Source organism: Pseudomonas sp. 14P_5.3_Bac1 (genome assembly GCF_025466135.1).
Classification (GTDB): Bacteria; Pseudomonadota; Gammaproteobacteria; order Pseudomonadales; family Pseudomonadaceae; genus Aquipseudomonas.
On the sequence record NZ_JANLOF010000074.1, the window covers coordinates 1 to 46040 of the forward strand.

Genomic DNA, 46040 nt, shown 5'->3' on the forward strand with positions numbered 1-46040 from the left:
CCCACATTTTTAGATCGTGTGCGCCTGGTCGATCAGCGGCGGCTGCTGACCTCGGCGGGCACATCGTCCCCGGCCATGCGCTTGCGGAACAGTGCAGTGCGAGCCAGCAGCAGCGTGGTCACCGGCACCGTGATCGACAGCAGAATCGGAATCAACCACCCATGCAGCACCGGCGCGGACTTGAGCACCGAAAAGTAGATGATCGACGCCAACGCCACACACCACGCACCCAATGTAGAGGCCAGCGCCGGCGGGTGCATGCGCTGGAAAAAGTCCTTCATGCGCAGCAGACCGATCGCGCCGATCAGTGCGAATACGCTGCTCAGCACCAGCAATACCGCCACGCTGGCTTCAACCCATAACGGCATCATTCAATCACCTCGCCACGCAGCAGGAATTTCGCCAAAGCGAACGACCCGACAAAGCCAAACAGCGCAATCAGCAGCGCCGCTTCAAAGTAGGTGTCACTGGCGTAGCGGATGCCGAGCACCAGCATCATCAGCATCGCCAGGATGTACAGATAATCCAGTGCCAGAACCCGGTCCTGTGCCGACGGGCCTTTGAACAGGCGCGCCAGTGTCAGCACCATGGCCAGCGAGAACAGGAACAGGCTGATCAGGATCGCGTTGGAGAGCAGGGCGCTCATTCGAAGATCTCCATCAGGGGCCGCTCGTAGGTGGTTTTGAAGTGCTCGATAAAGGGCGCTTCATCCTCAAGGTCGAACACGTGCAACAGCAGAATGCTGCGGTCCAGCGCCAGTTCCGACCAGACCGTGCCGGGTGTGACGCTGGTGATCATCGACAGTACGGCCAGGCCGTTGGCGTCGCGCAGGTTCAGCGGGATTTTGATAAAGCGCGAACGCGGCGCACGCGAGCCGCAGATCAGCACGCCCCATGCCACTTGCAGATTAGAGATGATCACGTCGCGGCCCACCACCAGAAACAGGCGCAGGATCACCCCGGGGCGGCGGATGCGGATCGGCGACGGGCGCAGCGGCGCCATCAGCAGCGGGGCAAGAAAGCCCAGCAGCGCGCCGAGCAGCAGGTTGCCGGGGCTGACGGACAGGTTCAGCACCAACCACAACAGCCACAACGCCAGCGATAACCAGGGGGCAGGGAACAGACGCTTCATGGCTGCACCTCCAGGGCGGCGGTCTTGGCTTCAGGGCTCGGCACCGGACGCGTCGCCAAAACGGCCATCACGTAGTGTTCCGGGTTGTTCAGGCTTTCGGCGGTGGCCTGGGTGTAGCGCATCAACGGCTCGGCCTTGAACGTCAGGAGGATGCTCAGGCCGAGCAGGAAGAAGATCGGCAGGCACTCGTAGCGGCGCAGCAGCGGCGAGGGGCGTTCTTCCGGCGTCCAGAAGCGCTGGATGCCCAGGCGGGCGAAAGCGATCAGCGACGCCAGGCCCGACAGGATCAGCAATGTCACCAAGCCCCAGGCGGCGGGGCGTATGGGTTCATCCACCGCATTTCCCAGCCCCAGCGGGTTGACCAGCGCGCTCAACAGGCTGAGCTTGCCGATAAAGCCAGACAGCGGCGGCATGCCGATAATCAGCAATGCGCAGGCAACAAAGCTCAAACCGAGAAAGGCCATGGTCCACGGAATCACTTGGCCGACCACGGCTTTTTGTTCATCGTCGAGGTTCACGCCGGGCCGTGGATGCAACGATTCCATGGCCTTGGGCAGCGCATCGATTTCCTCGTCCAGCGGCAGGTCATTGGCCGAGCGCGAACGCTCGATCAGTTCGGCCAGCAGGAACAGCGCGCTCAATGCCAGTGTCGAGCTGACCAGATAGAACAGCGCCCCGGCCGTCAGGCTTGGCTGAGCAAAGCCCACGCCCGACAGCAGAATCCCGGCCGACACCAGAATGCTCAAGCTGGCCATACGTTCGAGCCGCTGCGCCGCTACCATCGCCAATGCTGCGCAAATGATCGTCGCCATGCCGCCGTACACCAGCCAGTCGCCGCCAAACAGCGCCGAAGCACCGGCTTGCCCCGAAAACAGCAGGGTCCACAGGCGCAGCACGGTGTACACGCCCACCTTGGTCATAATCGCAAACATCGCCGCCACCGGCGCGCTGGCCGAGGAGTAGGCGGGCGCCAGCCAGAAGTTCAACGGCCACATGCCAGCTTTGGCCAGGAACGCTGTTGCCAGAATCGCCGCGCCTGCGTGCAACAGGCCGCGATCGGCCTCTGGCACCAAGGGGATTTTCAGTGCCAGGTCAGCAAAATTCAGCGTGCCGGTGACGCCATAGATCATCGCCGCGCCAATCAGGAACAGCGACGAGGCCAGCAGGTTGATCGCGATGTAATGCAGCCCCGACGACACCCGCGCACGGCCCGAGCCGTGCAGCATCAAACCGTAGGACGCCGCCAGCAGCACTTCGAAGAACACGAACAGGTTGAACAGGTCCGCCGTCAGGAAGGCGCCGTACAGGCCCATCATCTGGATCTGGAACAGCGCGTGGAAGCTGGTACCGGCACGGTCCCAACGGGCCATGGCGAACAGCAGCGCGCTCACGCCGATGATCCCGGTGAGCACCAGCATCATCGCCGACAGTTGGTCCACCACCAGCACGATGCCGAACGGTACCTGCCAGTTGCCCGGCAGGTACACGCCGATGGAGCCGGGGCCGCCTTGTTGTGTCCAGTACAGCAGCAGGACGGCGATGCCCAGGCCGATGACGCTGGAAAACAGGTTGATTTTTGCCTTCAGCGGACGGCGTTTTTCGCCGAGCATCAGCATCAGCGCGGCGGTCAGCAACGGCAGCAGGATCGGCGCGACGATCAGTTGATTGATCCACGTCATTCCTTGGGCTCCCGACCGTCTACATGGTCAGTGCCGGTCAGACCGCGGGAGGCCAGCAGCACCACCAGAAACAGCGCGGTCATGGCGAAGCTGATCACGATCGCCGTCAGTACCAGCGCCTGGGGCAGGGGATCGGTGTAGTGCAGAAGGTCTTGCGGCACGCCGTCCTTGATGATCGGCTCCTTGCCGATAAACAGGCTGCCCATGCTGAAAATGAACAGGTTGACCCCGTACGACAGCAGGCACAGGCCCATCACCACCTGGAACGTCCGTGGCCGCAGGATCAGCCAGACGCCGGAGGCCGCCAGGACCCCAATGGCAATTGCGATGACTTCTTCCATCAGGCGGCTCCTTGCGTTGCGGCAACCACTTTTTTCGCCTGGTTGCTCGGTTTGTGGGCCCGCACGGACTGGTGGCCGAGGGCGGTGAGCATCAGCAGCGTGGAACCGACGACCATGGCGTACACGCCGACGTCGAAGAACAGCGCGCTGGCGATATGGATATCGCCGAGCACCGGCACGCTGAAATGCCAGGTGTGGGTGGTGAGGAACGGGTAACCGGCAAACAGCGCGCCGAGCCCGGTCAGGGTGGCCGAAAGCAGGCCAAAACCCATCCAGCGCATTGGCCGCAGGCTCATCTGCGCCTCAACCCACTGCGTACCGGCAACCATGTATTGCAGGATGAACGCTACCGACATCACAAGGCCTGCGACAAAGCCGCCGCCCGGCTGGTTATGACCGCGCATGAACAGGTAGAACGACACCACCAGCGCAATTGGCAGCAGCAGGCGCACCAGCACCGCCGGCACCATCATGAAGCCCAGCGCGGTGTCGCTGGCCTGGCGCGGGTTGACCAGGTCGGTGGCCACGTCCGGCGCCAACTGGCGCTGTTGCGCGGGCAGTTGCATGCTTTCTTTGGACGGACGGAAGCGCCGCAGCAGGGCATACACCGTCAGCGCCACGGCGCCGAGCACGGTGATTTCGCCGAGGGTATCGAAGCCACGGAAGTCGACGAGCATCACGTTCACGACGTTGCTGCCGCCGCCTTCGGGCAGGGCGCGGCTGAGGTAGAACGAGGAGATATCGTTGGGCGTCTGGCGGGTCAGCATCGCGTAGGACAGCAGCGCCATGCCGCCGCCCACCACGGTGGACAGCAGGAAGTCACGCAGGCGGCGAATGCGCGCCTTGCGCAGCGAGCTGGGCAATGGCGACACTTCTTCGATCCGCCGTGGCAGCCAGCGCAGGCCCAGCAGAATCAGCACGGTGGTCACCACTTCGACGACCAGCTGCGTCAACGCCAGGTCCGGCGCCGAGAACCACACGAATGTGATGCAGGTCATCAAGCCGCACACGCTGACCATGGTCAGGGCTGCCAGCCGGTGATACTTGGCTTGCCACGCGGCGCCGAGGGCGCAGGCAATCGCCAGCAGCCACAGGGTCACAAACACAATGGAGCCCGGGATCTTCGGCCGGTCGCCCCAGCTGAGGCCGCTGTTGAACATCGGGATCAAACCTGCAATCACCGCTGCCGTCACCAGCAGGAACAGCTGGGTCTGCAGGCGTTTGGTGCTGATGCGTTTTTCGATCCGGCGCACGCCGCGCATCATCACCACCAGGCTGCGTTCGAACATGCGCTTGCCGTTGAAGTAGCTGATGACCGGCGGGTACTTGAAGCGGCCTCGCTTGAGCTGTTTGCGCAGCAGCAGGTAGAGCACCACGCCGCCGGACATCGCCACCAGGCTCATGATCATCGGCGCGTTCCAGCCGTGCCAGATCGCCAGGCTGTACTCGGGCAGCACACCACCGACCACCGGCAGCGCAGCGGCAGCGAGAATCGAGCCGACCACCTGGGCCGGGAAGATGCCCACCAGCAGACAAGTGAACACCAGCAGTTCCACCGGCGCGCGCATCCAGCGCGGCGGTTCGTGGGGCGTGTGCGGCAAATCGGTGGCGGGCGGGCCGAAGAACACATCGACGGTAAAACGCAGCGCATAGGCGACGCTGAAAGTGCCGGCGATGGTTGCAATCATCGGCAGGGCAATTTCCACCCAGGCGGTCGCCGAGATAAATACCGTTTCAGCGAAGAACATCTCTTTGGACAGGAAGCCATTGAGCAACGGCACCCCGGCCATCGACGCACTGGCCACCATCGCCAGGGTCGCGGTAAACGGGATCAGGCGCACCAGACCGCTGAGCTTGCGAATATCACGGGTGCCGCTTTCGTGGTCGATGATGCCAGCGGCCATGAACAGCGAGGCCTTGAAGGTGGCGTGGTTGAGGATGTGGAACACCGCAGCGACGGCGGCCAGCGGGCTGTTGAGGCCCAGCAGCAGGGTGATCAGCCCGAGGTGGCTGATGGTGGAGTAGGCCAGCAGGCCCTTGAGATCGTTTTGAAACATGGCGCAGTAAGCGCCGAGGAGGAGGGTGATGGCGCCGGCACCGCCGACGATCCAGAACCATTCTTCGCTGCCGGACAGCGACGGCCACAGGCGGGCCAGCAGGAACACGCCGGCTTTCACCATCGTCGCCGAGTGCAGGTACGCCGAAACCGGCGTCGGTGCCGCCATCGCGTGGGGCAGCCAGAAGTGGAAGGGGAACTGTGCGCTTTTGCTCAGGGCGCCGATCAGCACCAGGGCGAGCATGATCGGGTACAGCGAGTGCGCGCGAATCTGATCGCCCGCCGCCAGCACCTGGTCCAGGTCATAGCTGCCCACGATATGCCCCAGCAGCATCACGCCGGCCAACAGGCACAGGCCGCCCGCGCCGGTGACCATCAGCGCCATATAGGCGCCGCGCCTGGCATCGGCGCGGTGGTGCCAATAGCCGATCAACAGGAACGAGAACAGGCTGGTCAGTTCCCAGAAGAACACGATCTGGATCAGGTTGCCGGAAATCACCAGCCCGAGCATGGCGCCCATGAAGGCCAGGAAAAACGCGAAGAAACGCGGCACCGGGTCGTCCGGCGACATGTAGTAGCGCGCATACAGCGACACCAGCGAGCCGATGCCCAGCACCAGCATCGAGAACAGCCAGGCAAACCCATCCATGCGCAGCACGAAGTTCAACCCAAGGCTGGGCAACCACATGAATTCTTCGCGGATCACGCCACCGTGGGCGATCTGAGGGTAGAGCAGGGCGACTTGAATGGTGCCGACCAAGGCCACGAGGCCAGCCAACAGGGATTCGGTGTTACGTGCATTGTGCGGCAGCAAGGCCGCCAGACAGCTGCCAATAAAAGGCAGAAGCAGTAGAACTATCAGGGACATAGGCTTCTAATCTGCGGGAGTTTGGGATGCATCATACGTGCCGCTTTGTCGATCACCAAACGCCAAGATGTGGCAGGATCCTACAAAGTAGGCTGAAAACCCCTGTTTCGCATTGTTTCAGCGGGCCCCTGTCCACCTGGCACCACCGCCCCCTGTGGGAGCCGGGCTTGCCCGCGATGGCGATCTGGCAGCCACCACAAGCCGTCAGACCTTACCCCTGCTGCTCCTGTTCCCTTTCATCCTCCAGTTGGATGGCCTTCTGCCCTTTAGTCTTCAGCTCGCTCACAATCACTGCCGCCACAATCAACGCCGCCCCCACCATCGCGATCGGCGGGAAGCGCTCACCGGCCATCCGTCCGATCACGCCGGCCCACACCGGTTCACCGGCGTAGATCAAGGTGGCGCGTGTCGGCGAGACACTCTGCTGCGCCCAGTTCATCGCGACCTGGATCACCGCGCTGGTCAAGCCCAGGCCTACCGCGCTGAATACCAGCAACCACGAGAAACCTGGCAAGGGTTCCCCCATCGGCACCACCATGAGAAACGACAATAACGACGCCGTGGCCAGTTGCACCACGGTCACCCGGCGTACATCCACCTGCCCGGCAAACGCGCTGATCAGAATGATTTCGGCGGCCACCGCCACTGCACAGATCAGCGTGGCGATTTCGCCGGGGCTGAAGTTCAGCGACGCGCCGGCCGGGCCGGTGAGCAGCATCAAGCCGGTAAACGCCAGCATGATGCCGATGGCCGGCATCAGCCCTGGGCGGCGCCCCAGCACCAGCCATTGCAGCAGCGGCACAAATGGCACATACAGCGCGGTGATGAACGCCGACTGACTGCTCGGAATAGTCTGCAGCCCGATGGTCTGCATGCCGTAGCCGAACATGATCGAGGTGCCGATGAAGGCGCCGGCTTTCAGCTCAAACAAGGTCAGACCGCGCAGGGTGCGCAACGAAAAGAACCCAACCACGATGGCCGCTGCGGCAAACCGCAGACCCACGAAAAACATCGGCCCGCTGACCGTCATCGCATGTTGCACCAACAAAAAGGTGCCGCCCCAGATCATGGTGATCACCACGAGAATGCATTCGGCTTTGCTGAAACGGTTGAAGCGTGAGGAAGGGTTCGGGGCAGTCATGGCGGCTCGGTCTTGCAAGGGAAAGGCACGGACCGCACAATGCGCCGCACGCTGGGCAGTATACTGCGCACACCTACCTATTGAGCAATATAGTGCACAAAGAAAATCCACATCGGTCGTCGGTCCTGCAACACGTCAGCCAGAACGTCCGTCGTTTGCGGCATGCTGCCGACATGAGCCAGACCGCGCTATCGGAAAAGTCCGGCGTCAGCCGGCGCATGCTGGTGGCCATCGAGGCGGGCGAGAAGAATGTCAGCCTGTCCACCCTGGACCGCGTCGCCGAAGCCCTGGATGTGGCTTTCAGCGACCTGATCCAGGCGCCGGATGCCGGCGATCACAGCCGCATCAACGAGCTGGCGTGGGCCGGCGACATTCCCGGCAGTAAAGCCGTGTTGCTGGCCAAGGCCACTGCCCGGCGCGAAGTGGAATTGTGGGAGATGCGCCTGGAACCGGGCGACCGTTACAGCCCGGAACCCGACCCGGAAGGCTGGAGCGTGCAGCTGTTTGTGTTCGAAGGCCGCCTGACCCTGATCCTCGATGACGAAGAAAAACACGTGGCCACCGGTGAGTTCTTCATGTTCGCCAGCCGCCAGGCCCACGGCTATCGCAATGACGGAGAGGTGGCGGTGCGCTTTGTGCGCAACGTGGTGATCTAACTGTCTGCCAGGCAACAGTGGATGGACACTTTGCTCGCCTGCACACGCAGGCGTTTGAAGGTTTTAGCCGCAACACCCTGATTTTATTGGCGATTACATTCAGGCACGACTCCTGCAATCACCCAGGTCATCTCACCGGAGCCTGGAGTCGGCCCATGTCAGCCCACCCTCAACAACCTGCCCATATCATTCGCTCGGACGCCGAGGCCATCGAGGTCGCCACGCGCCTGGCCGCACGCTTTGCCGTCGACGCCAGTGCACGCGACCGTGAGCGGCGCTTGCCGGTGGCCGAACTTGACGAGTTTTCTGCCAGCGGTTTGTGGGGCATCACCATTCCTAAAGCCTATGGCGGCGCCGAGGTGTCCTATGTGACGGTGGCCGAGGTGATCAAGTTGATTTCCGCCGCCGACCCATCGCTGGGGCAGATCCCGCAAAACCATTTGGGCGTGGTGGACATCCTGCTGCAAACCGCCACAGAGGAACAAAAGCGCCACTACTTCGGCAAGGTCCTGGCCGGTTATCGGTTCGGCAATGCCTTCTCCGAAGCCAAGAGCAAAAACGCCGGCACGTTTGATACCCAGATCCGTTTTGAGCACGACACCGCGCAAATCAACGGCGAGAAGTTCTACTGCACCGGCGCGCTGTTCGCGCATATCGTGCCCACCGTCGGCAACAATGAAAACGGCCAGGCCTTTATTGCGTTCGTTGAACGCGATGCGCCGGGGCTCACGGTGGTTGATAGCTGGGACGGCTTTGGCCAACGCACCACCGCCAGCGGCGGGGTGACACTCGACGGCGTGAGCGTGCCGCGCACCGCAGTGATCCCGGCTCACCTGGCCTTCGACCAACCCACCGCCAATGGCCCGATCTCGCAGATCATCCAGGCCGCGGTCGACACCGGCATCGCCCTTGGCGCGCTTGAACACGCCAAAATCCACGCCCGCCAGGCGCGGCCCTGGATCGACAGCCAACAAGAGCATGGTTGGCAAGATCCATTCACCATCGCCGCGATTGGCGACCTGCAATGGCGCGTGCACGGCACCGAAGCCATTCTTGCCAAAGCCGGCAAGGCGGTCGACCTGGCCCTGGCCGAGCCGAACGAAGACACCGTGGCCCACGCCTCGCTGGTCGTTGCCCAGGCCAAAGTGCTGTCGGCCGAAACCGCCTTGCTCGCCAGCAGCAAACTCTTCGAACTCGCCGGCACTCGCTCGGTGACCGCCAAGCACAACCTCGACCGCTTCTGGCGCAATGCGCGCACCCACACCCTGCACGACCCGGCCCGCTGGAAATACCACCTGATCGGCAACTTCGTGCTCAACGGCGTGAAGCCCGCCCGCCACGCCTGGAACTGAGGAGCCTGACCCATGACCGCACTGAATCACGCGCGCCAACTGCTGGAAAGCACCCGCCGCACGGTTGAGCGAAGCGATGACCCCTACGTGATCAGCCGCTTCGGCGATTGGCAGATCCGCGTCGATGTGGCCGCCGCCTTGCTTGAGCGCGCCGCCACCAACCCAAGCCCGGTGGCCCTCACCGAAGCGCAGATCGCCGCCGCCGAAGCGCTGATTTTCGCCAGCAATGCCGAGTTCGAACTCACCGGCCAGCGCACTGCGCTGCCGCCCAGCCTTGATGATCCGTTGCGCAGCAAATACCAGATTGTCGGCAACTACCACCTCAACGGAGCGCTTTGATGTCCCGTGAAATCCGCTTGAATGCCTTCGACATGAACTGCGTCGGCCACCAATCGCCTGGCTTGTGGGCACACCCGCGTGACCGTTCGTGGCAGTACAAAGACCTGGAGTACTGGACCGACCTGGCCAAAATCCTCGAACGCGGCAAATTCGACGGGTTGTTTATCGCCGACGTGCTGGGTATTTACGACGTGTACAACGGCAACGGTGACGCGGCGATTCGCCAGGCGGCGCAGGTGCCCGTCAATGACCCGTTGTCGTTGATCGCGCCGATGGCACTGGTCACCGAACACCTGGGTTTCGGCCTGACCGCCTCGTTGTCGTTCGAGCACCCGTACCCGTTTGCCCGCAGGCTTTCCACCCTCGATCACCTGACCAAGGGCCGCGTGGGCTGGAACATCGTCACCTCGTACCTGGAAAGCGGCGCCAAGAACCTCGGTCAGAAAGCCCAGACCGAACACGACGCGCGCTATGACTACGCCGAGGAATACCTGGAGGTTTGCTACAAGCTTTGGGAAGGCAGCTGGGAAGAGGGCGCGGTATTGCGTGATCGCGAGCGCCGAATTTTCAGCGACCCGAGCAAAATTCACGAAATCCGCCACGTTGGCAAACACTTCCAGGTGCCCGGTATTCATCTGTGCGAGCCGTCGCCGCAGCGCACGCCGGTGCTGTACCAGGCCGGTGCGTCCAGCCGTGGCAAGCAGTTCGCCGCCGAGCAGGCCGAGTGCGTGTTTGTCGCGGCACCGTCCAAGGTGTTGCTGAAAAAGACCGTGGCCGATATCCGCCGCCGTGCCGCAGAAGCCGGGCGCGACCCGAAGAAAATCCTGATTTTCAACTTGCAGACGGTGATCGTCGGCGAGACGGACGCCGAGGCCAAGGCCAAGTTTGACGAGTACAAATCCTACGTCAGCTACGAAGGCGCGATGGCACTGATCTCTGGCTGGACCGGTATCGACTTCAGCCAGTTCAAACCCGATGAACCGCTCAAGCACGTGCACACCAACGCCATTCAGTCGGCGGTGGAGGCCTTCTCCACGGCGGACCCGAACAAAGTCTGGACGCCCAACGAACTGGCCGACTGGGTTGGCATTGGCGGCTTTGGCCCGTTGTTTGTCGGTGGCCCTGAAACCGTGGCCGACCTGCTGCAGGAGTGGGTCGAGGAGACTGACGTGGACGGTTTCAATCTGGCCTATGCGCTGACCCACGAAACCTTTATCGACGCCGTGGACCTGTTGGTGCCGGAGCTGCAAAAGCGCGGCGTGTACAAGACCGAATACGCCCAGGGCACCTTGCGCGAGAAGTTGTTCGGCGATGGCGCACGGCTGGCGCCGAATCATCCGGGTGCCGGTTACAGGCATCTTAAGGCCAGCGCTCTATAACTGAACAAACCCAATCCATGTGGGAGCTGTATTGATCCAAATAACTCAGCCAGCGGACCACCGCACGCACATCACTTTAATAGGAGCATCACCCCTATGAGCGTGCACGAACTCAAACGTCCGCTGGGCCTGGAATGGCCCGCCGAACTGCTCGGCAACCTGTCCGAGCCTTTGGAACACCTGCGCCACTGGGCGCAAATCACGCCTTTGCAGACGGCCCTGCGCCACAAGCGCCAGGGCCAGTGGTATGCCTGGCGGTGGATTGACGCCTTGCGCGACGTCGAGCGCCTGGCCGATGGTTTGCGCCAGCAAGGCTTTGGCGAGCAGTCGCGGCTGGCCCTCAGCGGCGCGTTCGAGCCGAACCTGCTGTTGTTGGCGTTGGCTGCGCAATCGGTCGGCGGGCAGGTGGTGACCCTGGCCGATGGCCTCGAGCCCGAAGTCCTTTACCAACAGCTGTGGCGTATTCGCCCTACCCATTCGTATGTGCAGGACCGCCGGCAAGTGCGGCACTGGGCGTCTGCCAATCGACTGGATTTCGCCCAGTTGCTCGGCCCGCTGGACCCGGCGCAGCACTTGCAGCGCTGGTGGCAACCCACCGGCGAAAGCGCGTTGTGGAGCGAGGAGGGCACTCACTGGCAGGGCGGGTTGGCTGTGGTGCTGGAGCAGTGGCTCAACAGCGGCCATGGCCTGGCCTTTCCGGAAAACCTCGCTTCGGCCCGCCGCGATCGCAGTGAAGTCGCTCCGACTGGCCTGCTGTTATCACCTGAGCGTTTGCACCACCTGGCCGACGACATCGAAAGCCGCCTGGCGCCCCACGGTACCTGGCGCCGACGCCTGTGCGACTGGGCCATCGCCCACCCGCAAAGTGGCCTGCGCCGCTTGCTGAAAAACCGCGTGCGCAGGCTGCTGGGCTTTCAGCGTCTGTCCTACATCTGGCAACCGCTTAAATCCAAGGCCGAGCCGACATGGCTGGCCGAATTCAAACGGGACATCGCATGAGCCAGGCCATTCTCCAGGTGCGCGACATCTCGTTGTCATTCAAGGGCGTCAAGGCGATCAATGCCTTGTCGTTTGACGTGCAGCGCGGCGAGATTTGCGCGCTGATCGGGCCAAATGGCGCCGGCAAGAGTTCGTTGCTCAATGTGCTTAACGGTGTGTACCGCTTTGACGCCGGCGAGATCGTCTTCGAGCAACAACACTTTCACCGCATCGACCCATTGGGCGCGGCGCGGCGGGGCATCGGCCGCACCTTCCAGAACAACGCGCTGTTCAAAAAAATGAGCGTGCTCGACAACATCCTCACCGGCCTGTCGCGGCATATGCGCAGCACCTTTATCGAACAGGCCTTGGGCTTGCCGCGCGCCCGGCGTGAGGCCGAGGCCTTCCGCCTGCGTGCCCAGGGCATCCTCGAATTCCTGGAGCTGCAAGCCCACCGCGACGTGCTGGTGGGCAACCTGTCCTACGGCCTGCAAAAACGCGTGGAGTTGGGCCGCGCGTTGATCGCAGGTCCCAGCCTGCTGCTGCTCGACGAACCGATGGCCGGGATGAACGCCGAAGAAAAACACGAAATGGCGCGCTTCGTCGCCGACGTGAACCGCGACCTGGGCACCACCGTGGTGTTGATCGAGCACGACATGGGCGTGGTCATGGGCCTGTCCGACCATGTGGTGGTGCTCGACTACGGGCGCAAGGTCGGCGACGGCACGCCCGCCGAGGTACAGGCCAACCCCGAAGTGATCAGCGCCTACCTGGGAGTCGCACACTGATGACGTTCTTTTTCGAAACCCTGCTCGGCGGCTTGCTCGCCGGCACCCTGTACTCGCTGGTCGCCATCGGCTTCGTGCTGATCTACAAGGCCAGCGGCGTGTTTAATTTCGCCCAGGGCTCGATGCTGCTGTTTGCCGCGCTGACCTTCGTCAGCCTGCATGACCAAGGCGTGCCGTTCGCCCTGGCGCTGCTGCTGACGGTGATCGTAATGATCGTCGGCGCCTTGCTGATCGAGCGGCTGGTGTTGCGCCCGTTGGTGAACCGTTCGCAGATCACGTTGTTCATGGCCACGCTGGGCCTGTCGTTCATTATCGAAGGCCTGGCCCAGGGCTTGATGGGCTCGCAGGTGCGCGCGCTGGATTTGGGCATCGACGACGTGCCGCTGTTTGTCGGGCCGCTGATGCTCAGCCAGTTTGATCTGATTGCCGCCGCGGCGGCGGTGGTGCTGGTCACGGTGTTGGCGTTGCTGTTCAACACGACCCGCATCGGTGTGTCGTTGCGCGCGGTGGCGGATGACACCACGGCGGCGCTGTCCATCGGCATCAACCTCAACCGTATCTGGCAGATCGTCTGGGCAGTGGCCGGTGTGGTCGGGCTGGTGGCAGGGCTGCTGTGGGGCGCGCGCCAAGGGGTGCAGTTTTCGCTGTCGCTGGTGGTGCTCAAGGCCTTGCCGGTGCTGATCATCGGCGGCTTCACCTCGATTGGCGGGGCGATTGTCGGCGGGCTGATTGTCGGCGCGGCGGAAAACCTCGCCGAGGTGTATATCGGCCCGCTGATCGGCGGCGGCATCACGCCGTGGTTCGCCTACGTACTGGCCCTGGCCTTCCTGTATATCCGTCCCGCCGGCCTGTTCGGCGAGCGCGCCATCGAGCGAGTCTGAACCCATGTCGATTCCTGTCGTTCAACAAACCGCACCGTTGGTGTTGATCCAGCGACGCGTGCCCTGGGGCCTGATCGGCCTGTTGGCGCTGGCCTTTGTTGTCGTGCCGCTGTGGGGCAATGACTATTGGCTCAATGCAATCCTCGTCCCGTTTCTGGTGCTGTCACTGGCCGGGCTGGGCTTGAACCTGCTGACCGGCTACACCGGGCAAACCTCGGTGGGCGCGGCCGGTTTCATGGCCGTCGGCGCGTTCGCCACCTACGGGTTTTTGCTGCGTCTGCCGGCGCTCGGTTTGCCGGTGGCGCTGCTCGGCGGTGGGGTGATCAGCGCGTTGGTGGGGCTGTTGTTCGGCCTGCCCAGTTCGCGGATCAAGGGTTTTTACCTGATGGTCACCACGTTGGCCGCGCAGTTTTTTCTGGAGTGGCTGTTCGTCAAATTTCCCTGGTTCTACAACTACGGCTCCTCCGGCACCATTTCTGCGCCGCAACTGGCGCTGTTCGGCCATGACCTCAACACGCCGCTGGGGCGTTACCTGCTGACGCTGGTCACGGTGTTGCTGCTGACCTGGACCGCCGTCAACCTGGTGCGCAGCCAGGTCGGCCGCAACTGGATGGCGATCCGTGACATGGACACCGCCGCCGCCGTGGTCGGTATCCCGGTGGTGCGTTACAAGCGCCTGGCGTTCGCCGTCAGTTCGTTCTACTTAGGCATTGCCGGTGCGCTGTGGGCCTTCGCTTACTTGGGCACGGCCAGCGCCAGCAGCTTTGATATCAACCGCTCGTTCCAGATCCTGTTCATCATCATTATCGGCGGCATGGGCAGCATCGCCGGCAACTTTGTCGGCGCGGCGTTTATCAGCCTGCTGCCGATTTTGCTCAGCCATGCCGGGCAGGCCTTGTTCGGCGGCTCGGTGGATGCGGGGCAATTGCAGAACCTGCAAAAAATCATCTTTGGCGTGTTGATCATCGTGTTCCTGATCAAGGAACCCGAGGGGTTGATTCGTCTGTTGCACAACCTGCGTGACCGTCTGCGGCAATGGCCGCTGCGCTTCTAACATTCCCTCAAGAGAATCCAACATGCGTGCAACCCTGAAACGTTCCCTGGTCGGCGCCGCCTTTGCGCTGGCCGCCTTGGCGGGCGCTGTGCCCCAGGCGACGGCCTCGCCCGACCAGCAATTCATTCCCCTGGCCACCTACCGTGTGGGCGCGTACGCCTCCAGCGGTGTGCAGGTGTGGGCCGGGATGATCGACTACCTGCGTTATATCAACGAGGTCGAAGGCGGCATCAATGGCGTGAAACTGGTGTGGCAGGAATGTGAAACCGAGTGGACGGCGGAGAAGGGCATCGAGTGCTACGAGCGCTTCAAGAATGGCCTGGATGGCGCGCCGGTCGCGGTCTATCAACCCAATGGCGCCCCGGCGGCGTACGCGCTGAGTGAGCGTGCCGAGGTGGACAAGATCCCGCTGATCACCCTCGGTTACGGCCGTACCGAAGCCACCGACGGCACGGTGTTCCCGTACAACTTTCCGGTGATGCTGACCTTTTACAGCGAAGCCTCAACCCTGGTGAACTACATCGCCCAGCGCGAAGGCGGTTTCGACAAACTCAAGGGCAAGAAGATCGCCACGGTCTACCACGACTCGGCCTATGGGCGCGAAACCCTTGGCCCGCTGAAGTTGCTGGCAGAGAAATACGGCTTTGAAAATATCCAGATTCCGGTGGCCGATCCGGGTAATGAACAGTCGGCGCAATGGCGCCAGGTCCGCCAGGCGAACCCGGACTGGGTGTTCCTGCGCACCTGGGGCGTCTCCACGCCGGTAGCGGTGAAAACCGCCGCACGTTTTGGCTTCCCGGTCGACCATATCATCGGCGATATCTGGGCCAGCTCCAGCGAAGACGTGCTGCCTGCCGGCGCGTCCGCCAAAGGCTATCTGGCGCTGACGCCATACCCGGCCGGTGCCGACTTCGAGATCCACAAACGCCTCAAGCAGTACGTCCTCGACAAGGGCCACAGTGACCTCAAGGACCTGAAAAATTTCGGCAGCGTCTACTACAACTCCGGCCTGGTGAACGCCGCCGTGGCCGTGGAAGCGATCCGCACCGGCCAGGCCAAATTCGGCAAGCGCCCGCTCAACGGCGAAGAAGGCCGTTGGGGCCTGGAACACTTGAACATCGACGACGCGCGCTTGAAGGACATGGGCTACCTGGGCCTGATGCAGAACCTCAAATTGTCGTGCCGCGACCATGAAGGCGGCGGTTCGGCGCGGGTGCAGCAATGGGACGGCGCCAACTGGACGCTGATCAGCGACTGGATCGCCGCCGACCGCGCGTTGCTGCGCCCATTGATCGACGAAAAATCCGCCGCGTTCGCCAAGGAAAAAGGCCTGACGCCGCGCACCTGCACCGGGGATGAATAACTCATGAGCCAACCCGCCGCCGAGTCCGCCAGCCAAGCGCTGTTGACGGTCGATGACATCGAAGTGATCTATGACGGCGCAATCCTGGCGGTGGCCGGGGTGTCCTTGAGCGTGCCCAAGGGCGCCATCGTTGCCTTGCTCGGCGCCAATGGCGCCGGCAAAAGCACCACGCTCAAGGCGATCTCGGGGCTGGTGCGTGCCGAACGGGCCGAGGTCAGCCGGGGCGTGATCGAATACGCCGGCCGCGACCTTGCCGGCATCGACCCCAGTCAGCGCGTGCGTGAGGGCATGGTCCATGTGTTGGAGGGCCGGCATGTGTTCGGCCAGCTGACGGTCGAAGACAATCTGCGCAGTGGCGGCTTTGTGCGGCGCCTGAGCCGCAAGGCCATGGAGCATGACCTGGAACGCATCTACGCCTGGTTTCCACGCCTCAAGACCAAGCGCCACACGCGTGCCGGGCTGACATCCGGCGGCGAACAGCAGATGGTCGCCATCGGCCGCGCGTTGATGACGCGGCCCACCCTGGTGCTGCTTGATGAGCCGTCGATGGGCCTGGCGCCGATGATCGTGCAGGAAATTTTCGCGATCATCGCCCAGCTCAACCGTGAGCAGCAGGTGAGCTTTTTGATCGCCGAGCAGAACATCAACGTCGCGCTCACCTATGCGTCCCAGGGCTACGTGCTGGATACTGGGCGGGTGGTCTTGGGTGGCAGCGCCGCTGAACTGCGGGCGCGCGGCGATTTGCACGATATTTATCTGGGTAAACAGTAAGGGCGAATGTGCATGACTGAATCCACCCGCAACGCTGATGTCTTGATCATCGGCGGCGGCCTGAGCGGCACGATGTTGGCCGTGCAACTGCTGCGCCTGCCTGGACAGCGTCGCATCCTGGTGATTGAGCCCCGCGCTGAACTGGGCCGAGGCGAAGCCTACAGCGCGGTCGAGCTGGGCCACACCTTGAACGGCAACGCCGCGCGCATGAGCGTCGACCCGGATAACGCCGACGACCTGACCCAATGGCTCACCGACTACATCGGCGCCGGTGGGTGGCCGCAGGCGCACCAGCAAGCGGTGCCGATCAGTGAGCTGTTCCCGCCGCGCGGGATCTTTGGGCTGTACGCGCAGCAGCGGCTGGCCGAAGCCAAGGCGTTGTCGGCTTCGACGGTGGAGCATGTGCGTGGCGAGGTCATCGACCTGCACGTGGATGAGAGCGCCACAGTGCTGACACTTGATAACGGCCAGCAACTGTGCGGCGCCTTCGCGGTATTGGCCACCGGCATGTTTCCCGCAGCGCGTACGCCGCAGACCGACTCCAGCGGCTTGAACGCGGCAGCCGTCGACCCGTGGGATGTGCAGGCGATGACCCTGATCGACCCGCAATCGACGGTACTGATCATCGGCTCCGGGTTGACCATGGTGGACGCCGTGGTGTCGCTGGAGCAGGCCGGCCATCGTGGCCCGATCGAGATTTTTTCGCGCCACGGGCTGCTGCCGCATGTACGGCGCCAGCCCCCGGGCTGGGTGGATTTTCTCGCCGAGGACCATCGTCTGCGCAGCCCCAGGCAACTGCTGCGCGAGGTGCGCCGCCAATGCCGCAGTGCGCTGCGGCAAGGCATCGATTGGCAGGCGCCGCTGGACACCGTGCGCGCGCATGTTGCCCGTTTGTGGAGCCAGGCCAGCGACGTCGAGAAACGCCAGTTCGTGCGCCATGTACGGCCGTGGTGGGAAAGTCATCATCACCGTTCGCCGCCGTTGAGCGCGCAATTGGTGGCACGGCTGCAGGACGAAGGGCGGTTGCGCATTCAGGCCGCATCGTTCAAGGGCCTGGTGGCCTCGGACGGCGGCGTGACTGTCCGTGTGCGTCGTCGCGGCGAGCAGGAGGTGACACAGGTGTCGGGGGCGGCGTTGATCAATTCCAGTGGCATTGAGTACGACTGGCGCCGCGTGGCCCGGCCGTTGCCCCAGCAGTTGCTCAAGCGTGGGTTGATCCAGCCCGGGCCATTGGCGTTGGGGATTGCGGCGGACGTGTCGGGCGCTGTGCTGGATGCCGAGGGCAATGTCAGCCGCCGCCTGTTCGCCATGGGCCCGCCGTTGCGCGGGATGTGGTGGGAAAGCACAGCGGTGACCGACGTGGCGATTCAGGCCAAGGCGTTGGCGTTGAAGCTGACAAATATCTAATGTGGGAGCGGGCTTGCTCGCGAAGGCGGTGTGTCAGTTGCACATGAGCTGGCTGACCCACCGCCTTCGCGAGCAAGCCCGCTCCCACAGTTCAACCGAGTTCAGCCGGTAGACTTCTGTGCTCTGCTTTTCTGTGGGAGCTGGCTTGCCTGCGATGCAGGCAACTCGGTGCATCAGGCATAAGCCGTTGATGCCATCGCAGCGGTGCGGCGATCCGACAAGCCCGCTCTCACAGTTGATCGGCGTTTCAACTTCCAATCTTCACGAAACCAGGCTTGAGGCCAAACACTTCCACCCCCTGCGCGGTTGATTGCCCGGTGGTGACCTTCACCCGCTCCACCGGCTTATCCATCGTCTCGCGGTAGTCGACCGTCTTGTCCGCCTGAATCGCCTGGCTGGGAATCACAATCGCCTGCGCGTTGTTGTAGGTGACAATGGTCAACCGCGCACTCATGCCCAGCCGCACGCGTTGCAATTGCTGCGGTGTCAGTTTGGGAATCGACAACGTCACCGGAAACTGCGCGCTGCCCTGGCTGTCGCTGGCAATCGCCAAGCCACTGACCACGCTCACGGAGCCGGTCAGCCGCTCACCGTCGAAGCCATCGCCCATCACTTCCACCGCCTGGCCCTGGTGCAGCTGGTTGATGTCCAGCTCCGACACCTTGGCGACGATTTTCAGCCGCTCGATGTTCGCCAGGCCGAACAGCACCTGGCCCTGACTGACTTTGCTGCCGGCCTGCACCGGCGCGTTACTGTTGCCGCCGCCTGGCGTCGACGTAGTGCTGCCGGGGGCGGGCACCACGATGCCGGAGAACGGCGCCTTGACCTCCTTGCCATCGAGCAGTTTGTGCAGGGCGTCGTACTTGACCGTGGCATTGGTCAGTTCCATGTCGGCGATCTGCTTGTATTCGCCCTGGCCCTGGCTCTGCGCCTGCTGCAGTTCACTGCGGGCCGAGGCGAGGTCCAGTTGCTGCTGCTGAGTCTGTTGTTTGAGGTCGTCCAGTTCGTTGCGCGGGATGATGCCGCGCTTGAACAGGTTTTCGCTTTCGGTGAGTTTGCGCTGGGTGTTGCCGGCGGTCATTTCGGCAGTGCGCAGGCTGCGGCGCGCACGGCTGACGGCGGGGCTGCTGTCCCAGTCTTGCATCTCTTGCACGGTGCGCCGGGCCTTGAGCTGGGCGGACAATGCGTCGCGCAGTTGCACCTCGAGGGTCGCCGGGTCCATGCGCAGCAGCACCTGGCCGGCGTCGACACGCTGGCCTTGCTCCACCAGGTTGTCCAGCACGTTGCCGTCGAACGGCGCCGTCAGGGTGACGGTGGACTCGGGTTCGATCTTGCCCACCAGGCCGATCTGGTGCACGAGTGCGTCGGGTTTCACCGCCAGCCACTGCTCGGCCGTCTGGGCTTGCCCGGCGTCACTGCGATGGCTGAGCACGGCAATGCCTGCGCCGGTCAGCAGCACGACCAATACAGCGCCCAGCAGGCGTTTTTTATCAGTAGTCATTGAGGGCGATTTCCCAACTTTCCAGCGTCATGCCCAGCGTCAGGTCGAGCTGGGTCTGGGCGTTCAAATAAGCGATCAGCGCATTGAGCTGCGCGTTCTCGGCGTTGCGCAGGTCGGTCTCGAAACTCAACACCTGAAAGTTGGTGGAGCGCCCGGCACTGAGTTTTTCCCGTTCGATTTCGATCTTGCGCCGCGACAGTTCGACAGCGCGCTGGGAGATTTCATATTGGCGCCAGCGGGTGCCGAGGTCGCGCACCACGTCATTGACGTTGCGTTCCAGCTCCTGACGCGCATCGGTGATACGGATCTCCTGGTCCTCTACGTTGACCCGCGCGCGCACCTCGGCCTGTCGCGTGCTGATGTCACCGATGGGGATTTGCACCTGCACGCCAGCGTAGCTGTTCCACGTGCGGTTGTTGCCGTTGCCGATGCCATTGCCGTTGTCGTTGTTGCTGTAGGCATCGCGGATCTGGTTGGCCCCGGCCACCAGGTCGACCTGCCAGCGCCCGGAATCCTTGGCGATCACCAGGTTGAGGTCGGCCTGCTGGCTGCCCAGCAAGGCGGCGAGGTATTCCGGCTGTTGGGTCTGCGCCAGGTTGAAGGCCTGGCGCTTGTCGATGGTCATTGGCCTGGCCTCCAGCGCCTCGCTGGCGCGGATGGGCGTCGACAGGTCCAGTGCCAACAGGCGCAGCAGGGCCAGGCGGCTGGTATCGAGCTGGTTCTGCGCTTCTTCGACGCCGAGTTGTTGGGTGGCGATGTCCGCTTCGGTCTGCACGATTTCGAACTCGGCCATGCGGCCTGCGCTGATCAATGCCTTGTTCACCTCCAGCAGCGTGTTGGAGCGTTTGAGCGCATCCTGGACGATGCTCAACTGCTCCTGGGCGCGCAGCAGTTCGCGGTAGGTGGCGATGATCTGGCTGATGGTCTGCGCCACGGTAGCCTTGAGGTTGAGCCGATTGGCCTGTTCCGACAGGCGCGACAGGCGCAACGGCGCGGTGGTAGCGTCCCAGCCGGCGCCGCGCGCCAGCGGCTGGATGAGCGCCAGGTCGAGGCCGTCACTGCGGTAGCGGCCGGCGCGATCGGCGTTGTTCAGTTGCTGGGTCCAGGCCATGCTCAGCCGCGTGCCGTATTCGCCGAGCAAGGTGGCGTTCGGGGCCAGGTTGGCATTGCGTGAGTTATCGGCGGTGCCGCGACTTTGGCGGTAATAACTGTTGAGCGTGAGCTTGGGGTTGAACACATCTTCGGCCACGCGCAGGTCGAACTTCTGCGCCACCCGTTGCAGGTACGCGCTGCGGATCGCCGGGTTGTTGCGCAAGCCCAGGTACACCGCATCACCCAGGGTCAGGGTGGTGACCTGGGCATTCAACGACACACCGCGCTCGTAACCGCTGCGGGTGCTGCTGGGGGCGGACGGGTTGATCACCACATCGCCAGCCATGGCCGGCAGGCTTGCGATCAGCAGTAACAGCGGCCATTTATTCATCACGCAAGGCCTCCACCGGCTGCAGCCGCGAGGCGGACACCGCCGGGTAGATGCCAAAGAACAAGCCCACCAGCAACGTACTGCCCACCCCGAGGGGCAGGGCGGCGGCGGCCAGGGCAAACGCCCAGCCCGACAGCCAGGCGTAGAGCCAGGCGGCGCTCATGCCCAGCACCGCGCCGCAAAGTGCGCCGACGGCCGTCAGGGTCACGGCTTCGAGCAGGAACAGGTTGCGGATGTCACGCTGACGCGCACCCAGGGCCATGCGGATGCCGATCTCACGGCGGCGCTCCGAGACATTCATCAGCATCACGTTCATCACACCGACGCCGCCGCCTACCAGCGAGATCGCACCCAGCGCCAGCAACAAATAGGCGAACGTGCGGCTTTGCCGGGTCATGCCATCGATCATTTGCTGGGGCACCTGGATGTCGACATCGTGGTCGGTGAGCTGGCGTTTCAAGGCGCTGGAGGCGTCGCGGGCGATGCGCTCCATGTCCTGGCCCGGCGTGGCGCGGATAATCACGTTGCCGATCTGTGGCGTCGGGTAGATGCGGCGCATGCCTTCGGCGGGGATGAACAGCGATTCGTTGGCCTGCACTGGCATGAGCATGGCGCGGGCCTGGTTGTGCAGGATGCCCACTACCAGAAACAGGTAGTCGTTGATGCGTATGCGGTCGCCCGGTTTCAGCGGATCGCCCGGCATACCCAGGGCCTGAGCGAGCTGGTCGCCGATCACGGCGTAGGTCTCACTGGCGTCGAAAGGCGAAAGAAATCGCCCGTCGCGCACCACCAGGCGCATGGCGTCCTTGATATCGGCTGTGGTGCCGACCAGGTTGGCGTTAGCCGTGCGGCCGTGGAACACGATGGGGCCACCGAACACACTGAGGGCGCCGATATGGGCAATGCCCGGCACGGTGTCGCGCACGGCCTCAAGGTCGAGGCTGGCGCGCATCGGGGCGCTGCTGTTGCCTTTGGGTGGAAACTGGGCGACCAGGGTGTCGGTGCCCATGTCCTTGAAAATCATCGCGGCATCCACCGCCGCGTTATGGCCGATATTGATCAAGGCCACCACCGATGAACTGCCGATGACGATGCCCAGCAGCGCCAGGACCGAGCGCTTGCCCAGGGTGCGCAGGCTCACGAACGCTTCGTGCAGCAGTTGGCTCAGGCTCTGCTCGACCCGCAAGCTCATAGGCGCCCGGCCTCATGCACCACGCCATTGCGCACCAGGATCTTGCGCTCCAGGCGCTCGGCGATATGCGGGTCATGGGTGACGATGATCAGGGTCACTTGCTGCTCGCGGTTGAGGCCCAGAAGCAGATCCATGATTTCCTGCGCCGTGGTGCTGTCGAGGTTGCCGGTGGGTTCGTCGGCAAGAATCACCGAGGGTTTGCCGACCAGCGCACGCGCAATTGCCACGCGTTGACGCTGGCCGCCGGAGAGGTCGGCGGGGCGATGGTGGGCGCGCTCGGCCAGGCCGACCTGTTCCAGCATGCGCAACGCTTGCTCCACCGACTCGTGGCGCGACACGCCGCGGTAACTCAAGGGCAGGGCGACGTTGTCAAGGGCGCTGAGGCGCGGCAGCAGGTTGAAGCTCTGGAACACGAAACCGATCTGCTGATTGCGGATCGCCGCCAGCTCGTCGGGGCTGGCGCTGAAAATATCGTGGCCGGCGAAGTGGTATTGGCCGCAGTTGGGCAAATCCAGCAGGCCGAGGATATTGAGCAGGGTACTTTTGCCGGAGCCGGAGGCGCCGAGAATGCCGCAACTGTCGCCGCTGGCGATGGACAGGCACACATCATTGAGGATGTTCAGTTCCTGGCCGGCAAGCTGATAGCGTTTGCCGATGCCTTGCAGGGAGATCAAGCCTGGGTGCGCGGGGGTCTCTGTCATCATGACTACGCCTGCAGTCTCGACGGTGCCGCTTGCGCCCGGTAAATCCTTGTAACAAGTTCGGGAGCTGCCTGGTACGCGTCACGGACTGGTTTTATTTCTTGTTTTTAAAATATTGTTTGAATAGTAACCGCGTTCCATGCGCTTCGCCAGCCATGGATGTAGAGCGGTTTTACCCTTTGAAACGATTTTATCGCGCGTGCGTTCGAGCGACTCGCGATCCTCCCGGCGAGTCGCAGAAGTCCCGGTTATACAGGCTTTTAGATGGATAGCGCAGTGTCAGTACTTGCTTTCGAAGGGCCGCCCCGGTATAAAAAATCAAATTATTTTTTAAAACAATATTTCCCCCGTGGAACTCCTATGGTCGCGAAGAAACTCAGCGCTCCAAACGTTACCAAGACTCGACTGCTGGATGCGACAGAGGCTCTCTTCATCAAGTACGGCTACGACGCCGTTCTGCTCCGGCAGATTACCGAGCGCGCCCAGGTGAACCTGGCCGCCGTGAACTATCACTTCGGGGACAAGGATTCCCTGATGAAAACCCTGCTGATGCAGCGCCTGGAGCCGCTTAACGAGCAGCGCCTGGAACTGCTCGCGCGCTGTGAAGCCGAATCCGACGGGCCCCTCGATTGCGATACCTTGCTTGGCGTGTTGTTCGCCCCGGCCATGGGCCTGGAGCGCAGTGACCCGGCCAGCGGGGAAGGGCGCTCATTCATTCGCTTCCTGGGTCGGGTTTACAGCGACACCTCGCCGTTTATCCAGGAATACCTCAAGGTTCATTACCAGCCGGTTTTTCAGCGTTTTTTCGAAGCGTTTGCGCTGGCCTTGCCGGACCTGCCCCGCAATGAGCTTGGCGTGCGCCTGCAATTTGCCCTCAAGGCGATTTCCGGGGTGATGGCGGGGACGGAACTGCGCCTGCTGATGAACTCCATGAGCCTGGGCCGCCCGGCCACGGACGCCGAGGTAATGGCCAAGTTGATCACCCTGGTGTCGGCCGCGATTCGTGTGCCGCAGCAAAGCGCTGAGGCTGAAACCGCGTTGGCGAAGGTGCTGGATACCCAGCGCGCCATTCGTGAACAAGCGGTTGCGCCCGCGACCAAGGCAGCGCGATAAGCCTTTATTCAGGGCAAAAAAAAGCCCGCTGGGGCGGCGGGCTTGATGTGCAACGTTTGTAACGGATGAGGCTTCACCCTACGTCTGCGGATGTGAATAAATCGTGAAAAAAATGTAAGAAAATGGGTGGGTAACAACAGATTGTCGATCCTGTTGTTGCCTGTCGGATTTTTCCTGCAAGCCTACCATTCGTCGCCACTGTCAGTTCTGACAGTAGATTCGATGAGTGCCCCAAGCGCCTCATTCACCTTGCCCGTCGCGCCGTTTCAGCGCGCTAAACCAGCAAGGTATGGCCATGACCACTCCCACTGAAGAACTGTCTCCACCCCCTTATTCGGTCTACCCTGCTGTCCGATTGGCTGAGGCGCTTTACCCGGAAACCGCGACCTGGGGTCTGGGCCAGCGCGAAACCGACCCCTACGCGCTCTTTACCTTCGAGAACTGGTACGCGGCCACCGTCAACGATCTTTACGCGATCTACTGGCGCGATTCGAGTATTGCGGTGGCCTCGGCTGTCGTCACCAAGGTGGCTGATCGCTACAACCTGGCCATCCCCAAGACCAAGATTCCGGAAGGTGAATTCCCGGTGTTCGGCCAGGTCACGCGCGCTGCCAGCGGTCAATTGGTGCGCTCCCTTCCTGAAACCTACCTGGTCAAAACCAAGCGTCCCGGAGGCCTCACGTTCTGGGCTGCGGAGCAATTCCACAGAGGCTTGATCCTGTCGGTTGAGGGGTTCCCGGCGGGTTCGATCCTTAATCCCGGCAACATTACCGGCGGGTTGTGGTGCCTGATTACCAAGTACGAAAACATCCGCAAGAACGACACCATCACCGTCGCCTACGGCGCCACCACCATCGACCATGTTGTCAGCCCCGACGAGGCTGCCGGGCCGGGGCCGATCCGGGTTTTTATCAGCCCGTCGGTTATCCAGGCGGGCAACCTGTACGGCGCGGTAGGCGTGCAGTTTATGGTGCGCGATGTGGTGAACAACACCTCCGGCGAGAAGTACGCCTATTCCCGGCCCTACATCCTCAACAGTGAACTGGACCCCAACCTGCTGGACCCGCCGATCTTCACGGTCAACGACGTCGAAGCCTCCGTCGTTGATCTGGATCTGTCCAGCGCGGCACATTTCGCGGCGCTGGTCACCTTGCCGCGCAAGACGCCGACGCCGAGCCCGAGCAACCGTGTGGTGCTCATATTGGTGATTACCCAGGTTACCGAGTACGGCGAGTCAACCCGAACAATTCGCTTGCCGGCGGTGACCGACAGAAACCTGCGGGGCGAGAGCATTCCCATCGGCAACGGCGTATTCAGCTCGTTGATGGAGGCCAAGATCAGCCTGAGCTTTGAGTGGCAAACCGCTGGGGGAGTGGTGCTCAATCGCTCGGGCACCAGTGTGGTTCAAGTGGTCGGTACGCCAGCGTTGCGGCTGCTGGCGCCGGCTTTCGATAACAAAACGGGGCCCCAGATTGTCCTCGCCAGCAACTATCCGAGTGGCGCCGTTGTGGCCGTGGCGTATCAGGGCATGACTGAAGCGCAGATCATCAGGCTCAAATGGACCTTTGCCGATGGCACTGTCGCCAGTATTCCTGTGCAGGCCGGGGTCAGCAGCGGCCTGGTGCTGTTTTCCATCAGCGCCCAAATCCTCGCGCAAAGCCCAGGCCAGCTCATCAAGCTGTCTTATGAGGTGACGACGGGGACCAAGACACAATCTTCGGCTATTCAGGAGCTGACGTTTCAAGCCCAGGGCGGCGGGTTGACCGAAACTGTGGATGTCGGGATGGCTCCCCACGGGATCAGTATCACCAGCGATGGGCTGCGGGCTTTTGTAGCCTGTCAGTTTAGCCATTCGGTTTCAGTGATTGATATCAAGGCGCGTAAAGTCATTTACACCCTCTTTAATGTGAACTCGGCGTTCCTGTCGGTGCTCAGTCCAGACAACCGGCGTCTGTATGTGGGCAATTTTGATGGGTCAAGTTACACCGTCATTGATACCTCCACGTACAGGATCCTTTCGACGGTTCAGATCGCGGGTGGCAACGACCTTTCGGGGCTCGCCATTACGGCGGATGGCTCGCGATTGTTTGTTGCCTGCACTCGAAATTCCTTCGTGTCCGTCCATGATGCCGCCTCGGGCGCCGTTCTGGGTCGGGTCTCCGTTGGGGTGAACCCGTTCGGCGTGGCGGTCAATCCGGAACAAACACAGGTGCTCGTCGCTTCAGCCTCGGTGTTGGATATCATCAGCGCCGGTACCCGCAATGCGCTCGTGGCGAGAATCAGCGGTACCAATCGGCCCGTGCAAATTGCTTTCAGTGCGGGCACGCCGGCGCGCTACGCCTATGTCAGTGACGTTGATGGCGTCCTGGTTGTGGACCTTATGAGTAACGTCATCATCCAGAAAATCACGGGTATCAATTGGGCGTGGGGCATCACGCGAAACCCGAATGCTCCGGAACTCTGGGTGGGCGGCGTGGGCCCTGGCGGCATTGGGTCCAATCGCGATTCGGTGTACATCATCAACACCAACACAAACCAGGTTACTAAACGCCTCACCGGGTTCAGCAACGCTGCAAACATAGCCTTCTCGCCCGCCGCCGGCGTAGCACTGGTCGTCAATAATGGCTCGGACAGTGTGAGTTTCGTCCCGGTTTAAAGTCTTTGGTGCCTCACGTAACACGCACAGGACGTGCATGGGACAGCACTGCGTCAACGCAGGCTGTCCCTTTTTCGTTAACGCTTGCAACGACTTGCCGGCCTGGCGGCTCCCTGACGCCGTAAAACGGTCTCTACCATTTTTCGCTACTGTCAGTTCTGACAGTAGATTCGATGACTGTCCCAAGCGCTTCATCGACCTTGCCCGTCGCGCCATTTGCGCGCGCCCCAACCCAGCAAGGTGATGGCCATGACCACCCCCACTGAAGAACTCTCACCGCCGCCGTATTCGGTCTATCCGTCTGTTTCACTGGCTGAGGCCCTGTACCCGGAAACCGCGAAGTGGGGGCTGGGTCAGCGCGAAACCGACCCAAATGCGCTCTTTACCTTCGAGAACTGGTACGCGGCCACGGTCAACGATCTTTACGCGATCTACTGGCGGGACTCGAGCATTGCGGTGGCCTCGGCCATCGTCACCAAAGTGACTGATCGCTACAACCTGTCCATCCCCAAGACCAAAATTCCGGAAGGCGAATTCCCGGTGTTCGGCCAAGTCAAGCGCGCTGCCAGCGGGCAATTGGTGCGCTCCCTTCCTGAAACCTACCTGGTCAAAACCAAGCGTCCCGGTGGCCTCACGTTCTGGGCATCCGAACAATTCCACAGAGGCTTGATCCTGTCGGTTGAGGGGGTCCCGGCGGGTGCGATCCTTAATCCGACCAATATCACAAGCGGGCTGTGGTGCCTGATTACCAAGTACGAAAACATCCGCAAGAACGACACCATCACCGTCGCCTACGGCGCTACGACCATTGACCATGTGGTCAGCCCCGACGAGGCTGCCGGGCCGGGGCCGATCAGGGTTTTCATCAGCCCTTCGGTTATCCAGGCGGGCAACCCGTACGGCCCGGTGGGTGTGCAATTTATGGTGCGCGATGTGGTGAACAACACCTCCGGCGAGAAGTACGCCTATTCCCGACCCTACATCCTCAACAGCGAACTGGACCCCAGCCTGCTTGATCCGCCGATCTTCACGGTCAACGATGTCGAAGCCTCCGTCGTCGATCTGGACCAGTTCAGCGCGGCACGATTTGCGGCGCTGGTCGCGTTGCCGCGCAAGACGCCGACACCGAGCCCGAGCAACCGCGTTGTGCTCACAGTGGTGATCACCCAGGTGACCGAGTATGGCGAGTCAACCCGTACGCTTCGTTTGCCGGCGGTCACCGACAGAAACCTGCGAGGGGAGACCATTCCTATCGGCAACGACGTGCTCAGCTCGCTGACGGATGCCACGGTCAGCCTGAGGTTTGAGTGGCAAACCGGCACGGGCTCGCCACTGGGACGGTCGGGCACCACTGTGGTCAGGGTGGTAGGCACACCGACTCCCGATGTGTTGCCCTACCCAACACTCAACGGCGCTTCAAACACTGCGCAAGCGACGACAGTTGACCCGTTGGCCATTCAATACAACACCGGTGTGACGGTTAAATACCCTGGCATGCTCGCCACGGACAGCATCACACTGAGTTGGATTTATCAGGATGGCAGTCAATATCAAACAACCCTGAGTGGTCATGCGAGTGGCACCGTAGTGTTCGATCTGACGGCAGCTCAAGTGCTGCATAACAGTGTCAATAGCCGGGTGCAGTTGCAGTATTCGATTCAACGGGCTGGAAGAACAGCTCAGTCAACCGTTCAAACCGTCACAGTCGGTGCAATTGCGCCAGCCCTGTTGCCGACACCCACAATTAATCATCAAGCCAATGGAACGGTCATCGACTTGAACAACTTCGCGGGCAATGCTCAGTTGTCGTTGAGTCAATGGCCGTTAAGTAAAGCAGGTCAGCGTGTCTGGATGACGTTGACGGGAGAGGGGCGATCGCAGGAGGTGCTGACGGATTATGTGGTCACGACTCACGATGCGATAAATGGCCTGGTGAATCAGGCAGTGCTGCGTAATGTTTTGACGGCGCTGCCGAGGAACTCCAGGTTTCAGATTGAGACTCGAGTGGCCTACGATGGCGGCACGGACAAATGGCGAGCCGTAGTGTTTCCAACAGCGGGCTACATAATTAACGATTCGTGGACGGACGCTGTATCCAACTTTCCGGGTGGAAGCTATGGGCCCTGGAGTACCGGTGCAGGTGCGGCGGGTGGTTACATGTCAGGCACAGGCTTTCAAGTCGTCACCGCACTCTGGCCGGCATCGAACGCGGGTGTCTTGTTCAATGCGGTGCGTAATTTCAATAGCGCTCACCGTTATCGGGTTGATGCAACTATTTATAATCAGTCGGGTTATAACGACCCGCTCCTGGCTATATTTGTGGCTGGGCAAACTCTTAAAGGCCCAGTCTCCATACCTCGGCAGCAATGGTATGTGCTGGATGCCGAGTTTGTCGGCAGTATGGGCGGTGCGGAAGTTGTGCTTTATAACTACCAGGCCAAAGGCGGCGGCAGTGGTGCGGAGGGTGGCAATGACTTTATCGTCAATTCGGTGCGCATCACCCGTCTGACCTGATCATCCGTCATGCTTGAGCGTGCGTCGGGACAGCGCTACTTAACCGTACGCTGTCCCTTTTGCATTCTCGTCAAATCTTCCAGTGACTCGCCGTCTTGGCCAATCGCTGGCGCATGGCATCCACATTCGCCGCCAGTTGCAACGTCAACAACCGATACCCGTCCAGCGCATTCTGTACCGGCGCTTCCAGTGCGTCGTCATCCGTTGTCTGCGTGGCAGGCCGTTCCAGCCGCTCGGTAAATCCCAGCTTCAATGCCCGCGCCATGCCCACTAACTGCACCCGAATCTGCCGGTGCTCCGCCTTCAACATCACCTGCATCCGCGCCATCGCCTGTTCATCGCGCGGGTCGGGCCGGGTATTGCCGAGAATCTCCAGGGTGCTGATGCACATGCGCAGATGCCGTTGGATCGCATCCAGTTCGGTCATGGAGATGCGCACTTCCTTGGACACCGACGGCATCAGCGAGCGCAACTGCAGCATTGCCGCATTCAAGCGGTTGAGCAGCTTCAAGTGTTCATCATCGGTGACCGACTGGCCGCTGATGATTCGGCTATAGATTTGCGCGCAGTCACGCAGCGCGCTGGCCAGGTTGTAGCGCCACGAGTACACCGCGTACAGCGGCAGGGCGAAGGAGAACGCCAGCGCCAAGACGATGCCGATCAGAATGTCGACGGTGCGCCACAAGCCGTCGGATATCGGATTATCCCCGTGCCCCGCCACGATAAACACCGTGATCGCCGACAACAGCGCGATGTAACCGCCCTTGCCGATGGCGTGATAGGAAAAGAACCCGCACACCACCGACATCAACAGATAAGTCAGCAGCGGCTGGCCGAAATAGGCCTGTTGCACCACCAGCAACAAGCCGACGCTGGCGCCGATCAAGGTGCCGTAAGCACGCTCCACAGCCTTTTTGCCGATATTGCCGTGGTGCTGCAAACCGCCGATCACGATCAGCATGGTCACCGAGGCCCACTCGCCGTGCGGCAGGTTGATGCCGGTGGTGAGCAAAATGGTGGCCAGCAAACCGATGGACACGCGCACGGCGTGAATCAGCTTGGCATGGCGATAGCGGCGGTAGGGGTCGAGCAAGGGGCGCAGCAGGCGCCGGGCGAACGCGGGCAAATGCAGGTTCATCGGTATAAACGTGGCCTCAGTAGTCAGTGCGAACGCGGTCTAAAGGGTGGGAGCGGGCTGGCTTGCGAGTGCGCAGTGTCAGTCGAAACATCGTTGACTGATCCAGCGCTTTCGCGAGCAAGCCCGCTCCCACATTATGAACTGCGCCATCGTTAGAAAATGTAGTCGGTGGTCAAGAAGCTTGAGTCACGGTTGCGCAGGATATCGCTGACCAGCGCCTTGTTGCTTTCCTGGAACTTGGTCGCCACCAGCGTGCGGATCGAGAACACGCGCAACGCGTCATGTACCGACAGCGTGCCCTCGGCCGAGTTCTTGCGGCCGTTGAACGGGAACGTGTCCGGGCCACGCTGGCACTGGGCGTTGATGTTGATACGGCCCACCTGGTTGGCAAACACATCTACCAGGCGCCCGACCTCCACGGCATTGGTGCCGAAGATACTCAGTTGTTGACCGAAGTCCGAATCCAGCACGTAGTCGATCACCGTGCCCAGGTTACGGTAAGGCACGATCGGCACCACTGGCCCGAACTGCTCCTCGTGGTACACGCGCATCTGCGGGTTCACCGGGTACAGCACCGCCGGGTAGAAGAACGAACCGCGGCTGGTTGCGCCATTGGCATTCACCACCTTGGCGCCATGCTGCGCCGCATCGGCCACCAGCGCGTTGAGGTAATCGACCTTGCCGACTTCCGGCAGCGGCGTCAGCGAGACGCCGTCTTCCCACGGCATGCCGGGTTTCAGCGTCGCCAGCTTGGTGTTGAATTTCTCGATAAAGCGCTCGACGACATCTTCGTGCACAAACAGGATTTTCAGCGCAGTGCAGCGCTGACCGTTGAACGACAGCGAGCCGGTAACGGCTTCGTTGACTGCATTGTCCAGGTCCACCTCGGGCAGCACGATGCCAGGGTTTTTCGCGTCCAGGCCCAAGGCTGCGCGCAGGCGGTGTGGTTTGGGGTGCAGCTTTTTCAAGTCGCTGGCGGCCTTGTTGGTGCCGATGAACGCGAAGATATCGATCTTGCCGCTGGCCATCAGCGCACTGACGGTTTCACGGCCACTGCCGTAGATCACGTTGATCACCCCGGCCGGAAAGCTGTCACGGAACGCCTCCAGCAGCGGGCGAATCAACAGCACGCCAAGCTTGGCCGGCTTGAACACCACGGTGTTGCCCATGATCAGCGCCGGGATCAGCGTGGTGAAGGTCTCGTTCAGCGGGTAGTTGTAAGGCCCCATGCACAGCGCCACGCCCAGCGGTACGCGGCGGATTTGCCCAAGCGTGTCCTGTTCCAGCTCGAAGCGGCTGCTGCGGCGGTCGAGTTCCTTGAGGGCGTTGATGGTGTCGGTGATGTAGTCGCAGGTGCGGTCGAATTCTTTCTGCGAGTCCTTGAGGTTCTTGCCGATCTCCCACATCAGCAGCTTGACCACCGCGTCACGCTGTTCGCGCATGCGCCGCAAAAAGGCTTCCACATGCTGGATGCGCTCGGCCACGCGCATCGTCGGCCATTCGCCCTGGCCTCGGTCATAGGCGCGCACGGCGGCGTCGAGGGCGGTCAGCGCGGTGTCGGCGTCCAGCAGTGGCGTGCTGCCGATATGCACGCGCTCATCGCCCAATTGCACCGGGCTCAGTACCTGGGCCAAAGGGCCGTTCCACACCTGCAACTGGCCGTCGACCAGGTAATCACGCTGTTCAATGGGCGCCGCCAGGCGAAATTGCTCGGGAATATCGGCGGCGGAGGTCGGAAACAGCTGGGCGAGCAGGTTACTGGTGGTCATGTCGCTACCCCTGGAATAGTTGCAAAACATGACTAGAGAGTCACCCATCCAAGGGCTGTGTGGCAAGCGCCAGACGCATTACAGCAGCGTCCCTGCCAGCGCCACGCCCAGCGCTGCGCCGATTTATCGCGCGGTGTTGAGGGTGCCGACGGCGAATCCGGCCTCAGCGCGATTGCGCCTGTGTCGGCGATAGCGCTCAAACCTCAAAGTCGCGAGGCTCAGGCGCTGCGCTTTGGCCGGTGCTGCTACAACCATTTGGCCGGGCCGTTGGGCGTGCAGTTGCTCAGCGCGTTGTGCGAAGCCGGTTGGTTGCGCCGCTCGAAAGATTCCCGCGCGGTAGGGGTCACGCCCAAGGGCTGGACGCAGTTGAAGGCGCAATTGGGTCTGGACCCCGCGTGATCTGGAAAAGCCTGAGCAAAAGCAGGCGTGCGGCGGTTAAACTACGCGGCTTTCTTGAAGGAGTTCACATGAGTCAGTACCAGCCGGGCATTCTTGCCGCACCGGTGCCCTTGCAGGCACGCCATCTGTTTTTTGCCGTGGATTGCCTGGCAGCCGTACCCGCCGCATTGGACGTGCTGGTGCAGTTGACGGATTCGGCCGCGGTGGTGGGTTTGGGTGAGCCGCTGGTGACTGCACTGGGCGCAACCATTGACGGCTTGCGCGCGTTCCCTGTCGTCAGTGGCCCGGGCGCGCATAACCCCTCCACTCAGCAGGCGCTGTGGGTGTGGCTGCATGGCGTGGATCGCGGTGAGCTGCTGTTGCGCAGCCGCAGTGTTGAAAAGGCCCTGGCGCCGGCCTTTCGCCTGGTGCAGATGACCGAAGGTTTCCGCTACAAGACCGGCTTCGATTTGACCGACTATGAAGACGGCACTGAAAACCCCCACGACGACGCCGCGGTCGAAGCCGCGATGACCGACAGCGGCGCCAGCTTTGCCGCGATCCAGCAGTGGCAGCACGACCTCGACGGTTTTGCCGCGTTGCCTGCGCAAGAGCGCGACCACATCATCGGCCGCCGCCATGGCGATAACGAAGAGCTGGACGACGCCCCCGAGTCCGCGCACACCAAACGCACTGCGCAGGAAAGTTTCACCCCGGAAGCCTTCGTGGTGCGCCGCTCGATGCCTTGGGCCGAGAACGGTCAGGCGGGGTTGATGTTTCTTGCGTTTGGACATTCCTTTGATGCGTTTGAAGCGCAACTGCGGCGCATGAGCGGGCTGGAAGACGGGATAGTGGATGGGCTGTATCGCATCAGTAAGCCGTTGACGGGCGGGTACTACTGGTGCCCACCGCTGAAGAACGGGCACCTGGACCTGAGTGCGATTAGCTGTACGCCGCAAGCCTAAGACTGTAGGCGCGGGCTCGTCGTGGCAAGCAAGCCTGTTGCGGCGAGCGGGCTTGCAGTGGCGAGCGGGCTTGCCCCGCGTTGGGCTGCGCAGCGGCCCCAAAACCGGCTACGCGGTTTGCCTGAAAGAATGCGGTGTTTGTAGGAGGGGCCGCTTCGCGCCCCAGCGCGGGGCAAGCCCGCTCGCCACAACAAGCCAGCTTGCCACACTAACGCTGGTGCGACACCTGTCGGTCAGCTGTTGTGCATACCCAACGCGGTTTCGAATTTCTTCTGCGAGCCGTCTGTGCCCGGGGTGTCAACAGGGTCACGACTACTTGGGATCGCTGGCATAAATGATCACCTGGAAGTTCTTTCATATATCAGGGCCTGCGCACTAATGATTTCGGCTATTAGTGCAACTGTACTAATTCGGCGCAGGCAATTAGTTGCCCGCGGGCATTAAGGCCACTCGCGCCGAGCTATCAAACGCGATGATCAAGTCGCTTTTGTTACAAATGGAAGTATCCGCAAAGTTGGGCAAAAGGCTATTAGAGAAAAATGTGAAGTAGTCGCGAAATTAGCGCTGAGAACGTCCCGGATCGAACACTCAACCAGGGGTTGAAAGTTCGCAAACTGTTCAAGTGATGCCGCCAGAGGCCCGTAAACACTGGGTCTTTTGCGTGTATGGATTTTTTTAAAAAAGTTCAACGGCCTCAGCTGCATGAGTTTTTCTCACTGCCAGGTTGAGCCAAACCTTTTACACCCTGTAAGCGAAACGTTTCACAAGCTTTCACAGCGAAGGCGTTTTGATCGTGAGTAGTATGGGGCCCATGCAAACCAACGACGGTTCGAAGGCTCACTGTCTGACGTTTTGGGCATTCACCGGTTTGCATACTTTCAGCTTGCTGTTGCGCAACTGAATAACTTCCCTATCGATGCAAGGAGATGAACATGGCTGATGTCCCACCAGTAAAAGCCGGCGGCGCCGACGACGCTATCGCGAAGATGGAAGCGACCTTCAACATGGCTATCGAGAAGTCGGCCAAGATCACTGAAATCAGTACCGCGAAAAAAGCGGAACTCGACGCCACCAAACAGCGTCCGCAGAACTGATTCGCCAAAACGGGCGGCGCCGGCGCTGCCCGTTTACCTGCTGAGTGTTTTCACCTTCTGATTGTTGACCCCGTTGCACATGCTCAAGGGGGCAAACCCGAACATGACAGCCTTGATTTCCTTGGGTCCGGTCGCTGGTATTGGCGCACCGACCCTGACTGTGACCAGCGGTTTGCATCAGGGCAGTTCCCTGGTGCTCGACCAGCCTGTCTACACCCTCGGCGCGGACCTCGCGGCCGATCTGGTACTCAGCGATCCCGGCATCGCCGGCCTGCACCTGCGCCTGCGGTTCGAGGGCGGCCAGGTGGCAGTCGAAGCGTTGGGCGGCGATGTGGTGCTTGGCAAAAATGTCCGTATTCCCCACGGCAGCGGCCATCGCGCGCGACTGCCGTTGCAGCTGCGTATCGGCGCGGCAGGTGTCAGCCTGGCCTCGCCTGAGGGGGTGGAAAAACCTTCGGACGCCACACGCACATTTACGCCCTGGATTGTCGCGATCGTCCTGCTGTTTTTATGTGCGGGGGCGCTGGCGGTGCGCAACGACACGCCGCTCACCCAGGCCGCGGTCGCGGCGCAGGTGCCTGCGCTGAAAAAACCGTCGCGTGAACACGCCAAAACCTGGCTGGAGCAGCAACTCCAGGCTGCCCACCTGGATGCAATAAAGGTCACTGACGCCAACGGCCAGCTCAGTGCCGTCGGCAGCTTCGAACAGTCGCAAAAATCTCAATGGCTGGCCCTGCAACAGGCCTTCGATGAGCGTTACGGCCAACAGATCGTCCTCAACCCTCGCGTCAGCGTACGCGCCGACGCCGCACGCCCGCGTGTGCGCTTCCAGGCCGTGTGGTTCGGTACCAACCCCTACGTGATCAACGACAGCGGCAAACGCCTGTACCCCGGCGCGGCCCTGGCGGACAACTGGGTGCTGGAGCGCATCGAGAACAACCAAGTGATCCTCGCCCGTGGCGAAGAGCGCTTCACCTTCACCTTATGAGTCGCCCCATGGAACGCACCCAACCCACCCGTGGGAGCTGGCTTGCCCGCGAAAGCTATCTGTCAGGCGCTAGAGATCCTGGGTCGGAGTGCCTATTCAGCCATGAGCGCTGTTCGCAGGCCCCCGCATGAAAGTCGAACCCCGCCCGCTCATCCCCAGCGACGCACGCAGCGCCCCCGTCGAAGCCGTTCGCCCGGTCAACTCGCGCCAGGCCACTGCGTTCGAAGCGGTGCTCAACACCCGCAAGACCCAAACCCGCCGCTCGCTGCGCAGTGACCTCGAAGCACTCACCAGCGCCGCGGGCGTTGACTCCTTGCTGTTCGGCAGCGCCCGCTCCCTGGAGCTGCTGGAACACGTGATGGAACACATCCTGCCGTCCCTCGATGCCGAGACGGACATCAAGGAGCTGGCCCATGACCTGATCAGCGAAGAGATCGAGATGCGTCGCACCCTCGAACAGCAACGCTCGGAGGTACATGCCTGATGGCCCGCGATAACGACGACGCCGTGCAATTGCTCAAAGGCATTGGCGAGCTGTACCGGCGCAACGGCCAGTCCCAGCGCGCGCTGGTGATGCTGCTGATCGCCGTCAGCGTCGCGCCACAAGACGGCGTGTTGCTGCGCTCGCTGGTGCTCGCGTTCACCGACAGCGGCGACGCCGGCCGTGCCCTGGGCGCCCTCGATCGTCTGGTGGCGCTGGAAGGCGAGTCCGCCAGCCTGTTGCTGCTGCGCGCCCGCGCGCTGTGGTACGGCGAGCGCAAGGACGAAGCGCGCCAGTGCTTCAAACGCTACCTGGCTGCGCGCAGGGCCGGCGCATGAGTGCCCTCAACCGCCTGAACAACCTGGCGCGCATGGCGGCGCAGCGCACCGACGTGATCATCGTCGCCTTCATGCTGATGGCGATTGTGATGATGATCATCCCGCTGCCCACCTACCTGGTGGACATGCTGATCGGCCTCAACATTGCCCTGAGCATCCTGATCCTGATCGTTGCGTTCTACATCGGCCATTCCGTGGAATTCTCCGCGCTGCCGCCGCTGATTCTGCTCAGCACCCTGTTTCGCTTGTCGTTGTCGATCACCACCACCCGCTTGATCCTGCTGCACGGCGACGCCGGCCATATCGTCAAGGCCTTCGGTGACTTTGTGATCGCCGGCCAGGTCGTGGTCGGCATGGTGGTGTTTTTGATCATCACCGTGGCGCAGTTTGTGGTGATCACCAAAGGCGCCGAACGCGTCGCGGAAGTGGCCGCGCGCTTCACCCTGGACGCGATGCCCGGCAAGCAGATGAGCATCGACAATGACCTGCGCAATGGCGACATCGACCAGGCCGAAGCGCGTCGTCGGCGTTCGCGCCTGGAGCGCGAAAGCCAGATGTTCGGCGCGATGGACGGCGCGATGAAATTCGTCAAAGGCGACGCCATCGCCGGCCTGGTGATTCTGGCGGTCAACCTGCTCGGCGGCATGCTGATCGGCATGATCGAACGCGACATGCCGTTCGGTGTAGCGGTGCACACCTACTCGCTGCTGACCGTGGGTGACGGCCTGATCGCACAGATCCCGGCGCTGCTGATTTCGGTGGCGGCGGGCACGGTGGTCACGCGGGTCAACAGCGACGGTGAAGCCGGCGACCTGGGCAGCGAGATCATCAAGCAGCTGGGCGCCAGCTACCGGGCACTGGGCCTGACGGCATTGATCATGATCGGTGTGGGCCTGTTGCCCGGTTTTCCGACCTGGGTATTCCTCGGCTTGTCCGCAGCCTTTGGCGGCGCAGCGTTCGTGATGTACCGTCGGCACACCCGCCAGCCCCAGGGCGAGCTGGAAGCCTTGGCCGAAACCCCGGAGCCGGTGGTCGAGGCGCAGGCCGAACTGGATGACAACCTGCTGCCCGATACTCGCGTGCTGCTCACCCTGGGCAGCGGCGTGTCCCAGAGCGCGCCGCGCCAGTTGCTGCGCCAGCGTGTCGAAGCGCTGTGTCACGACATCCGTACTGACCTGGGCGTGGATGTGCCGGTGCCGGGCATCTATATGGAGGCCAAGGCCACGCCGGGCAGTTTCCGCGTGTCGCTGGAAGGCGTGCCGGTGAGCGAAGGCGAACTGCCGATCAATGGCTTGCTTGTGCAGGACGACCCGGTGCACGTGCAACTGCTGGACATCGCCACCGTGCAAGCCGACTCGCCGCTCAACGGCCGCAATGCCCACTGGGTCGAGCGCCAGCATGAAGAGACCCTGCGCAACGCCGGCATCGGTTTCCTGCTGCCCGCCGAAGTCTTGCGCGGCGTGCTGGAACGCAGCCTGCGCCGCTATGCCGCCGACTTCCTCGGCATCCAGGAAACCCGCCTGCTGCTCGAGCGCACCGAAGCCACGTACGGCGAACTGGTCAAGGAAGCCTTGCGCCTGGTCCCCTTGCAGCGCGTTGCCGAGACCTTGCGCCTGTTGGTCGGCGAAGGCGTATCGATCCGCAATCAGCGCGCCTTGCTCGAAGCCATGGTGGAGTGGGGCGCCCGCGAGACCGATGCCGGGCGGCTGGCCGAACATTTGCGCGCGGCATTGGCGCGCCAGATCAGCCATCAGTACGCCGACCGTAACCGGGTAATCGGTGCACTGGTGCTGGCGCCGGGCCTGGAAGACCAGTTGCGCGCGTCCCTGCGTCGCCAGGAGCCGCAGCGCGAATTGATCCCCGAAGACGTCAGCCGCGCCTTGCTCGCGCAACTGCGCCAGGCCTGTGAAAACACCCGCGAGGTCAACAGCGCGGTATTGCTGGTGCACCCGGAGCTGCGGCGCAGCCTGCGCCGTCTGGTGTTGCGCGGTGAACTGGAATTGGCGGTGCTGTCGTTCCGCGAGCTGGCCACCGAGTACAACCTGCAAGCGCTGGTCACCATCAGCCTCACCGATATTTCCAACCGCCGCGCGCCTGCCGCGGCTTCCGTCACCTCCCTGGCGTCTGCCTCATGATGCGTTTTTGTATGTTGTTGCTGGCTCTGGTCACCACTGCAAGTCAGGCTCAGGACATTGCCAACGGGGCCTCAGGTTCGATCAACCTGGCGTCCGGTGAAGGGCGCATTCTGCATTTTGTGGCGCCGGTGGATTCGGTACTGGTCGCCGAGCCGAATGTGGCCGACCTGCAGGTGGTGTCGCCGGGCACGATTTATATTTTCGGCAAGACGCCAGGCACTACCAGCCTGATCGCCCTTGGTAATGATGGCAAACAACTGGCCGGCCTGACCTTGTCGGTCAGCAGCGGTACGGCCGCGGTGACCACGCCGATGCAGGCCTTGCACCCCGGCAATGGCGCGCAGATCAGCGGCGCCGGCAACCGCCTGATCGCCAAGGGCACCGTCGGTTCGGTGGCCGAAGCGACGGACCTTAACGCGCTGCTCAACCCGCAGGGCCAGGGCTTCCAGAGCGCAATCAACACCACCGAATACGCAGGCGCGGCCCAGGTGAACCTGCGCGTACGGTTTGCCGAAGTCTCGCGCTCCGAATTGCTGCACTACGGCGTGAACTGGAACGCGATGTTCAGCAACGGCACCTTCTCCTTCGGGCTGATCACCGGCGGCGGCCTGGCAGCGGCAACGGCCGGTGGCCTGGCAACGGCAGGCACCGGCTCGGGCAATGTGAACATCGACGGCATGCTCGACGCGCTGCAGGCCAACGGCATTTTGCAGATATTGGCCGAGCCGAATATCACCGCCATGACCGGCCAGACCGCCAGCTTCCTCGCCGGTGGCGAAGTGGCGATCCCGGTGCCGGTCAACCGTGACTTGGTGGGCATCGAATACAAGTCGTTTGGCGTGTCGCTGCTGTTCAACCCGACGCTGTTGCCCAACGGTCGCATCGCCCTGCAAGTGCGCCCGGAAGTCAGCAGCGTGGTCAGCGGCGGTACGGTCGATTTCGGCAATTTCCATGTGCCGTCCTTCAGCGTGCGCCGCGCGGACACGCGGGTGGAAGTCGGCAGCGGGCAGACCTTCGCGATTGCCGGGCTGTTCCAGCGTGAGAGCAGCCAGGACATCGAGAAGCTGCCGCTGCTTGGCGACTTGCCGATCCTGGGCAACCTGTTTCGCTCCAAGCGTTTCCAGCGCAATGAAACCGAGCTGGTGATCCTGATTACCCCGTACCTGGTCGAGCCGGTGCGCAGTCGCACGCTCGCCACGCCGCTGGACGCACAACCGGCGACCGCCGCAGCCAGCGGCCCGCGCAGCGGCGGCGCGTTCGGTTTTTACATGAATTGATGAGGGGGCCTGCGATGACTGCTTTGCGTGTGTTGATGCTCTTGCCCCTGGCGCTGATGGGCTGCCAGACCCACTTGGCGCCGGTGTACTACGCGCCGGAGTTTCGCGCGGATGGCTTGCCGAGCCAGTGCCAGCAGCCAGCGGCCAAGGACGCAATCGGGCTGGACGAAGACTTCAAACCGACGCTGCCGCTGGGCTGCGCGAATAATTTGAATTTGATGCAGATGGTTGAGCGCAGACAGGACCTGACCCAAGGCCGCACCACCGGCCCGGTGATGGCCGCCCCCGTTGGCCGCGCCGCGCAGGTCTACATCGAAGGCTTCGACCGCGAGCAGCTGCAACGTCGCAAAGATCAACAAGAAGCCAAAGCCGGCGCCACCGGAGGCCAACAATGACTGTTGAGGGCCACGTTTCCTGTGTTCTGACGAAGTCCTGTGGCGAGCGAGCTTGTTGTGGCGAGCGGGCTTGCCCCGCGTTGGGCTGCGAAGCAGCCCCAAAACCAGGCCCTGAGTGCTATCTGAAAGAACGCGGCGAGACTGCAAGGGGCCGCTTCGCAGCCCAACGCGGGGCAAGCCCGCTCGCCACAACAAGCCCACTTGCCACAGGAAGCCCGTTCACCTCAACCAGCCCTTTCACCACAACACCCTTAATCACCACGGGCTCAACGCGGGTCCACCAACCCCAATTCCTTGGCCTGCGCCACCGGATCACTGATCGCCTTGATCCGCTTGGCCTCCACCACCAATCGCGCACGTTCTGCGGCAGGGATGTCATCAAGGGGAAGGCTTGCAACCCGCTGCTCATACCCGGCCAACACCATCACCAACAGCTCGTTGCGCTGATGCCGTGGCAATGCGCGCGGCGATTGGGTGACGGGCGCAATGGTATCCAGCGCCTGTTGCGGCTGCCCGCCCAGCGCATAAGCCAGCGCCAGGTTGCAACGGCTGTCGAGGTCGTCGGGCTGCAGGCTCAGGCTTTTGGCGAAGGCGGTTTGTGCGGCACTGGCCTGGCCATTCAGCACGTGGGCAATGCCCAGGCGGGTGTAGGCCACCGGCAGGTGATTGATCTCGGCAGCCTGCCCCAACGCCGTGACGGCGCGTTGGGTCTTGCCCAATTGCAACTGCGCAGTGCCAAGGCCGAGCAGGGCGTCGGCGTTGTGGGCATCGAACCCCAGCGCCTGCTGGAAGGCGCGTTCGGCGCCCAGCGCGTCCTTGGCGTCGAGCCGGGCCTGGCCGAGCTTGAGCCACAACTCAATGCCGGCACCCGGTTGCTGGGTGGCGCGCTCGTACAACGCAGCCGCGCTGCTGTAGTCGCCGCGCTTGCTCAGGTCGTTGGCCAGTTGAAGGGATTTGTCGGTATCGGTCGCAGGTTTGCTGGAGCAGGCAGCCAGCAGCAAGGTGCTGGCGAGCAGAAATTTGTGGGTCATCGTCACAACTCGTCGGGCGAAGGCGCAGGCCATGTAAGCATATTTTTGATGGCGCTCCTATGCCTGTTCGGTGCGGGTTTTGCCAACGCGGCCGAGGAGCCCGCGTGGTTCTCGCAGCCCTACGCCTACGTGCTGGTCGATCAGGACGTTCGCAGCGCGTTGGAAGAATTCGGCCACAACCTCGACGTGCCGCTGGTGCTCTCCGACAAGGTGCGCGGCAAGGCGCGCAGCACCATCCGCGCAGCCACCGCCGGTGAGTTCCTGCAGACCTTGTGCAGCACCAACGGCCTGACCTGGTACTTCGACGGCAACCTGTTGTACCTCAATGCCAGCGATGAAATCAGCACCAAGCTGTTCAAGGCCAGCGCCCTGAACCTGGACCAGTTGCAGGCCTACCTGAACACCCTCGACGTGTTCGGCCAGCAACTCTCCATGCGCAACGGCCCCGAGGGCGATGAAGTGTTTGTTTCCGGCCCGCCGCCGTACCTGGCGCTGGTGCAACAGCATGTCGACCACCTGCAACCCACGGTCGTGGCCGCCCCGGTGGCGCGCGAGCGCGGGGTGCGGGTGTTCCGTGGCGCGCAAGTCAGTACTGAAACCCCAACCCAGTAAAGGAGCAGCACCATGTCCGTAACGGCCGTAGACAGCAACCTCGCCCCCGGTGGCGCCAGCCCTGAAGCCAAGTTCAACGCCGCGGTGGGTAACGCCAAGGCCGCCGACAAACCGTCGGAGACCAGCGACGCCGAATTCAACGATGCGTTGATCACCCAGGCCGTCACCATCGGCGGTCAGTTCATCATCATGCCGAAGATGCAGGAACTGCTGAACGACGCCATGTCCGATGACGACGAAGAGTAGGGAGCCCCTATGACTATCAGTCTCGCCGCCGGCGCCACGGCCTTGCCGCCGTCCGCCGGTGCGGGGCCCGCCGGGGCCTCGCAGAACCTGTTCGAGCACATGGCCAATACCGCCAAGGGCATGCCCGAAGGCGCCAGCCCGCACCAGATCGGCTCGGGCCTGATGGAGCGCATGAACAGTTTCATCGACCGTACGCGCGCGTTTTCCGAACGCGCCGACGTGCTCACCAATAACCCGTCGGCGCCGCCGCCGGCCTCGGTGGACATCCGCACGGCAAGTGCTTCGCCGCAGGGCGAGCCGGGCAAAAAAGTCGGCGAGCAACAGGTCGACCAGATCGTGCACTCCCTGGGCAAGATGTTCGATTACTCCATCGAAACCCAGATGGTGGTGCGCGGTGCGACGCAGATTTCCGGGTCCGCCAACACGTTGCTCAAGGGTCAATAACGCCATGCCTAGCCCAAACCGCGCGCTGCGCCTGCTGCTGATCGGCCTGCTCGCCAGCCTCTTGCAGGCGTGCAACACCGACCTCTATACCAACCTCAGCGAGCGCGATGCCAACGCCATGGTCGCGGTGCTGCTGCGCGGTGGCATCCCGGCGGAGCGCAAGACCCAGGACAACGGCCAGCTCAAAGTGGTGGTGGACGAGGAGCGCTTTGCCGAGGCCATGACGCTGCTCGACAACGCCGGCCTGCCGCAACAGAGCTTTTCCAACATGGGCGAGGTGTTCAAGGGCAATGGCCTGGTGTCGTCGCCGGTGCAGGAACGCGCGCAGATGATCTATGCGCTGAGCGAAGAACTGTCGCACTCGGTGTCGCAGATCGACGGCATCGTCGCCGCCCGCGTGCACGTGGTGTTGCCCGACAACGACTTGCTCAAGCGCGTGATTTCACCGTCGTCGGCCTCGGTGCTGGTGCGCTACGACCCGGGCACCGACATCAATACGCTGATCCCGCAGATCAAGACCCTGGTCGCCAACGGCATTTCCGGCCTGAGCTACGACGGCGTCTCGGTGACGGCGATCAAGGCCGCCGTCGCCATCAGCCAGAACCCGGCGCAACCGCGGTTGGCGCGCTTCATGGGGCTGTGGCTGCTGGAAGACAACTTGGCGCAGGCACGCGTGATGTTTGGCGGCTTGCTGCTGATTGCCCTCGGCGCGCTTGGGGTATTGGCTCGCCAACACTGGGCGCGGCGTCAGTCCCAGGCGATGTATGTGCTCAAGGAGGGTGAATGAGCCTGGTTGAACGCTGGCAGGGGCTGCTCGCCGAGCCGCTGCAGTTTGTGCGCGGACCGAGCCTGGGCGCCTGTTTCGCCGATGAGTTGCCCGATGAAGTGCTGCAGGCCCTGCAAGGCCAGGCGCGTTTTCGTCAGCGCCTGGAGCAGTTGCTGGTCAACCATTATCAGTTGGCGCCAATTGCGCACCTGGTGACGCCGTCCGCCGCCGACCTGGCGGTGTTGCTGTTGTCACCCGCGCAGTTTTCACGCCTGCCACGGTTGTGCGGTGCCATCTGGCATGCCTCGACCCTGAGCCGCGAGATCCGCCGTGAGGTGGTCAACGAATTGCGCGAGGGACTCGGTGCCGAGGTGTTCAGCCAGGCGTTGGCGCAGCGCCAACTTGGCGGCGCCGCAGACCTGCTGCGCGAGCCATCGGAGCTGATTGAGGCCATCGACCGCGACGGCCAAGGCTGTGTTGCCGCCTGGCTGCAGGCCCAGCACGCCGACTTGCAGGGCTGGCTGCGCCTGCGTTTCACCTTCCCCCAGGGCCACAGCGCACGCTTGCCCCGCGACCTGGAAATCGTTCAGGCCGCTGCTGCGAGCCTTGCGGCCGAGGACAACGCCCATGAGTGAATTACCGAGCCGGCCCACTGCGCGCATCCTGCGTGCTGAAGAAGCAGCGCTGTGGACCGATGGATTTGCCTTTCTGCAAGCCGCCAAGGAACAGGCCGAACAGATCAAGGCCGACAGCGACCAGTGGCTGCACGCCGCCCGCGCCGAGGGTTTTGAAAGCGCGCGCCAGGCAGGCGCCGAACAAGTCGCGCAGTTGCTGGTGCAGACCCAATCCCAGGTGCAGCACTACTTGAGCAGCCTGGAAGCGTCGCTGGCCGACCTGGCCCTGGGTATTGTGCGCGAGGTGTTGGGTGAGCTGGACAACGCCGACCGCGTCGTGCGTTGCACCCGCCAGGCCCTGAGTGCATTTCGCCAGGACCAGGCACTGACCCTGTGGGTGCCGCCGACCGACGTCGAGGCCTTGCGCCAACGCCTCAAGCACGAAGGCCTGGCGATTGCCGTGGACGCCGACGAGCAGCTGAGCGCCGGTCAGGCGCGCCTCAACAGCCCAGCCGGGTCCGTCGAACTGGGCCTGGAAGCGCAGTTGCAAACCCTGCGCCGCAGCCTGCTGCCCTTTGCCGAAGAAGGTGTGGCATGAACCTGCAACAGTTGCTGCCGCGCCTGACTGAACGGTTGGCCCAGGCCCGCCCACGGCCGATGCACGGCACCGTGTTGAGCATTCGCGGTGTATTGCTGCGCGCCAGTGTGGCCGGTGCGAGCATCGGTGAACTGTGTCAACTGCGCGACCCCGGCAGTGGCCGCAGCTTGAGCGCTGAGGTGATCGGCTTTGATGGCGACGAGGCGATTCTGTCGCCGATCGGCTCCATGGAAGGCCTGTCGACCCGCACGCAAATCACGGCGACCGGCGAAACCCTGGGCGTTGCCGTGGGCGATGCGCAACTGGGCCGGGTGATCAGCCCCATGGGCGATTTTCTCGACGGCGATGGCGTCCCGCCGACCCTGGCCTTGCAGCGTTACCCCCTGCATGCCGAGCCGCCCGCGCCGTTTTCGCGGCAACTGATCGTGCGTTCGATGGCGCTGGGTATTCGCTCCATCGACGGCCTGCTGACCCTGGCCCAGGGCCAACGCATGGGGATTTTTGGTGAGCCGGGCGTGGGCAAGTCGTCGTTGCTCGCCAGCATCATCCGCAACAGCGAAGCCGATGTGATTGTGATCGGCCTGATCGGCGAGCGAGGCAGGGAAGTGCGCGAACTGCTCGACGTGCAACTCGACGCCCAGGCCCGCGCGCGCACCGTGGCAGTGGTTGCGACTTCGGATCGTCCGGCGGCCGAGCGCGTGCGTGCGGCGTTTGTCGCCACCACGCTGGCCGAGTACCACCGCGACCAGGGCCGCAATGTATTGCTGCTGATGGACAGCCTGACGCGCTTTGCCCGCGCCCAGCGCGAAATCGGCCTGGCCGTGGGCGAACCGCCCACCCGTCGCGGTTATCCGCCGTCGTTTTTCTCGGCCTTGCCGCGCCTGCTCGAACGCGCCGGCCCCGGCCCCACCGGCAGCATCACCGCGCTGTACACCGTGTTGACGGAAGGGGATGCGGCCAGTGACCCGGTGGCCGAAGAAGCCCGTTCGATCCTCGACGGGCATATCGCCCTCAGCGCGGAACTGGCCCAGCGCAATTACTTCCCGGCGGTGGATGTATTACGCAGCCGCAGCCGCTTGATGGAGCAGGTCGCTGGTGAAGAACACAAACGCCTGGCCATGCGCATACGTGAGCTGATGGCGCGTTACGGCGAAATCGAAATGCTCATCCGCGTCGGCGAGTACTCCGCCGGCAGCGACCCGCTGGCCGACGAAGCCATCAACCGCCATGCGGCCATCGAAGCATTCTTGCGCCAGAACGCCGGCGAGCCGAGCAGCCTGGACCAGACCCTGATCCGCATGCGTCAGGTGTTGGCATGAGATCAATGAACAACAGTGAACTTCAGACCCATGCAAAACCCTGTGGGAGCTGGGGTTGGGGGGGTTTTGGGTTTTTATTAACAAAACGGCCCCCTGCACCCCCCCCCA

44 protein-coding genes are annotated in these 46040 nt (G+C 62.7%); 30 read left to right on the top strand and 14 right to left on the bottom strand.

Going from position 1 to position 46040, the window contains the following annotated elements:
* Nucleotides 1-32: 32 nt before the first annotated feature.
* The 7 genes from NTD89_RS19415 to NTD89_RS19445 form a co-directional block, all read right to left on the bottom strand.
* Nucleotides 33-371, bottom strand: a complete 339-nt coding sequence (locus tag NTD89_RS19415; protein WP_145164022.1) for a Na+/H+ antiporter subunit G — start codon at nt 369-371, stop codon at nt 33-35.
* Nucleotides 368-646 (bottom strand): K+/H+ antiporter subunit F, encoded by a 279-nt coding sequence (locus NTD89_RS19420; protein WP_106578792.1) that lies wholly within the window; start codon nt 644-646, stop codon nt 368-370. The genes NTD89_RS19415 and NTD89_RS19420 overlap by 4 nt, the downstream gene beginning before the upstream one ends.
* Complete coding sequence (locus NTD89_RS19425) at nt 643-1131, bottom strand: Na+/H+ antiporter subunit E (protein ID WP_262209150.1); 489 nt, start codon at nt 1129-1131, stop codon at nt 643-645. Before NTD89_RS19425 ends, NTD89_RS19420 begins: the two co-directional genes overlap by 4 nt.
* Nucleotides 1128-2810, bottom strand: coding sequence for a monovalent cation/H+ antiporter subunit D (locus NTD89_RS19430; RefSeq protein ID WP_262209151.1), 1683 nt, complete (start codon nt 2808-2810; stop codon nt 1128-1130). The genes NTD89_RS19425 and NTD89_RS19430 overlap by 4 nt, the downstream gene beginning before the upstream one ends.
* On the bottom strand, nt 2807-3151 hold the full coding sequence (locus NTD89_RS19435; protein WP_007986256.1) for a Na+/H+ antiporter subunit C: 345 nt from the start codon (nt 3149-3151) through the stop codon (nt 2807-2809). The genes NTD89_RS19430 and NTD89_RS19435 overlap by 4 nt, the downstream gene beginning before the upstream one ends.
* Nucleotides 3151-6075, bottom strand: coding sequence for a monovalent cation/H+ antiporter subunit A (locus NTD89_RS19440; protein WP_262209152.1), 2925 nt, complete (start codon nt 6073-6075; stop codon nt 3151-3153). Before NTD89_RS19440 ends, NTD89_RS19435 begins: the two co-directional genes overlap by 1 nt.
* Nucleotides 6076-6286: 211 nt before the next feature.
* On the bottom strand, nt 6287-7216 hold the full coding sequence (locus NTD89_RS19445) for a DMT family transporter (protein WP_262209153.1): 930 nt from the start codon (nt 7214-7216) through the stop codon (nt 6287-6289).
* Nucleotides 7217-7308: 92 nt separating this feature from the next.
* Between NTD89_RS19445 and NTD89_RS19450 the strand changes: the two genes are divergently transcribed.
* The 11 genes from NTD89_RS19450 (at nt 7309) to NTD89_RS19500 (ending at nt 18184) form a co-directional block, all read left to right on the top strand.
* A complete protein-coding gene (locus NTD89_RS19450; RefSeq protein ID WP_262209154.1) occupies nt 7309-7872 on the top strand; it encodes a helix-turn-helix domain-containing protein in 564 nt (187 codons plus the stop codon).
* A 155-nt stretch (nt 7873-8027) separates the two neighbouring features.
* Complete coding sequence (locus tag NTD89_RS19455; protein WP_242199399.1) at nt 8028-9224, top strand: SfnB family sulfur acquisition oxidoreductase; 1197 nt, start codon at nt 8028-8030, stop codon at nt 9222-9224.
* Between the two features lie 12 nt (nt 9225-9236).
* Nucleotides 9237-9563, top strand: coding sequence for an acyl-CoA dehydrogenase (locus tag NTD89_RS19460; protein ID WP_262209156.1), 327 nt, complete (start codon nt 9237-9239; stop codon nt 9561-9563).
* On the top strand, nt 9563-10942 hold the full coding sequence (locus NTD89_RS19465; RefSeq protein WP_262209157.1) for an LLM class flavin-dependent oxidoreductase: 1380 nt from the start codon (nt 9563-9565) through the stop codon (nt 10940-10942). Before NTD89_RS19460 ends, NTD89_RS19465 begins: the two co-directional genes overlap by 1 nt.
* A gap of 96 nt (nt 10943-11038) precedes the next feature.
* The gene (locus NTD89_RS19470; protein ID WP_262209159.1) at nt 11039-11941 is read left to right on the top strand and encodes an acyl-CoA synthetase; all 903 of its coding nucleotides are present in this window, start codon (nt 11039-11041) and stop codon (nt 11939-11941) included.
* The gene (locus NTD89_RS19475; RefSeq protein WP_242199404.1) at nt 11938-12708 is read left to right on the top strand and encodes an ABC transporter ATP-binding protein; all 771 of its coding nucleotides are present in this window, start codon (nt 11938-11940) and stop codon (nt 12706-12708) included. Before NTD89_RS19470 ends, NTD89_RS19475 begins: the two co-directional genes overlap by 4 nt.
* On the top strand, nt 12708-13589 hold the full coding sequence (locus NTD89_RS19480) for a branched-chain amino acid ABC transporter permease (protein ID WP_262209160.1): 882 nt from the start codon (nt 12708-12710) through the stop codon (nt 13587-13589). Before NTD89_RS19475 ends, NTD89_RS19480 begins: the two co-directional genes overlap by 1 nt.
* 4 nt (nt 13590-13593) lie before the next feature.
* A complete protein-coding gene (locus NTD89_RS19485; protein ID WP_262209161.1) occupies nt 13594-14643 on the top strand; it encodes a branched-chain amino acid ABC transporter permease in 1050 nt (349 codons plus the stop codon).
* A 22-nt stretch (nt 14644-14665) separates the two neighbouring features.
* On the top strand, nt 14666-16006 hold the full coding sequence (locus NTD89_RS19490) for an ABC transporter substrate-binding protein (protein ID WP_262209162.1): 1341 nt from the start codon (nt 14666-14668) through the stop codon (nt 16004-16006).
* A gap of 3 nt (nt 16007-16009) precedes the next feature.
* Nucleotides 16010-16777, top strand: a complete 768-nt coding sequence (locus NTD89_RS19495) for an ABC transporter ATP-binding protein (protein ID WP_262209163.1) — start codon at nt 16010-16012, stop codon at nt 16775-16777.
* Nucleotides 16778-16789: 12 nt separating this feature from the next.
* Nucleotides 16790-18184, top strand: coding sequence for an FAD/NAD(P)-binding protein (locus tag NTD89_RS19500; protein ID WP_262209164.1), 1395 nt, complete (start codon nt 16790-16792; stop codon nt 18182-18184).
* 247 nt (nt 18185-18431) lie between these two features.
* On the opposite strand, the gene NTD89_RS19505 is transcribed toward NTD89_RS19500, so the two are convergent.
* From NTD89_RS19505 to NTD89_RS19520, 4 genes are read right to left on the bottom strand one after another with little or no spacing between them, the layout of a single operon-like run.
* Nucleotides 18432-19685 carry an efflux RND transporter periplasmic adaptor subunit gene (locus NTD89_RS19505; RefSeq protein WP_262209166.1) on the bottom strand — a complete coding sequence of 418 codons (1254 nt, stop codon included), beginning with the start codon at nt 19683-19685 and terminating at the stop codon, nt 18432-18434.
* Nucleotides 19675-21168, bottom strand: coding sequence for a TolC family protein (locus NTD89_RS19510; protein WP_262209167.1), 1494 nt, complete (start codon nt 21166-21168; stop codon nt 19675-19677). Before NTD89_RS19510 ends, NTD89_RS19505 begins: the two co-directional genes overlap by 11 nt.
* Nucleotides 21161-22360 carry an ABC transporter permease gene (locus tag NTD89_RS19515; RefSeq protein WP_145164055.1) on the bottom strand — a complete coding sequence of 400 codons (1200 nt, stop codon included), beginning with the start codon at nt 22358-22360 and terminating at the stop codon, nt 21161-21163. Before NTD89_RS19515 ends, NTD89_RS19510 begins: the two co-directional genes overlap by 8 nt.
* On the bottom strand, nt 22357-23064 hold the full coding sequence (locus NTD89_RS19520) for an ABC transporter ATP-binding protein (protein ID WP_262209178.1): 708 nt from the start codon (nt 23062-23064) through the stop codon (nt 22357-22359). The genes NTD89_RS19515 and NTD89_RS19520 overlap by 4 nt, the downstream gene beginning before the upstream one ends.
* 357 nt (nt 23065-23421) lie before the next feature.
* Here NTD89_RS19520 and NTD89_RS19525 point away from each other — a divergent pair, with 357 nt between their 5' ends.
* From NTD89_RS19525 to NTD89_RS19535, 3 genes are all read left to right on the top strand, one after another.
* Entirely contained in the window at nt 23422-24174 is a 753-nt protein-coding gene (locus NTD89_RS19525; protein ID WP_145164059.1) for a TetR/AcrR family transcriptional regulator, read from the top strand.
* A gap of 295 nt (nt 24175-24469) precedes the next feature.
* Complete coding sequence (locus tag NTD89_RS19530; protein WP_262209180.1) at nt 24470-26830, top strand: YncE family protein; 2361 nt, start codon at nt 24470-24472, stop codon at nt 26828-26830.
* A gap of 249 nt (nt 26831-27079) precedes the next feature.
* Complete coding sequence (locus NTD89_RS19535) at nt 27080-29344, top strand: hypothetical protein (RefSeq protein WP_262209182.1); 2265 nt, start codon at nt 27080-27082, stop codon at nt 29342-29344.
* A 70-nt stretch (nt 29345-29414) separates the two neighbouring features.
* Here the strand turns inward: NTD89_RS19535 and NTD89_RS19540 are convergent, their stop codons facing one another.
* Complete coding sequence (locus NTD89_RS19540; protein WP_262209200.1) at nt 29415-30476, bottom strand: FUSC family protein; 1062 nt, start codon at nt 30474-30476, stop codon at nt 29415-29417.
* A 158-nt stretch (nt 30477-30634) separates the two neighbouring features.
* Nucleotides 30635-32251, bottom strand: a complete 1617-nt coding sequence (locus NTD89_RS19545) for an NADP-dependent glyceraldehyde-3-phosphate dehydrogenase (protein ID WP_262209183.1) — start codon at nt 32249-32251, stop codon at nt 30635-30637.
* A gap of 57 nt (nt 32252-32308) precedes the next feature.
* Between NTD89_RS19545 and NTD89_RS19550 the strand changes: the two genes are divergently transcribed.
* The 9 genes from NTD89_RS19550 to NTD89_RS19590 all read left to right on the top strand — a co-directional run bounded on the left by NTD89_RS19550 (nt 32309) and on the right by NTD89_RS19590 (nt 40302).
* Nucleotides 32309-32650 carry a hypothetical protein gene (locus tag NTD89_RS19550; protein WP_262209184.1) on the top strand — a complete coding sequence of 114 codons (342 nt, stop codon included), beginning with the start codon at nt 32309-32311 and terminating at the stop codon, nt 32648-32650.
* Between the two features lie 68 nt (nt 32651-32718).
* Nucleotides 32719-33594 (top strand): Dyp-type peroxidase, encoded by an 876-nt coding sequence (locus NTD89_RS19555; protein WP_262209185.1) that lies wholly within the window; start codon nt 32719-32721, stop codon nt 33592-33594.
* A 932-nt stretch (nt 33595-34526) separates the two neighbouring features.
* Nucleotides 34527-34688, top strand: a complete 162-nt coding sequence (locus tag NTD89_RS19560; protein WP_016969018.1) for a hypothetical protein — start codon at nt 34527-34529, stop codon at nt 34686-34688.
* 103 nt (nt 34689-34791) lie between these two features.
* Nucleotides 34792-35676, top strand: a complete 885-nt coding sequence (locus tag NTD89_RS19565; RefSeq protein ID WP_262209188.1) for an FHA domain-containing protein — start codon at nt 34792-34794, stop codon at nt 35674-35676.
* Between the two features lie 127 nt (nt 35677-35803).
* Nucleotides 35804-36160: a hypothetical protein gene (locus tag NTD89_RS19570; RefSeq protein ID WP_262209189.1), complete on the top strand. Its 357-nt coding sequence runs from the start codon at nt 35804-35806 to the stop codon at nt 36158-36160.
* On the top strand, nt 36160-36495 hold the full coding sequence (locus NTD89_RS19575) for a tetratricopeptide repeat protein (RefSeq protein WP_404483311.1): 336 nt from the start codon (nt 36160-36162) through the stop codon (nt 36493-36495). Before NTD89_RS19570 ends, NTD89_RS19575 begins: the two co-directional genes overlap by 1 nt.
* Nucleotides 36492-38630 carry a type III secretion system export apparatus subunit SctV gene (gene sctV / locus NTD89_RS19580; protein ID WP_262209190.1) on the top strand — a complete coding sequence of 713 codons (2139 nt, stop codon included), beginning with the start codon at nt 36492-36494 and terminating at the stop codon, nt 38628-38630. Before NTD89_RS19575 ends, sctV begins: the two co-directional genes overlap by 4 nt.
* Nucleotides 38627-39907, top strand: coding sequence for a type II and III secretion system protein family protein (locus NTD89_RS19585; protein ID WP_262209192.1), 1281 nt, complete (start codon nt 38627-38629; stop codon nt 39905-39907). The genes sctV and NTD89_RS19585 overlap by 4 nt, the downstream gene beginning before the upstream one ends.
* A gap of 14 nt (nt 39908-39921) precedes the next feature.
* Entirely contained in the window at nt 39922-40302 is a 381-nt protein-coding gene (locus tag NTD89_RS19590; RefSeq protein WP_262209194.1) for a hypothetical protein, read from the top strand.
* A 266-nt stretch (nt 40303-40568) separates the two neighbouring features.
* Here the strand turns inward: NTD89_RS19590 and NTD89_RS19595 are convergent, their stop codons facing one another.
* Nucleotides 40569-41333 carry a tetratricopeptide repeat protein gene (locus NTD89_RS19595; protein WP_262209195.1) on the bottom strand — a complete coding sequence of 255 codons (765 nt, stop codon included), beginning with the start codon at nt 41331-41333 and terminating at the stop codon, nt 40569-40571.
* Nucleotides 41334-41381: 48 nt separating this feature from the next.
* On the opposite strand from NTD89_RS19595, the gene NTD89_RS19600 reads away from it, so the two are divergent.
* From NTD89_RS19600 to NTD89_RS19630, 7 genes are read left to right on the top strand one after another with little or no spacing between them, the layout of a single operon-like run.
* The gene (locus tag NTD89_RS19600) at nt 41382-41945 is read left to right on the top strand and encodes a type III secretion protein (RefSeq protein ID WP_119739907.1); all 564 of its coding nucleotides are present in this window, start codon (nt 41382-41384) and stop codon (nt 41943-41945) included.
* A gap of 12 nt (nt 41946-41957) precedes the next feature.
* Nucleotides 41958-42191, top strand: a complete 234-nt coding sequence (locus tag NTD89_RS19605) for a hypothetical protein (RefSeq protein ID WP_262209196.1) — start codon at nt 41958-41960, stop codon at nt 42189-42191.
* A 9-nt stretch (nt 42192-42200) separates the two neighbouring features.
* Nucleotides 42201-42635, top strand: a complete 435-nt coding sequence (locus NTD89_RS19610; RefSeq protein WP_145164086.1) for a hypothetical protein — start codon at nt 42201-42203, stop codon at nt 42633-42635.
* Between the two features lie 4 nt (nt 42636-42639).
* Nucleotides 42640-43422 (top strand): type III secretion system inner membrane ring lipoprotein SctJ, encoded by a 783-nt coding sequence (gene sctJ / locus NTD89_RS19615; RefSeq protein WP_106578752.1) that lies wholly within the window; start codon nt 42640-42642, stop codon nt 43420-43422.
* Complete coding sequence (locus NTD89_RS19620; protein WP_262209198.1) at nt 43419-44036, top strand: type III secretion protein; 618 nt, start codon at nt 43419-43421, stop codon at nt 44034-44036. Before sctJ ends, NTD89_RS19620 begins: the two co-directional genes overlap by 4 nt.
* Complete coding sequence (gene sctL / locus NTD89_RS19625) at nt 44029-44613, top strand: type III secretion system stator protein SctL (protein ID WP_242199432.1); 585 nt, start codon at nt 44029-44031, stop codon at nt 44611-44613. The genes NTD89_RS19620 and sctL overlap by 8 nt, the downstream gene beginning before the upstream one ends.
* Nucleotides 44610-45932, top strand: coding sequence for a FliI/YscN family ATPase (locus tag NTD89_RS19630; protein ID WP_262209199.1), 1323 nt, complete (start codon nt 44610-44612; stop codon nt 45930-45932). Before sctL ends, NTD89_RS19630 begins: the two co-directional genes overlap by 4 nt.
* The last annotated feature ends 108 nt before the right edge of the window (nt 45933-46040 follow it).

Excerpts from the sequence above, each read along its gene's own strand:
- NTD89_RS19415 (WP_145164022.1), bottom strand. The coding sequence starts at position 371 with ATGATGCCGTTATGGGTTGAAGCCAGCGTGGCGGTATTGCTGGTGCTG.
- NTD89_RS19420 (WP_106578792.1), bottom strand. The coding sequence starts at position 646 with ATGAGCGCCCTGCTCTCCAACGCGATCCTGATCAGCCTGTTCCTGTTC.
- NTD89_RS19425 (WP_262209150.1), bottom strand. The coding sequence starts at position 1,131 with ATGAAGCGTCTGTTCCCTGCCCCCTGGTTATCGCTGGCGTTGTGGCTG.
- NTD89_RS19430 (WP_262209151.1), bottom strand. The coding sequence starts at position 2,810 with ATGACGTGGATCAATCAACTGATCGTCGCGCCGATCCTGCTGCCGTTG.
- NTD89_RS19435 (WP_007986256.1), bottom strand. The coding sequence starts at position 3,151 with ATGGAAGAAGTCATCGCAATTGCCATTGGGGTCCTGGCGGCCTCCGGC.
- NTD89_RS19440 (WP_262209152.1), bottom strand. The coding sequence starts at position 6,075 with ATGTCCCTGATAGTTCTACTGCTTCTGCCTTTTATTGGCAGCTGTCTG.
- NTD89_RS19445 (WP_262209153.1), bottom strand. The coding sequence starts at position 7,216 with ATGACTGCCCCGAACCCTTCCTCACGCTTCAACCGTTTCAGCAAAGCC.
- NTD89_RS19455 (WP_242199399.1), top strand. The coding sequence starts at position 8,028 with ATGTCAGCCCACCCTCAACAACCTGCCCATATCATTCGCTCGGACGCC.
- NTD89_RS19460 (WP_262209156.1), top strand. The coding sequence starts at position 9,237 with ATGACCGCACTGAATCACGCGCGCCAACTGCTGGAAAGCACCCGCCGC.
- NTD89_RS19465 (WP_262209157.1), top strand. The coding sequence starts at position 9,563 with ATGTCCCGTGAAATCCGCTTGAATGCCTTCGACATGAACTGCGTCGGC.
- NTD89_RS19470 (WP_262209159.1), top strand. The coding sequence starts at position 11,039 with ATGAGCGTGCACGAACTCAAACGTCCGCTGGGCCTGGAATGGCCCGCC.
- NTD89_RS19475 (WP_242199404.1), top strand. The coding sequence starts at position 11,938 with ATGAGCCAGGCCATTCTCCAGGTGCGCGACATCTCGTTGTCATTCAAG.
- NTD89_RS19480 (WP_262209160.1), top strand. The coding sequence starts at position 12,708 with ATGACGTTCTTTTTCGAAACCCTGCTCGGCGGCTTGCTCGCCGGCACC.
- NTD89_RS19485 (WP_262209161.1), top strand. The coding sequence starts at position 13,594 with ATGTCGATTCCTGTCGTTCAACAAACCGCACCGTTGGTGTTGATCCAG.
- NTD89_RS19490 (WP_262209162.1), top strand. The coding sequence starts at position 14,666 with ATGCGTGCAACCCTGAAACGTTCCCTGGTCGGCGCCGCCTTTGCGCTG.
- NTD89_RS19495 (WP_262209163.1), top strand. The coding sequence starts at position 16,010 with ATGAGCCAACCCGCCGCCGAGTCCGCCAGCCAAGCGCTGTTGACGGTC.
- NTD89_RS19500 (WP_262209164.1), top strand. The coding sequence starts at position 16,790 with ATGACTGAATCCACCCGCAACGCTGATGTCTTGATCATCGGCGGCGGC.
- NTD89_RS19505 (WP_262209166.1), bottom strand. The coding sequence starts at position 19,685 with ATGACTACTGATAAAAAACGCCTGCTGGGCGCTGTATTGGTCGTGCTG.
- NTD89_RS19510 (WP_262209167.1), bottom strand. The coding sequence starts at position 21,168 with ATGAATAAATGGCCGCTGTTACTGCTGATCGCAAGCCTGCCGGCCATG.
- NTD89_RS19515 (WP_145164055.1), bottom strand. The coding sequence starts at position 22,360 with ATGAGCTTGCGGGTCGAGCAGAGCCTGAGCCAACTGCTGCACGAAGCG.
- NTD89_RS19520 (WP_262209178.1), bottom strand. The coding sequence starts at position 23,064 with ATGATGACAGAGACCCCCGCGCACCCAGGCTTGATCTCCCTGCAAGGC.
- NTD89_RS19525 (WP_145164059.1), top strand. The coding sequence starts at position 23,422 with ATGGTCGCGAAGAAACTCAGCGCTCCAAACGTTACCAAGACTCGACTG.
- NTD89_RS19530 (WP_262209180.1), top strand. The coding sequence starts at position 24,470 with ATGACCACTCCCACTGAAGAACTGTCTCCACCCCCTTATTCGGTCTAC.
- NTD89_RS19535 (WP_262209182.1), top strand. The coding sequence starts at position 27,080 with ATGACCACCCCCACTGAAGAACTCTCACCGCCGCCGTATTCGGTCTAT.
- NTD89_RS19545 (WP_262209183.1), bottom strand. The coding sequence starts at position 32,251 with ATGACCACCAGTAACCTGCTCGCCCAGCTGTTTCCGACCTCCGCCGCC.
- NTD89_RS19555 (WP_262209185.1), top strand. The coding sequence starts at position 32,719 with ATGAGTCAGTACCAGCCGGGCATTCTTGCCGCACCGGTGCCCTTGCAG.
- NTD89_RS19560 (WP_016969018.1), top strand. The coding sequence starts at position 34,527 with ATGGCTGATGTCCCACCAGTAAAAGCCGGCGGCGCCGACGACGCTATC.
- NTD89_RS19565 (WP_262209188.1), top strand. The coding sequence starts at position 34,792 with ATGACAGCCTTGATTTCCTTGGGTCCGGTCGCTGGTATTGGCGCACCG.
- NTD89_RS19570 (WP_262209189.1), top strand. The coding sequence starts at position 35,804 with ATGAAAGTCGAACCCCGCCCGCTCATCCCCAGCGACGCACGCAGCGCC.
- NTD89_RS19575 (WP_404483311.1), top strand. The coding sequence starts at position 36,160 with ATGGCCCGCGATAACGACGACGCCGTGCAATTGCTCAAAGGCATTGGC.
- sctV (WP_262209190.1), top strand. The coding sequence starts at position 36,492 with ATGAGTGCCCTCAACCGCCTGAACAACCTGGCGCGCATGGCGGCGCAG.
- NTD89_RS19585 (WP_262209192.1), top strand. The coding sequence starts at position 38,627 with ATGATGCGTTTTTGTATGTTGTTGCTGGCTCTGGTCACCACTGCAAGT.
- NTD89_RS19590 (WP_262209194.1), top strand. The coding sequence starts at position 39,922 with ATGACTGCTTTGCGTGTGTTGATGCTCTTGCCCCTGGCGCTGATGGGC.
- NTD89_RS19595 (WP_262209195.1), bottom strand. The coding sequence starts at position 41,333 with ATGACCCACAAATTTCTGCTCGCCAGCACCTTGCTGCTGGCTGCCTGC.
- NTD89_RS19600 (WP_119739907.1), top strand. The coding sequence starts at position 41,382 with ATGGCGCTCCTATGCCTGTTCGGTGCGGGTTTTGCCAACGCGGCCGAG.
- NTD89_RS19605 (WP_262209196.1), top strand. The coding sequence starts at position 41,958 with ATGTCCGTAACGGCCGTAGACAGCAACCTCGCCCCCGGTGGCGCCAGC.
- NTD89_RS19610 (WP_145164086.1), top strand. The coding sequence starts at position 42,201 with ATGACTATCAGTCTCGCCGCCGGCGCCACGGCCTTGCCGCCGTCCGCC.
- sctJ (WP_106578752.1), top strand. The coding sequence starts at position 42,640 with ATGCCTAGCCCAAACCGCGCGCTGCGCCTGCTGCTGATCGGCCTGCTC.
- NTD89_RS19620 (WP_262209198.1), top strand. The coding sequence starts at position 43,419 with ATGAGCCTGGTTGAACGCTGGCAGGGGCTGCTCGCCGAGCCGCTGCAG.
- sctL (WP_242199432.1), top strand. The coding sequence starts at position 44,029 with ATGAGTGAATTACCGAGCCGGCCCACTGCGCGCATCCTGCGTGCTGAA.
- NTD89_RS19630 (WP_262209199.1), top strand. The coding sequence starts at position 44,610 with ATGAACCTGCAACAGTTGCTGCCGCGCCTGACTGAACGGTTGGCCCAG.